Annotated in this window: 55 protein-coding genes and 1 tRNA gene (2 of these 56 only partly in view); 34 read left to right on the top strand and 22 right to left on the bottom strand. The window is 65.4% G+C overall.

Translation table 11 applies throughout. The features are described from left to right. On the bottom strand, positions 1–98 hold the 5' portion of the coding sequence (locus DOM67_RS16685) for an LrgB family protein (RefSeq protein ID WP_110677960.1). It extends 631 nt beyond the left edge of the window; 98 of the gene's 729 nt are visible here — the first part of the coding sequence; it begins with the start codon at positions 96–98; the stop codon falls past the left edge of the window. After that, positions 95–463 carry a CidA/LrgA family protein gene (locus DOM67_RS16680; protein ID WP_110677958.1) on the bottom strand — a complete coding sequence of 123 codons (369 nt, stop codon included), beginning with the start codon at positions 461–463 and terminating at the stop codon, positions 95–97. Before DOM67_RS16680 ends, DOM67_RS16685 begins: the two co-directional genes overlap by 4 nt. A 210-nt stretch (positions 464–673) precedes the next feature. Here DOM67_RS16680 and DOM67_RS16675 point away from each other — a divergent pair. From DOM67_RS16675 to DOM67_RS16615, 13 genes are all read left to right on the top strand, one after another. Beyond that, positions 674–750, top strand: a tRNA-Pro gene (locus tag DOM67_RS16675). 299 nt (positions 751–1,049) lie between these two features. Continuing rightward, the gene (cysQ, locus tag DOM67_RS16670; protein ID WP_110677956.1) at positions 1,050–1,853 is read left to right on the top strand and encodes a 3'(2'),5'-bisphosphate nucleotidase CysQ; all 804 of its coding nucleotides are present in this window, start codon (positions 1,050–1,052) and stop codon (positions 1,851–1,853) included. A gap of 55 nt (positions 1,854–1,908) precedes the next feature. Beyond that, the gene (locus DOM67_RS16665; RefSeq protein WP_110677955.1) at positions 1,909–2,394 is read left to right on the top strand and encodes a DUF2489 domain-containing protein; all 486 of its coding nucleotides are present in this window, start codon (positions 1,909–1,911) and stop codon (positions 2,392–2,394) included. 290 nt (positions 2,395–2,684) lie between these two features. Beyond that, positions 2,685–3,578: an OmpA family protein gene (locus DOM67_RS16660; RefSeq protein ID WP_110677953.1), complete on the top strand. Its 894-nt coding sequence runs from the start codon at positions 2,685–2,687 to the stop codon at positions 3,576–3,578. A 316-nt stretch (positions 3,579–3,894) separates the two neighbouring features. Further along, positions 3,895–5,805: a threonine--tRNA ligase gene (thrS, locus tag DOM67_RS16655; protein WP_110677951.1), complete on the top strand. Its 1,911-nt coding sequence runs from the start codon at positions 3,895–3,897 to the stop codon at positions 5,803–5,805. Between the two features lie 34 nt (positions 5,806–5,839). Continuing rightward, positions 5,840–6,379, top strand: coding sequence for a translation initiation factor IF-3 (gene infC / locus DOM67_RS16650; protein ID WP_110677949.1), 540 nt, complete (start codon positions 5,840–5,842; stop codon positions 6,377–6,379). Positions 6,380–6,464: 85 nt separating this feature from the next. After that, the gene (gene rpmI / locus DOM67_RS16645) at positions 6,465–6,659 is read left to right on the top strand and encodes a 50S ribosomal protein L35 (RefSeq protein WP_035470931.1); all 195 of its coding nucleotides are present in this window, start codon (positions 6,465–6,467) and stop codon (positions 6,657–6,659) included. 39 nt (positions 6,660–6,698) lie between these two features. Continuing rightward, a complete protein-coding gene (gene rplT / locus DOM67_RS16640; RefSeq protein ID WP_110677947.1) occupies positions 6,699–7,049 on the top strand; it encodes a 50S ribosomal protein L20 in 351 nt (116 codons plus the stop codon). A gap of 157 nt (positions 7,050–7,206) precedes the next feature. Beyond that, a complete protein-coding gene (gene pheS / locus DOM67_RS16635) occupies positions 7,207–8,226 on the top strand; it encodes a phenylalanine--tRNA ligase subunit alpha (RefSeq protein ID WP_110677945.1) in 1,020 nt (339 codons plus the stop codon). A 27-nt stretch (positions 8,227–8,253) separates the two neighbouring features. Next, positions 8,254–10,635 carry a phenylalanine--tRNA ligase subunit beta gene (gene pheT, locus DOM67_RS16630; RefSeq protein ID WP_110677943.1) on the top strand — a complete coding sequence of 794 codons (2,382 nt, stop codon included), beginning with the start codon at positions 8,254–8,256 and terminating at the stop codon, positions 10,633–10,635. A gap of 27 nt (positions 10,636–10,662) precedes the next feature. After that, the gene (gene ihfA / locus DOM67_RS16625; RefSeq protein ID WP_035470927.1) at positions 10,663–10,971 is read left to right on the top strand and encodes an integration host factor subunit alpha; all 309 of its coding nucleotides are present in this window, start codon (positions 10,663–10,665) and stop codon (positions 10,969–10,971) included. Positions 10,972–11,133: 162 nt separating this feature from the next. After that, positions 11,134–11,595 (top strand): flavodoxin domain-containing protein, encoded by a 462-nt coding sequence (locus tag DOM67_RS16620; protein ID WP_110677941.1) that lies wholly within the window; start codon positions 11,134–11,136, stop codon positions 11,593–11,595. After that, positions 11,592–11,972 (top strand): hypothetical protein, encoded by a 381-nt coding sequence (locus tag DOM67_RS16615; RefSeq protein WP_110677939.1) that lies wholly within the window; start codon positions 11,592–11,594, stop codon positions 11,970–11,972. Before DOM67_RS16620 ends, DOM67_RS16615 begins: the two co-directional genes overlap by 4 nt. A 118-nt stretch (positions 11,973–12,090) precedes the next feature. Here the strand turns inward: DOM67_RS16615 and ppnN are convergent, their stop codons facing one another. Both ppnN and DOM67_RS16605 read right to left on the bottom strand, forming a co-directional pair. Then, complete coding sequence (gene ppnN / locus DOM67_RS16610) at positions 12,091–13,464, bottom strand: nucleotide 5'-monophosphate nucleosidase PpnN (protein ID WP_110677937.1); 1,374 nt, start codon at positions 13,462–13,464, stop codon at positions 12,091–12,093. 48 nt (positions 13,465–13,512) lie between these two features. Further along, positions 13,513–13,800 carry a YfcL family protein gene (locus DOM67_RS16605; protein WP_110677935.1) on the bottom strand — a complete coding sequence of 96 codons (288 nt, stop codon included), beginning with the start codon at positions 13,798–13,800 and terminating at the stop codon, positions 13,513–13,515. Positions 13,801–14,012: 212 nt separating this feature from the next. Between DOM67_RS16605 and DOM67_RS16600 the strand changes: the two genes are divergently transcribed. Continuing rightward, positions 14,013–14,933 (top strand): LysR family transcriptional regulator, encoded by a 921-nt coding sequence (locus tag DOM67_RS16600; protein ID WP_110677933.1) that lies wholly within the window; start codon positions 14,013–14,015, stop codon positions 14,931–14,933. Positions 14,934–15,093: 160 nt separating this feature from the next. Here DOM67_RS16600 and gcvP read toward each other — a convergent pair whose 3' ends face one another. Beyond that, entirely contained in the window at positions 15,094–17,997 is a 2,904-nt protein-coding gene (gene gcvP / locus DOM67_RS16595; protein ID WP_110677931.1) for an aminomethyl-transferring glycine dehydrogenase, read from the bottom strand. Between the two features lie 76 nt (positions 17,998–18,073). Next, the gene (gcvH, locus tag DOM67_RS16590; protein ID WP_110677929.1) at positions 18,074–18,478 is read right to left on the bottom strand and encodes a glycine cleavage system protein GcvH; all 405 of its coding nucleotides are present in this window, start codon (positions 18,476–18,478) and stop codon (positions 18,074–18,076) included. A 588-nt stretch (positions 18,479–19,066) separates the two neighbouring features. Between gcvH and DOM67_RS16585 the strand changes: the two genes are divergently transcribed. After that, a complete protein-coding gene (locus DOM67_RS16585; RefSeq protein WP_110677927.1) occupies positions 19,067–20,455 on the top strand; it encodes a sodium:alanine symporter family protein in 1,389 nt (462 codons plus the stop codon). 77 nt (positions 20,456–20,532) lie between these two features. After that, positions 20,533–21,642 (top strand): glycine cleavage system aminomethyltransferase GcvT, encoded by a 1,110-nt coding sequence (gene gcvT / locus DOM67_RS16580; RefSeq protein ID WP_110677925.1) that lies wholly within the window; start codon positions 20,533–20,535, stop codon positions 21,640–21,642. A 196-nt stretch (positions 21,643–21,838) separates the two neighbouring features. Here the strand turns inward: gcvT and DOM67_RS16575 are convergent, their stop codons facing one another. From DOM67_RS16575 to DOM67_RS16555, 5 genes are all read right to left on the bottom strand, one after another. Further along, entirely contained in the window at positions 21,839–22,414 is a 576-nt protein-coding gene (locus tag DOM67_RS16575) for an alpha-ketoglutarate-dependent dioxygenase AlkB (protein ID WP_110677923.1), read from the bottom strand. A gap of 50 nt (positions 22,415–22,464) precedes the next feature. After that, positions 22,465–23,025, bottom strand: coding sequence for a phosphatase PAP2 family protein (locus tag DOM67_RS16570; RefSeq protein WP_110677921.1), 561 nt, complete (start codon positions 23,023–23,025; stop codon positions 22,465–22,467). After that, the gene (locus DOM67_RS16565) at positions 22,994–24,151 is read right to left on the bottom strand and encodes a glycosyltransferase family 1 protein (protein WP_110677919.1); all 1,158 of its coding nucleotides are present in this window, start codon (positions 24,149–24,151) and stop codon (positions 22,994–22,996) included. The genes DOM67_RS16570 and DOM67_RS16565 overlap by 32 nt, the downstream gene beginning before the upstream one ends. A 137-nt stretch (positions 24,152–24,288) precedes the next feature. Continuing rightward, positions 24,289–25,179, bottom strand: a complete 891-nt coding sequence (locus DOM67_RS16560) for a M23 family metallopeptidase (RefSeq protein ID WP_110677917.1) — start codon at positions 25,177–25,179, stop codon at positions 24,289–24,291. Further along, positions 25,119–25,994, bottom strand: coding sequence for an acyltransferase (locus DOM67_RS16555; RefSeq protein ID WP_110677915.1), 876 nt, complete (start codon positions 25,992–25,994; stop codon positions 25,119–25,121). Before DOM67_RS16555 ends, DOM67_RS16560 begins: the two co-directional genes overlap by 61 nt. A 390-nt stretch (positions 25,995–26,384) precedes the next feature. On the opposite strand from DOM67_RS16555, the gene DOM67_RS16550 reads away from it, so the two are divergent. Beyond that, a complete protein-coding gene (locus DOM67_RS16550; protein WP_110677913.1) occupies positions 26,385–27,683 on the top strand; it encodes an MFS transporter in 1,299 nt (432 codons plus the stop codon). Positions 27,684–27,798: 115 nt separating this feature from the next. Here DOM67_RS16550 and DOM67_RS16545 read toward each other — a convergent pair whose 3' ends face one another. From DOM67_RS16545 to DOM67_RS16530, 4 genes are all read right to left on the bottom strand, one after another. After that, the gene (locus DOM67_RS16545; protein ID WP_110677911.1) at positions 27,799–28,068 is read right to left on the bottom strand and encodes a GrxA family glutaredoxin; all 270 of its coding nucleotides are present in this window, start codon (positions 28,066–28,068) and stop codon (positions 27,799–27,801) included. 173 nt (positions 28,069–28,241) lie between these two features. Continuing rightward, positions 28,242–29,063: an inositol monophosphatase family protein gene (locus DOM67_RS16540; protein ID WP_232825287.1), complete on the bottom strand. Its 822-nt coding sequence runs from the start codon at positions 29,061–29,063 to the stop codon at positions 28,242–28,244. 53 nt (positions 29,064–29,116) lie between these two features. Beyond that, positions 29,117–29,653 (bottom strand): response regulator transcription factor, encoded by a 537-nt coding sequence (locus DOM67_RS16535; RefSeq protein WP_110677909.1) that lies wholly within the window; start codon positions 29,651–29,653, stop codon positions 29,117–29,119. 71 nt (positions 29,654–29,724) lie between these two features. Continuing rightward, complete coding sequence (locus DOM67_RS16530; protein ID WP_110677906.1) at positions 29,725–30,996, bottom strand: ATP-binding protein; 1,272 nt, start codon at positions 30,994–30,996, stop codon at positions 29,725–29,727. A 258-nt stretch (positions 30,997–31,254) separates the two neighbouring features. Between DOM67_RS16530 and DOM67_RS16525 the strand changes: the two genes are divergently transcribed. From DOM67_RS16525 to DOM67_RS16515, 3 genes are all read left to right on the top strand, one after another. Next, a complete protein-coding gene (locus tag DOM67_RS16525; RefSeq protein WP_110677904.1) occupies positions 31,255–32,844 on the top strand; it encodes a peptide chain release factor 3 in 1,590 nt (529 codons plus the stop codon). Positions 32,845–33,031: 187 nt separating this feature from the next. Then, complete coding sequence (gene mscL / locus DOM67_RS16520; RefSeq protein WP_110677902.1) at positions 33,032–33,514, top strand: large-conductance mechanosensitive channel protein MscL; 483 nt, start codon at positions 33,032–33,034, stop codon at positions 33,512–33,514. A 2-nt stretch (positions 33,515–33,516) separates the two neighbouring features. Further along, positions 33,517–34,290, top strand: a complete 774-nt coding sequence (locus DOM67_RS16515; RefSeq protein ID WP_110677901.1) for a TatD family hydrolase — start codon at positions 33,517–33,519, stop codon at positions 34,288–34,290. A 22-nt stretch (positions 34,291–34,312) separates the two neighbouring features. Here DOM67_RS16515 and DOM67_RS16510 read toward each other — a convergent pair whose 3' ends face one another. After that, positions 34,313–35,359: a folate-binding protein YgfZ gene (locus DOM67_RS16510; RefSeq protein ID WP_110677899.1), complete on the bottom strand. Its 1,047-nt coding sequence runs from the start codon at positions 35,357–35,359 to the stop codon at positions 34,313–34,315. A gap of 367 nt (positions 35,360–35,726) precedes the next feature. Between DOM67_RS16510 and DOM67_RS16505 the strand changes: the two genes are divergently transcribed. The 8 genes from DOM67_RS16505 to DOM67_RS16470 all read left to right on the top strand — a co-directional run bounded on the left by DOM67_RS16505 (position 35,727) and on the right by DOM67_RS16470 (position 44,559). Then, a complete protein-coding gene (locus DOM67_RS16505) occupies positions 35,727–35,924 on the top strand; it encodes a hypothetical protein (protein ID WP_110677897.1) in 198 nt (65 codons plus the stop codon). Positions 35,925–36,000: 76 nt separating this feature from the next. Further along, positions 36,001–38,031: an excinuclease ABC subunit UvrB gene (gene uvrB, locus DOM67_RS16500; RefSeq protein WP_110677895.1), complete on the top strand. Its 2,031-nt coding sequence runs from the start codon at positions 36,001–36,003 to the stop codon at positions 38,029–38,031. Between the two features lie 16 nt (positions 38,032–38,047). After that, positions 38,048–38,881, top strand: a complete 834-nt coding sequence (gene nei / locus DOM67_RS16495; protein ID WP_110677893.1) for an endonuclease VIII — start codon at positions 38,048–38,050, stop codon at positions 38,879–38,881. A 184-nt stretch (positions 38,882–39,065) separates the two neighbouring features. After that, complete coding sequence (locus DOM67_RS16490) at positions 39,066–40,571, top strand: fumarate hydratase (protein ID WP_110677891.1); 1,506 nt, start codon at positions 39,066–39,068, stop codon at positions 40,569–40,571. Positions 40,572–40,715: 144 nt separating this feature from the next. Continuing rightward, positions 40,716–42,137, top strand: coding sequence for a cardiolipin synthase (gene cls / locus DOM67_RS16485; protein ID WP_110677889.1), 1,422 nt, complete (start codon positions 40,716–40,718; stop codon positions 42,135–42,137). Between the two features lie 109 nt (positions 42,138–42,246). Then, positions 42,247–43,164, top strand: a complete 918-nt coding sequence (locus DOM67_RS16480; protein ID WP_110677887.1) for a LysR family transcriptional regulator — start codon at positions 42,247–42,249, stop codon at positions 43,162–43,164. A 158-nt stretch (positions 43,165–43,322) separates the two neighbouring features. Then, entirely contained in the window at positions 43,323–44,348 is a 1,026-nt protein-coding gene (locus DOM67_RS16475) for a YihY/virulence factor BrkB family protein (protein ID WP_110677884.1), read from the top strand. Beyond that, positions 44,287–44,559 carry an acylphosphatase gene (locus tag DOM67_RS16470; protein ID WP_110677882.1) on the top strand — a complete coding sequence of 91 codons (273 nt, stop codon included), beginning with the start codon at positions 44,287–44,289 and terminating at the stop codon, positions 44,557–44,559. Before DOM67_RS16475 ends, DOM67_RS16470 begins: the two co-directional genes overlap by 62 nt. A 64-nt stretch (positions 44,560–44,623) precedes the next feature. Here DOM67_RS16470 and DOM67_RS16465 read toward each other — a convergent pair whose 3' ends face one another. The 3 genes from DOM67_RS16465 to DOM67_RS16455 form a co-directional block, all read right to left on the bottom strand. Then, a complete protein-coding gene (locus DOM67_RS16465) occupies positions 44,624–45,574 on the bottom strand; it encodes a nucleoside hydrolase (protein WP_110677880.1) in 951 nt (316 codons plus the stop codon). A gap of 106 nt (positions 45,575–45,680) precedes the next feature. Continuing rightward, positions 45,681–46,601 carry a ribokinase gene (locus tag DOM67_RS16460; RefSeq protein ID WP_110677877.1) on the bottom strand — a complete coding sequence of 307 codons (921 nt, stop codon included), beginning with the start codon at positions 46,599–46,601 and terminating at the stop codon, positions 45,681–45,683. A gap of 26 nt (positions 46,602–46,627) precedes the next feature. Continuing rightward, complete coding sequence (locus DOM67_RS16455; protein ID WP_110677876.1) at positions 46,628–47,560, bottom strand: D-2-hydroxyacid dehydrogenase; 933 nt, start codon at positions 47,558–47,560, stop codon at positions 46,628–46,630. A 382-nt stretch (positions 47,561–47,942) separates the two neighbouring features. Here DOM67_RS16455 and DOM67_RS16450 point away from each other — a divergent pair, with 382 nt between their 5' ends. The 3 genes from DOM67_RS16450 to ruvC all read left to right on the top strand — a co-directional run bounded on the left by DOM67_RS16450 (position 47,943) and on the right by ruvC (position 50,783). Continuing rightward, a complete protein-coding gene (locus DOM67_RS16450; protein WP_110677874.1) occupies positions 47,943–48,221 on the top strand; it encodes a zinc ribbon domain-containing protein in 279 nt (92 codons plus the stop codon). Positions 48,222–48,250: 29 nt separating this feature from the next. Further along, positions 48,251–50,032 carry an aspartate--tRNA ligase gene (aspS, locus tag DOM67_RS16445; protein ID WP_110677872.1) on the top strand — a complete coding sequence of 594 codons (1,782 nt, stop codon included), beginning with the start codon at positions 48,251–48,253 and terminating at the stop codon, positions 50,030–50,032. A 208-nt stretch (positions 50,033–50,240) separates the two neighbouring features. Further along, positions 50,241–50,783: a crossover junction endodeoxyribonuclease RuvC gene (gene ruvC, locus DOM67_RS16440; protein ID WP_110677870.1), complete on the top strand. Its 543-nt coding sequence runs from the start codon at positions 50,241–50,243 to the stop codon at positions 50,781–50,783. Between the two features lie 54 nt (positions 50,784–50,837). Here the strand turns inward: ruvC and zapE are convergent, their stop codons facing one another. The 3 genes from zapE to DOM67_RS16425 are packed head-to-tail and all read right to left on the bottom strand — an operon-like array spanning position 50,838 to position 53,424. Then, positions 50,838–51,956, bottom strand: a complete 1,119-nt coding sequence (gene zapE / locus DOM67_RS16435) for a cell division protein ZapE (protein ID WP_110677868.1) — start codon at positions 51,954–51,956, stop codon at positions 50,838–50,840. Beyond that, complete coding sequence (locus tag DOM67_RS16430) at positions 51,953–52,837, bottom strand: carbon-nitrogen hydrolase family protein (RefSeq protein ID WP_110677866.1); 885 nt, start codon at positions 52,835–52,837, stop codon at positions 51,953–51,955. The genes zapE and DOM67_RS16430 overlap by 4 nt, the downstream gene beginning before the upstream one ends. Beyond that, positions 52,834–53,424, bottom strand: a complete 591-nt coding sequence (locus DOM67_RS16425; RefSeq protein ID WP_110677864.1) for a GNAT family N-acetyltransferase — start codon at positions 53,422–53,424, stop codon at positions 52,834–52,836. The genes DOM67_RS16430 and DOM67_RS16425 overlap by 4 nt, the downstream gene beginning before the upstream one ends. Positions 53,425–53,536: 112 nt before the next feature. Here DOM67_RS16425 and DOM67_RS16420 point away from each other — a divergent pair, with 112 nt between their 5' ends. From DOM67_RS16420 to ruvB, 3 genes are all read left to right on the top strand, one after another. After that, positions 53,537–53,935 carry a nuclear transport factor 2 family protein gene (locus DOM67_RS16420; protein WP_110677861.1) on the top strand — a complete coding sequence of 133 codons (399 nt, stop codon included), beginning with the start codon at positions 53,537–53,539 and terminating at the stop codon, positions 53,933–53,935. Positions 53,936–54,318: 383 nt separating this feature from the next. Further along, positions 54,319–54,924, top strand: coding sequence for a Holliday junction branch migration protein RuvA (gene ruvA / locus DOM67_RS16415; protein WP_110677860.1), 606 nt, complete (start codon positions 54,319–54,321; stop codon positions 54,922–54,924). Between the two features lie 6 nt (positions 54,925–54,930). Beyond that, on the top strand, positions 54,931–55,201 hold the start of the coding sequence (ruvB, locus tag DOM67_RS16410; protein WP_110677858.1) for a Holliday junction branch migration DNA helicase RuvB. Its footprint extends 761 nt past the window's final position; only the first 271 of its 1,032 coding nucleotides appear in the window; it begins with the start codon at positions 54,931–54,933; the stop codon falls past the right edge of the window.

Raw genomic sequence — 55,201 nt, 5'->3', positions numbered from 1 at the left:
CGGCTGGCGATGACGAAGGCGATCAGGGTGGCGAACAGATGCAACAGCGGGCTGGCGGCGAGATAGACCCACACCTGGCCGAAAGGCAGCGAGCTCATGCGTCCTCCTCCTGCGCTTTGCCGCCGCGGTGGGCGAGACGCTGCATCACCTGGCTGGTCACCCACAGGGTCACCGCCGCCGACAGCACCAGCGTCACCAGCAGGACCCAGAATTCGCGCTGGATCAGCCCGACGTGTTCGATCAGTCCGACGCCGGCGGGCACGAACAGCAGGGTGAGATACTTGAGCAGACCTTCGCCCATGCTGCGCAGGCTGGGTGGGACGCTGCCGCGAATGACGAGACCGACGAGCAGGATGAGCATGCCGATGACTGGGCCGGGAATCGGCAGCGACAGTGCCAGGCTCAGCACCTCGCCGAGAAATTGACAGCCGAGCAGAATGCTCATGCCGATGATCAGGGACATGGTGACCTCTTGCGCGCGTGGAGGGGTGACAGGCGGGGCGCCCAGCAAGGGGGTCATTGTACGTCGATTGTGGCGGTGACCAAGCGTGTCCCGCCGCTGCCCCGCAAGCGATTGATAAAAAAGATGAAAGAAGCGCTTTTCATTTCCACAAACGCAAGGTAGTATACGCAGCGTTTCGCAGGGTAGCCCAAGGGCAAGCCCGGGCGGAGCCGGAGCGTGGCGCAGCTTGGTAGCGCGCTGCAATGGGGTTGCAGAGGTCGCAGGTTCGAATCCTGTCGCTCCGACCAAATCGAGAAAATGGCCAATCGGATTCGCTTCGATTGGCCATTTTTTTATGTCCTGATTTTCTACTCCGACTGTTCATCGACGTTTCGGCATGGGTCGGCCACGTGCCACATCCCGCACCCCCGTACGCCTCGGTCTATCAACAGATTTCCACGCTCCACCTGCCGTGCCGGCCGCCGCTGAGGGTGCGGCGCGTGCGGTGGTCTAATATCATGCTTGCATGTCGCGGCCGTCCTTGGATCGGCTGCCCACCCGCTGCGCGGCGACGGCGGTAGCGCCGCCGGTGACCTAGGATGACCCCATGAGCGCTTCTTTCTATCCCTCGCTCGACGCCTTGGCGTCGCTCTGCAGGCGCGCCGGCGAGGCGATCCTGAGCGTCGCCGGCGACAGCCTGGAGACGCGCTTGAAGACCGACGCCAGCCCGGTGACCGCGGCCGATCTCGCCGCCCACCGGGTATTGGTGACGGGGCTGCCGACGCTGGGCGATGCACGCTTGCCGGTGCTCTCCGAGGAGGCGGCTGCTACCCCTTGGGAGACGCGGCGGCACTGGTCGCGCTACTGGTTGATCGATCCGCTGGATGGCACCAAGGAGTTCATTCGTGGCTCCGACGAGTACAGTGTCAATATCGCGCTGATTCACGAGCAGCGGGCGGTGCTGGGCGTGATCGCCAAACCCGGTAGTGGCGAGGTGTGGGCCGGCAGCGGCGAGTCGGGTGCCTGGTATCAGGCGGCCGGCGGGGCGGCCTGGACCCGACTCGGCTGCACGTCGCGTACGCCTCCGCGGGTGATGGTGAGCCGCCATCACTGCGACGCGCGCACCCAGGCGTTCCTCGAGCGGCTGCCCGGCGCACGGGTGGAAGCTCTCGGCAGCTCGCTCAAGTGCTGTCGCATCGCCGCCGGCGAGGCGGATCTCTATCCGCGCTTCGGCCCGACCAGCGAGTGGGATACCGCGGCGGCGCAGGCGATCTTGGAGGGCGCGGGTGGGGCGCTGGTCGACCCGCGTGACTGGCAGCCGCTGCGCTACAACACCAAGGCGTCGTTGCTCAACCCGGATTTCGTCGCCTGTGCCGACCTCCAGGGAGCCTGGCGGATGGCGTGGCAGTAGGCGCCGTGAGCGTGGCGACGCCAGCGAAGACAACCGATCGGTTCAGGAGAGTGTCATGTCTGCATGGGAAGTGAGCGCGCTGCTGCTGGTGGCGCTGGCAGTGGTGGTGGGGCTGGCCCTCTACGCCCGCCGGCTGTGGCGCGAGGTGCGGCGACGCGAGGCGTTTCGCCGCGATGAGATCGCGCGTGCCAATCGCAACTGTATCGATAGCCTGGCGGCAATTTCGCAGGCGATGCTCGAGCGTCAGGTGGATCTGGTCGAGGGCGCCCTGCGCTGCAAGGTACTGCTGGACATCGTCGATCACCAGCTGGTGACCCATGAGCGCTTCAAGGTGATCGCCGAGGTCCAGGCGCAGGCGGCGCATCTGCGCACACACGCAGCGCGGAGCGAGTTGACCCCGCGCCAGCGCCATCGCGAGGACCTTGCCCGGGTGGCGATCGCCGAGCAGTACGAAGGGCGACTGGATGACGCTGCCCGGGCTTTGCAGACGCTGTGTGCCGAGTGGCCCGACAAGGGGGCGACAATCACGCAAACGGCGTGAACTTTTCGTCGCCACGCTTTGCCAATCTCGCAAATGATGCTAAAAAAGAACAGTGTTTCCGACGCGGGTTTGCATACCGGCAAGGAATCGACAATGCTGTTACGGAGCTGCAAAGAAAAAAGGGACAATGGGAACATTGACCGCTACTCGACTCGATGGGTTTCCATCGCGAGAGATTTCTTTGTCGTTGAGGGAGGGGAATGACTTTCTCCCAACGAATTCGGCTTCTATACTCGAAGCCGCTGGGTAACGCCCGTTACGACTAGCGCTGTGTTAAGAAGGAGTCTTACATGAAAAAATCAACGACTGGCCTGCTGCTGGGCTCTGCTCTGGTAGTCGGTCTTTCTGGTTGTGCCAGTTCTGGCATGGAGTCCACCGGTAGCTCTTCCGATCAGGCGTGGTACAACTCGCCGTTCGTATGCGGCATCGCTGGCGGTCTGATCGGCGGTGGTCTGGGCTATGCAACCAGCGGTAGTTCCGACGAAGACACTGGCGCAGCCGTGGGCGGCGTTGCCGGCGCGACTGCTGGTGCTCTGCTGTGTGCCGACTACTCCTCCAACGTCGTCGACAGCGACGGTGATGGCGTGCCGGACGATCGCGACCAGTGCCCGAACACCCCGGCTGGTGTCGCGGTTGATGCGGTAGGTTGCCCGCTCGACACCGACGGTGACGGCGTACCGGACTACATGGACCAGTGCCCGGGTACCCCGGCTGGCGTCGAAGTCAACGCCCAGGGCTGCCCGCTGGATTCCGACGGTGACGGCGTGCCGGACTACCAGGACCAGTGCCCGAACACCCCGGCCGGCGCCAAGGTCAACTCTCTGGGTTGTGAAGAGAGCGTGATCCTGCGTGACGTCAACTTCAAGTTCGATTCCGCTGAGCTCACGCCGAAGGCCGAGTCGATCCTGAACGGCATCTCCGACAAGCTGATGGCCAGCTCCAACACCAACGCCCAGCTGCGTATCCGTCTCGACGGCTACACTGACTCCGTGGGTCCGGCTGACTACAACCAGAAGCTGTCCCAGCGTCGCGCTGACTCCGTCAAGGCGTACCTGGTCAACAAGGGCTTCAATGCTGACAACATCATGACCTACGGTCACGGTGAGAGCGATCCGATCGCCAGCAACGACACCGCTGAAGGTCGTGCCCAGAACCGTCGCGTCGAACTGGACGAGTGGAAGTAAGCTCGCACTAGAACGATGTGATCAAGAGGGCGCCTTCGGGCGCCCTCTGTCGTTGTGGGGCGGTTGTGACGCTCCCTGCGGCTATCGCTCCCACCGTACCTGCCTCGGACGATAGCGTAATCGATGGCATCGCTCCCCCGGCGCTGCTACGCTAGTGCCCCCAAACTCGCCACACGGCGATATCGTCAAGTCGACGCCTGTTTCCGCCGAGCATCGGCCTGCCCGTATGCGGGCTGATCGTGGATAACGGCGTCACCGTATCGAACCGTTCACGTGGTCCTTGGTGTGGACCACCACTGAACATAAGGATGTCTTCATGCCTATTGTCACGCTGCCCGACGGCAGCCAGAGAACCTTCGAGAACCCCTTGAGCATCATGGCGCTGGCCGAGTCCATCGGGCCGGGTCTGGCCAAGGCGTGTATCGCCGGCAAGATCGATGGTGTCGAGGTCGATGCTGCGGATCTGATCGAACACGATGCCGAGGTCGCCATCATCACCGCGCGCGATCCGGAGGGGGTGGCTATCATACGCCACTCCTGCGCCCACCTGATGGGGCATGCGATCAAGCAGCTCTATCCGGCAGCCAAGATGGCGATCGGGCCGGTCATCGAAGACGGCTTCTATTACGACATCGATTTTGGCGAGTCGATCTCGTCGGAGGATCTGGAGCAGATCGAGTCGCGCATGAAGGCGCTGATCGACCAGGATTACGACGTCGTGCGCGAGTACGTCGACAAGGCTCAGGCGCTGGCGACCTTCGTCTCCCGCGATGAGCCCTACAAGCAGGAGATCGTCGAGGGTATTCCCGATGGCGAGACGATTCGTCTCTACCATCACCAGGAGTACATCGACATGTGCCGGGGGCCTCACGTGCCCAATACGCGGCACCTCAAGGCGTTCAAGCTGACCAAGCTGGCCGGCGCCTACTGGCGGGGAGACTCCGCCAATCCCATGCTGACCCGTATCTACGGCACCGCCTGGGCCGACAAGAAAGCGCTCAAGGCCTATCTGCAGCGGCTGGAGGAGGCCGAGAAGCGCGATCACCGCAAGCTGGCGCGGCGCTTCGACTTCTTTCACATGCAGGAAGAGGCGCCCGGCATGGTGTTCTGGCACCCCCGCGGCTGGACCCTGTGGCAGGTTGTCGAGCAGTACATGCGCCAGGTCTATAAAAGCGGCGGCTATCAGGAGATCAAGTGTCCCCAGGTGATGGACGTGTCGCTATGGAAGAAGTCCGGGCACTGGGACAACTACGCCGAGAACATGTTCTTCACCGAGTCGGAGAAGCGCGAATATGCGCTCAAGCCGATGAACTGCCCAGGCCATGTCCAGGTCTTCAACTCGGGGCTGCGCAGCTATCGCGAGCTGCCGATCCGTTACGGCGAGTTCGGTGGCTGCCATCGTAACGAGCCTTCCGGCGCGCTGCACGGTATCATGCGTGTGCGGGCCTTCACCCAGGACGACGGTCACGTCTTTTGTACCCCCGAGCAGATCGAGCCCGAGGTGACCGCCTTCCATCGTCAGGCGCTCCAGGTCTATGCAGACTTCGGCTTCGACGACATTGCAGTGAAGATCGCGTTGCGTCCGGACAAGCGCCTGGGCAGTGACGAGACTTGGGATCGGGCGGAAGGTGCGCTGCGTGCCGCGCTCGCCAACTGTGACGTCGAATGGCAGGAGTTGCCCGGCGAAGGTGCTTTCTATGGTCCCAAGATCGAGTACCATATGAAGGACTGCCTGGGTCGCGAGTGGCAGGTTGGCACCATGCAGGTCGATTTCATGATGCCCGGCCGCCTCGGCGCCCAGTATGTGGCCGAGGATGGCTCGCGCCAGACCCCGGTCATGCTGCACCGTGCCATCGTCGGCTCGATGGAGCGCTTCGTGGGCATCCTGATCGAGCACTATGCCGGTGCCTTGCCGCTGTGGCTGGCGCCGGTCCAGGCGGTGGTGTTGAACATCACCGATGCACAGCGCGAATATGCCGAAAATCTCCTGAAGCGCTTGCGTGAAGCGGGCTTCCGCGTCGAAGCGGACTTGAGGAATGAGAAGATCGGCTTTAAAATTCGCGAACATACGCTGCAGAAGATCCCTTATCTGCTGGTTGTCGGAGATAAGGAAGTCGAATCGGGTGCCGTTGCCGTGCGTACTCGGTCCGGCGAGGATCTGGGCTCCCTGTCGGTAGAGGCGCTGCTGGCGCAGCTCGAGCAGGCAGGCAAGCCGGATCAGCACTGAGCAGCAACGTGAATCGCCAAACGGAGATCTAACGATCAAGCGTAATAATCAGCGCGGGCGTCCTCAGGAAAAGCGCGCGCCCATCAATGACCGTATTCGTGCAGACGAAGTTCGCCTTATCGATGCCGAGGGTGAGCAGGTGGGAGTCGTTCCCATGCAAGAGGCGTTGGAACGTGCCGAGGAAGCCGGTATGGACCTCGTGCAGATTTCCAATGCCGACCCCATCGTCTGCAAGATCATGGACTACGGTAAATTCCTCTTCGAGCAGAAGAAGCAGAAATCCGCTCAGAAGAAGAAGACCAAGCAGATTCAGGTCAAGGAAGTCAAATTCCGGCCTGGCACGGACGAGGGTGACTATCAGGTGAAGCTCAAGAACCTGATACGTTTCCTCGAAGGTGGCGACAAGGGCAAGGTCACGCTCCGCTTCCGCGGTCGCGAGATGGCGCACCAGGACATCGGTCGTCGACTGATGGAACGGATCGCCGGCGATCTCGAGGAGATGGCCACTGTCGAATCCTTCCCCAAGATGGAAGGCCGGCAGATGATCATGATCCTTGCGCCCAAGAAGAAGTGATCCGCGGGCAAGTCGAACGGGGTGTGGCGCCAGTGCCACGCCCGGCCTCGGGTTTTCTAAAGAAATCGGATCGGAGTTTCTACTCATGCCGAAAATCAAGAGCAACAGCGGCGCTGCCAAGCGCTTCAAGAAGACCGCCAATGGCTTCAAGCACAAGCAGTCTTTCCGTAGTCACATCCTGACCAAGAAGTCCACCAAGCGTAAGCGTCAGCTGCGCGGTATGAAGCAGGTTCACGCTGCCGACAAGCAGCTCGTGGCCCGCATGCTGCCGAACCTCTGAGCCCCTTTGGTCGACCTTTTTTAACGTCAGGAGAGTACTATGTCTCGCGTCAAGCGTGGTGTCGTCGCACGTCGTCGTCACAAGAAAATCATGAAGCAGGCCAAGGGCTACTATGGTGCGCGTTCGCGCGTCTTCCGCGTAGCCAAGCAGGCGGTCATCAAAGCCGGTCAGTACGCCTATCGTGACCGTCGTCAGCGCAAGCGTCAGTTCCGCGCGCTGTGGATCACCCGTATCAATGCGGCGGCACGCAACAACGGCATGTCCTACAGCCGTTTCGTCGCCGGCCTCAAGCAGGCGGGTATCGAGATCGACCGCAAGGTGCTGGCCGATCTGGCCGTTCACGAGAAAGCCGCTTTTACGGCGCTCGTCGAGAAAGCCAAGGCTGCATAAGCCGGTCATCCTCGGCCCCTAGCGGGTCGTGGTAGTCACGTGACCGATCCAGGGGAAGGGCAGCCGCTCTTCCCCTGTTTTTTTCCCATACCCTGTTTTTGAGTGCACCGCGGCAGCGACACGCGGTGCGTCACGAGAGACAAGCGGAGCTCGACGGATGGATCATCTTCCTGCCCTGGTCAACGAGGCGAGCGCGGCCATCGCCGCCGCCGAGGACGCCCAGGCTCTGGATCAGGTGCGCGTGCGCTACCTGGGCAAGAAAGGCGAGATCACGGCGCTGTTGAAGGGGCTCGGTCAACTGCCCCCGGAGGAGAGACCGGCTGCCGGCGAGCGCATCAACGAGGCCAAGCAGGCGCTGCAGCAGGAGCTGGAGCAGCGTCGTCAGGCGCTGGAGCAGGCGGCGCTGACGGCGCAGCTGGACGCCGAGCGCATCGACGTCACCCTGCCCGGGCGCGGCGAGACCAATGGTGGCCTGCACCCGGTGACTCAGACGCTGGAGCGTATCGAGGCGCTGTTCCAGCACATCGGATTCGATGTCGCCGTGGGCCCCGAGATCGAGGATGACTTCCATAACTTCGAGGCGCTCAACATCCCGGCCCACCATCCGGCGCGAGGCATGGCGGATACCTTCTACTTCGACGCCACGCGGCTGTTGCGCACCCATACTTCTCCGGTCCAGGTGCGTACCATGCAGGCGCAGGAGCCGCCGATCCGTATCGTCTGTCCGGGTCGGGTCTACCGCAGCGACTCCGATCTGACCCATACGCCGATGTTCCATCAGGTCGAGGGGTTGCTGGTCGACGAAGGGGTCAGCTTCGCCGATCTCAAGGGTACCATCGCCGATTTCCTGCAGGCTTTCTTCGAGCGTGACGATCTGCAGGTCCGCTTCCGGCCCTCCTACTTCCCGTTCACCGAACCCTCCGCCGAGGTCGATATCCAGTGCGTGATGTGCCGCGGCGAGGGTTGCCGGGTCTGCTCCCACAGCGGTTGGCTGGAGGTGATGGGCTGCGGGATGGTGCACCCTGAGGTGTTCCGCCACGCTGGCATCGATGCCAGCCGTTTCACCGGCTTCGCCTTCGGCATGGGGGCGGAGCGTCTGGCGATGCTGCGCTATGGCGTCAACGATCTGCGCCTGTTCTTCGACAACGATCTGCGATTCCTGCGCCAGTTCAACTGAGTTCTTCGCCAGTCAAGGAGTATCAAGATGAAGTTTTCCGAAGCGTGGCTGCGCGAGTGGGTTTCTCCTCAGCTCGATACCCAGGCCCTGGCGGATGCCATCACCATGGCCGGCCTGGAGGTCGATGCGATCGAGCCGGTCGGCGCAGTGTTCGCAGGGGTGGTGGTCGCGGAAGTGGTGGCCAAGGCGCCGCATCCGGACGCCGACAAGCTCAATGTCTGCCAGGTTCAGGATGGCAGCGGCGAGCCGGTTCAGGTGGTGTGCGGTGCGCCCAACGTCGCCGTCGGCCAGAAAGTGCCGTTCGCCCGGGTCGGTGCGGTGCTGCCCGAGGATTTCAAGATCAAGCGCGCCAAGCTGCGCGGCGTCGAGTCCCATGGCATGATCTGCTCCGCCTCCGAACTGGGGCTGGAGGAGGGGCACTCCGAGGGGATCTACGTGCTGCCCTCGAATGCGCCGGTCGGGGCGGACTTTCGTGCCTGGATGACCCTCGACGACAGCACCATCGACGTCGATCTGACCCCCAACCGCGGCGACTGTCTCAGCCTGCGCGGTATTGCCCGTGAAGTCGGCTGCGTCACCGCGACCCGGGTGGTGGAGCCGAACATCGCGCCGGTGGTGGCGCGCAGCAATGCCCAGTTCCCGATCGCGGTGAGCGACGAGGCGGGCTGCCCGCGTTATCTCGGCCGGGTGATCCGCGACGTCGACCTGAGTGCACCGACGCCGCTGTGGATGCGTGAGCGGCTGCGCCGCAGTGGCATCCGCAGCATCGACCCGGCGGTCGATGTCACCAACTACGTGATGCTCGAACTGGGTCAGCCGATGCACGCCTTCGATCTCGACGTGCTCGAAGGGGGCATCGAGGTGCGCCGAGCACACGACGGTGAGCGGCTGACGCTGCTCGACGGCCAGGAGGTCGTGCTGGATGGCTCCACCCTGGTCATCGCCGATCGGGCCAAGGCGCTGGCGATCGCCGGCGTCATGGGGGGCGAGGATAGCGGCGTCGGTGCCAACACCCGCCACCTGTTTCTCGAAGCCGCCTTCTTCGCGCCGCTCGGCGTAGCGGGCAAGGCGCGTCAGTTCGGCCTGCACACCGACGCTTCCCACCGCTTCGAGCGCGGCGTCGATCCGGACATCACACGTCCGGCAATGGAGCGCGCCACTGAGCTGCTGCTGGCGATCGTCGGCGGTACGCCGGGGCCGATCTCCGAGGTGCGCAAGCCGACCCATCTGCCCCAGCGCGGCGATGTCGCGCTGAGTCGCGAGCGCCTCGCCGCCTGCCTCGACGTGCGCCTGCCCGATGAGGAGATCCAGCGTATCTTCCGCGGCCTGGGCATGACCGCATCGGCGCCCGGCGACCGCTGGCGGGTGCAGATTCCGAGCTGGCGCTTCGACATCGCCATCGAGGAGGATCTGATCGAGGAGCTGGCACGCGTCCACGGCTACAACCGGCTGCCCGTGCGGCGGCCTCAGGCGCGGCTGAGTCTGAAATCGGCCGACGAGGCGCTGCAGCCGCTGCGCCGGGTGCGCCGCCACCTGGTCTCGCGTGGCTATCAGGAGGCGGTGACCTACAGCTTCGTCTCCCCCGAGCTGCAGTCGCTGCTGCTGCCGGAAGCGGTGTCGCCGACCCTGGCCAACCCCATCTCCAGCGACATGTCGGTGATGCGTCACAGCCTCTTCCCGGGGCTGCTCAAGGCGCTGATGCACAACCTCAATCGCCAGCAGCAGCGGGTGCGCCTGTTCGAGACCGGCCTGGTGTTCCAAGGCGAACTCGACGCGCTGGTGCAGACGCCGATGATCGGTGGGCTGGTGTGTGGTAGTCGCGACGTGGAGGGCTGGGCCGCGGGGCGTGAGAGCGTCGACTTCTTCGACCTCAAGGGTGATCTCGAGAGCCTGCTGGCGCTGGGCGGCTGCGCCGACGAGTGGCAGTTCGTCGCCGCCAGCCACCCCGCGCTGCACCCGGGGCGCACCGCCCAGCTCTATCGTGGAGGCGAGGCCCAGGGGTGGATCGGGGCGCTGCATCCGTCGATCCGGGCGCAGCTGGGCATCAAGCCGGAGGTCTATCTCTTCGAAGTCGCTCAACAGGCGGTGCTCGAGGGGCGGATCGCGGCCTTCCAGCCGCTGTCGCGCTACCCCGAGGTGCGCCGGGATCTGGCTTTCGTGGTCGATGCCGAAGTGGGCGTGGCACCGCTGCTGGAAGCGATCCGCGCGCGTGCCGGCGAGTGGCTCACCCAGTGGCAGCTGTTCGATGTCTATCAGGGGCAGGGGGTGGCCGAAGGTCACAAGAGCATCGCCCTGGGCTTGACCTGGCAGCATCCTTCGCGCACTCTCAATGACGATGAAATCAATCAGTTAATTGCAGCCGTGGTGGACGAAGCCGAGTCCCGCTTCGGCGCCAGGCTGCGCAGTTGATCTGTCGTCCTGTGCGAAGGAGCGATCATGGGAGCGCTGACCAAGGCTGAACTCGCCGAGCACCTGCACACGGAGCTCGGCTTCTCCAAGCGGGAAGCCAAGTACATGGTGGAGACGTTCTTCGAGGAGATTCGCGGCTGCCTACGCGAGAACGAGCAGGTGAAGCTGTCGGGGTTCGGCAATTTCGACCTGCGGGACAAGCGCGAGCGGCCGGGACGCAATCCGAAGACGGGTGAGGAGATACCGATCTCCGCCCGGCGCGTGGTCACCTTTCGACCCGGGCAGAAGCTGAAGGCCAAGGTCGAGAGCTTCGACGGCGAGCTGCAGGACCCCTGAGCGCGACCCGCACATCCAAGACCGCCTGCCGGCGACCCCGGCAGGCGGTCTTGCGTTGGGCCGGCGCCGGATGAGCCGCCCCGGGCGGGTGTGCTAAGCTCGCGCCCACGGCGGGCGGCGGCCGTTCGCCCGTGCTTTTCACCCACTCTAGACCGAACCCATATGCCCAGACTGAAGATCTACGTAGGAACCGTCTACGGCGGCGCGCTCGATGTCGCCGAGCAAATCTCGCCGCTGTTCGAGCAGGCCGGCTACGAGGTCGCCGTGATCGAGCAGCCGACGCTGGCCGACCTGGTCGACGACCGCCCCGATCTGGCGCTGTTCTGCCTCTCGACCACCGGCAGCGGGGATTTTCCCGGCGATTTCGTGGCTTTCGTGCGTGCCCTCAAGGAGACGCCGCCGACGCTGAACGGGCTGCGCTACGGCCTGATCGCGCTGGGTGACAGCTCCTATGGCGACACCTTTTGCGGCTCGGGCCGGGCACTCGATGAGATCCTGGCCGATCTCGGCGCGCAGCGGCTGGGCGAGCGGCTGGAGATCGATGCCATGGAGACCTTCATGGCGGATGACGCCGCGCTGCCATGGGCCGAGGCGTGGATCGCCGAGCAGGGGCTGGGCGCATGAGTGACAGCCCGACCTCGGCGCGGGCGCTGACCGCGACCCGCTTCAGCACGCTGCTGGGCCTGTGGCTGGTGATGCTGCTCTCGTTGCCGCGCTATTGGCTGCTGGGTGACCAGACCCGTCTGGTCCTGCTGGGCGCCTTCGTGGTGGCGGTGAGCGTGGCGCTGGCGGCGGTCTGGCGGCTGATGTCAGCGGCAGAGCGCGGCCGCTGCCCGCGGGCCATACGCCACCTGCTGACCTGTCTGGTGGTGGCGCTGGTGGTGGTGGCCGCCTGGCATCTGCTGAGCGGAACCGGCGTGGTCTGGGCAATGACGCTCTCCCAGGGCATGGCGCTGGGGCTGGTGCTGCACGTGGTGCTGCGTCTATGGCGGCGCCGCTGAAGGCCGAGTGAGACAGCGCAGGCTCAGCGCTGATACCCAAAAGCCAACGGGCGACGGNNCCGTCGCCCGTTGGCGTTATGGCTCGCTGCCCGCGCGGTGTGCGTCGCGCAGGGCGGACTCAGTGTGGCGCGGCCAGCGTATAGCAGGGCACGTACTCGCTGCCCGGTAGCTTCATGCGCCCTTGGGCCACGAAGGAGGTGAGCAGGGTGTCGAGGCGCTCCATCAGCTCGGGTTCGGCATGCAGACGGAAGGGGCCGTGCTCGGCGATCGCGCGCACCCCCGGCTCCTTGACGTTGCCGGCGACGATGCCGGAAAACGCCCGGCGCAGGTTGGCGGCCAGCTCGTGGCGCGGCTGGTCACGATGCAGCGCCAGGTTCGCCATGGCCTGGTGGGTCGGCTCGAACGTCTGCTGGAAGCTGCGCTCGATGTTGAGACGCCAGTTGAAATAGAAGGCGTCGTTCTGAGTGCGGCGGAACTCGGCGACGTCGTCGATGCCGTGGCGCATCTCGCGGGCTACGCTGACCGGATCGTCGACGATGATGCGGTAGTGGCGACGCACCGACTCGCCCAGGGTATAGCAGAGGAACTCGTCGATGCGCTGGAAGTAGTCACTGGCGCTGGCCGGCCCGGTCAGGATCACCGGGAAGGGAATGTCGCGATTGTCCGGGTGCATCAGGATGCCGAGCAGGTAGAGGATCTCCTCGGCGGTGCCGACCCCGCCGGGGAATACCACGATGCCGTGACCCACGCGCACGAAGGCTTCGAGGCGCTTCTCGATGTCCGGCATGATCACCAGCTCGTTGACGATTGGATTGGGTGACTCCGCGGCGATGATGCCGGGTTCGGAGATGCCCAGGTAGCGACCGCCACGCCGGCGCTGCTTGGCGTGGGCGAGATTGGCGCCTTTCATCGGGCCTTTCATCGCGCCGGGGCCGCAGCCGGTGCAGATGTCGAGTTCGCGCAGCCCTAGGTGGTAACCCACCGCCTTGGTGTAGTCGTACTCCTCGCGGCTGATCGAGTGGCCGCCCCAGCACACCACGAGACTCGGCTCGTGGGCGGTGCGCAGGGCGCTGGCGTTGCGCAGGATGTGGAACACCGCGTTGGTGGCGCCCTCGTTGGTATCGAGGTCGAAGCGAGGGTTGTTCTGGATCTCGTTGTAGACGTAGACGATGTCGCGCAGGACCGAGGAGAGCTGCTCGCGGATACCGCGGATCATGCGGCCGTCGACGAAGGCGCAGGCCGGGGCGTTGGAGAGCTTCAGGCGGATACCACGATCCTGCTGCAGCACCTCGATGTCGAAGTCGTGATACGCCTGCATCACCGCCAGGCCGTCGTCGGTCGGAGTATCGCAATTGAGGATCGCCAGCGCACAGCGCCGCAGCAGGTCGTGGAGACCGCTACTGGAGGTGTCGCGCAGACGGTTGACTTCGGACTGGGAGAGAACCTCGAGGCTTCCTTCGGGGGAGACGATGGTGGAGAGCGTCTCGGGCATGGCCGTTTCCTTGCGCAGAAGTGCCCGCCGGGGCGGGCGACGTGGGGATTATTGGGGGGTACGGTCGATGGCGCTCTGCCACAGCGCGGCGATCTGTGCGCGATCGGCGTCGCTCATCCCGTCCTGGGCGAACGTGCTCTCGAGCCACTGCCAGTAGGTGGCATCGAAATCTTCCGCCACCACATCGGCAGGATCGTAGTCGGCCATCTCCTGGACCAGACCGATCTGCGGAATCATGTAGCCGAGGGCGAACAGGTCGTTCTCCGCGGCGTTCTCTTCCATCTCGAGCAGGGTGCGCTGGACGGCTTGGGCGCGTTGCGCGAAGGGATCTGACATAGGACTCTGAGCTATCCGGAAAAAGGGTCCAGGCATGCTAACACGGGTGCTGATGCGGCGCAGTGACGGCGGCGGCGGTGCGTCTCCGGGTATAAATTGCTATAATCGATGCAAGCCTGAGATAACAATGAAACGTTATCCAGCACCAGTAGAGCGACGTCTTGGCGTCCTTTGACTCCCTTCTGCCCTGCGTGAGTGAACCGCGTTTTTCCATGTTCAACGCCCAGTATTTTCGTACTTTCATGATGCTCGTCGAGACCGGCAGCTTCACCCAGACCGCAGGCAAGCTCGATATGACCCAGCCCGGGGTCAGCCAGCACGTGCGTAAGCTCGAGGAGTACCTCGGGCGCTCGCTGCTCAATCGCCAGGGGCGCAAATTCTCCCTCACCGATGCGGGCCGCCGCGCCTACGACTACGCGGTCAAGCTGTTCGCCGAGCACGAGTACTTCCGCCACTCGCTGGACGACGACTCCCCCGATAGCGGCGAGTGCCGTATCGCCTCTCCGGGCAGTGTGGGGCTGATGTTCTACCCGTTCCTGCTCGGCTATCAGCAGATGCACCCGGGGCTCACGGTCAACTACAGCTTCGCCTTCAATCAAGAGATCGCCGCCGACGTGCTGGCGGGGCGCTATGACGTGGGCATCGTCACCGAGGCGGGCAAGCAGCCGGATCTGCATTTCGAGGCGTGGCATCAGGAGCCGTTATGCCTGGTGGTGCCGGCCGACTTCGCCGGTACTACCTTTGCGGAGCTGCAGGCACTGGGCTTCGTCAACTATACCGATGGCAACACCAACGCCAGCCTGGTGCTGCGCAACAATTTCGGCGGCGAATTTCGCAGCATGACGCACTTTCCGCGCCAGGGATTCACCAATGAGGTGGGGCAAGTGCTGGATGCGGTCGCCCGCGGGCTGGGATTCACCGTGGTCTCGCGACCGGTGCTGGAAACCTCGCCATGGCAGCGCCAGGTCCGCGAGCTGCCGCTGGCGCAGCCGGTCTACGACACGCTCTATCTGGTCACCCGGGGTGACGTCGAGCTGCCCAAGCGTTATCGCCAACTGCTCGAGACCTTCCGCCAGCAGCGACTCAACTCGCTCTACGGCTACAGCGAGCTGCCGTCTCTGGAGGACGCCTGATAGGGAGGGGGTTAGCGAGAAGCGGGTGTCTCGCTAGAAGAGAGGGGGCATAGCCCTACACCGGGTCGATGCGCTCCCCGGACAAGGCAACGGCCGCTCGATGAGCGGCCATTGCTTTTTCACGCGTGGCTCTTATGCATTTGTCACTTTTGCGCGTATCTCAGACGGCGTCGCGGTAGGCATCCATCGGCGGGCAGCTGCAGATCAGGTTGCGGTCGCCGAAGACGTTGTCGACCCGATTGACCGCCGGCCAGTACTTGGCCTCCCGGGATGCCTGGGAGGGGAAGGCGCCGAGTTCGCGGGAGTAGGCGCGTTCCCAGTGGGCTTCAGCCAGGTCGGCCATGGTATGGGGCGCCATCACCAGTGGGTTGTCATCCTTGGGCCAGGTGCCGTTCTCGACCTGGGCGATCTCTTCGCGAATTGCGATCATGGCGTCGCAGAAACGGTCGATCTCATAGCGCGACTCGGACTCGGTCGGCTCGACCATCAGCGTGCCCGCGACCGGGAAGGACATGGTCGGGGCGTGGAAGCCGTAATCCATCAGACGCTTGGCGATATCCTCCTCGCCGATCCCCGACGCCGCCTTGAGCGGACGGATGTCGAGAATGCACTCGTGGGCCACGGTGCCGTTGGCGCCCCGATAGAGCACCGGATAGTGACGCTCGAGCCGCTTGGCGATGTAGTTGGCGTTGAGGATCGCCAGCTCGGTTGCCTCGCGCAGCCCGCGGGCGCCCATCATCTTGATGTAGGCCCAGGAGATCGGCAGGATCGAGGCGCTGCCGAAGGCCGCTGCGGAGACCGCACCGGCAGCCGGGTCGATCGCTTCCTGCGGGGTCACCACGTGGTTGGGCAGATGGCGCGCCAGGTGCGCCTTGACCCCGATCGGGCCCATGCCTGGGCCACCGCCGCCATGGGGGATGCAGAACGTCTTGTGCAGATTGAGGTGCGAGACGTCGCCGCCGTAGTCGCCGGGGCGGCAGAGGCCGACCTGGGCGTTCATGTTGGCGCCATCGATATAGACCTGGCCGCCGTGCTCATGGACGATGCGGCAAGCGTCACGGACGCTCTCCTCGAACACGCCGTGGGTGGAGGGGTAGGTGAGCATGATCGCCGAGAGGCGCTCGCTGTGCTTCTCCGCCTTGGCCTGCAGATCGCTCAGATCGATGTTGCCATCACGGTCACACTCCACCACCACTACCTGCATCTGCGCCATCGCTGCCGAGGCCGGGTTGGTACCATGGGCCGAGCTGGGGATCAGGCAGATATTGCGATGGCCCTCGCCGCTGGCCTGCTGATAGCGGCGAATCGCCACCAGGCCCGCGTATTCGCCCTGGGCCCCCGAGTTCGGCTGCATCGAAATGGCGTCATAGCCGGTGATCTCGACCAGGAAGTCGCTCAGTTCGGTGATCATCTGACGGTAGCCCGCGACCTGCTCGGCGGGCGCGAAGGGGTGGATATTGGCGAATTCGGGCCAGGTGATCGGGATCATCTCGCTGGTGGCGTTGAGCTTCATGGTGCACGAGCCCAGCGGGATCATCGCATGGGTCAGCGACAGGTCACGATTCTCCAGGCGCTTGAGGTAGCGCAGCATCTCTGTCTCGCTGCGGAAGCGCTGGAAGTTGGGATGGGTCAGGAAGTCGCTGTGGCGTGTCAGTGCAGCTGGAATGCCGGTGATCGCGTTGCGCTGGGCCTGGCGGTCGAGTTCGCTCACCGACAGGCCGTGCTCGTCGCCCAGCAGCACGTCGAACAGCGCCGCCAGATCGGCCGCGGTGGTGGTCTCGTTGAGACTCACGCCGACTTCGCCGTCGCTGGGGTAGCGCAGATTGATCTCGCGGGTCAGGGCGCGCCCCTGGATGCGATGGCTGTCGACTCCGCACAGGGTCAGGGTGTCGAACCAGCTGTCGTGCTTGAGCGCGATACCGTGCTGAGCCAGGCCCGTCGCCAGCAGCGAGGTGAGGCGGTGGATGCGCGTGGCGATGGTACGCAGCCCCTCGGCACCGTGATAGGTGGCGTAGAAGCCGGCGATGTTGGCCAGCAGCGCCTGGGCGGTACAGATGTTGGAGGTCGCCTTCTCGCGCCGGATGTGCTGTTCACGGGTCTGCATCGCCATGCGCAGCGCGGGACGGCCACGGCTGTCCTTGGAGACACCGATCACACGACCCGGCAGCGAGCGCTTGAGCGCTTCGCTGGCGGCGAAATAGGCCGCGTGCGGGCCGCCGTAGCCCATCGGGACGCCGAAGCGCTGGGAGTTGCCGAGCACGATGTCGGCGCCCATCTCGCCCGGCGGCTTGAGCAGCACCAGGCTCATGAGGTCGGCGGCGACGCAGGTCATGATCTGGCGTTCGCCGGCGGCCGCGATCAGCGCTTCGAGATCCGCAGGCACTTCACCATCGACCCCGGGGTACTGCAGCAGGGCCCCGAACACCTCCTCGTCGGCCAGACGCGCACGCGGGGCGACGACCAGTTCGAAGCCGAGATAGGCGGCGCGCGTGCGCAGCACGTCGAGGGTCTGCGGCAGCACGTCATCGGCGACGAAGAAGCGCTCGCTCTTGTTTTTCTTGTTGGCACGTCGGCACAGCGCCATCGCCTCGGCGGCGGCGGTCGCCTCGTCGAGCAGCGAGGCGTTGGCGATCGCCATGCCGGTCAGATCCATCACCATCTGCTGGAAGTTGAGCAGACCCTCGAGCCGCCCCTGGGCGATCTCCGGCTGGTACGGCGTGTAGGCGGTGTACCAGCCCGGGTTCTCGAGCACGTTGCGCTGGATCACCGGCGGCAGATGGGTGGGGTAGTAGCCTTGGCCGATATAGCTCTTGAACACCCGATTCTGGCGCGCCAGACCCTTGAGATAGTCGAGCGCCTCCGCTTCCCCTTTGGGGCCATCCAGCGCCAGCTCCCGGTTCAGGCGAATGCCCTGGGGCACTGTCTGCTCGATCAGCGTCGGCAGCGAGGTCATGCCGAGCGTCTTGAGCATCGCGGTGACATCTTCACCGTTCGGGCCGTTGTGGCGCTTGAGGAAATCGTCGTGGTTGGCCAGCTCGGCCAGGGTGCGGGTATCGGTAGGCATGGGGCGTCCAGCGGATCGGCGGTGGGAGAGAGGCCACCCGGCGGGGCGGGTGGCCGCGACTGGGCCTGGGGGCGGATCAGCCGTCCTGATCTTCCTCGGCGGCGACGAGATCGGCGTAGGCCTCGGCGGAGAGCAAGGACTCGAGTTCGGCCTGGTCGGCCAGCTTGAGCTTGAGGATCCAACCATCGCTGTAGGGCGAGTCGTTGACGGTCTCGGGGGCATCCTCGAGCGCTTCGTTGACTTCGAGAATCTCGCCGGCCAGGGGCGCATAGAGATCGGAGGCGGCCTTGACCGACTCGATGACACCGAATTCGTCGCCGGCATCGAGGCTCTTGCCCGGCTCGGGCAGTTCGACGAAGACGACGTCACCCAGCGCTTCCTGGGCGTGGTCGGTGATGCCGACAGTGACGCTGCCGTCGCCGTTATCCAGCACCCATTCGTGGCTATCGGTATAGAGCAGGTTGTTGGGGATATCGCTCATGAGGGTTTCCTATAAGAAACGTGTTTCGGCACAAGAGACTCTGGCGAGCATTATGCATCAATGTTTCGTCAATTGGCATAGGCTCGCGACCGCCACGGCCACGATCGCCGCCGCCACGCCCCTAGGTTGGGGTGAGAACGCGCCGACGTCCAGTGGCAACCGCCCGCTTGATGCGGGAGGCGCGCCACTGGCGGCTCGCGCAGGCCGCGCAGGTGGTGAAGGGGCGGGTGGGAAAGGCCGGAGTCGCGCGGTACGAGCCAGGTTTGGCGCGCCTGGCGGGGGCAAGCCGTGTCCCTGATCGGAGTGCATGTTTCTTATCGGAAACACGAGTGCTTTTCGCGCCAGGCCTTTTCGCATAAGGTTAGCGACATCCTCCGTGTCGTTGCTGCCGCGTCGCCCGATCCGCCATGGGTCTGATTGTGTAAGCGCAGCATAATCCTCTATCGTTGCGAGGTTTTTTCGACACAAGTGCCTAGGCTCTGTCCGAAAACTGCCTGCGTTCGCCGATTTTTCGTACAGACCTTGGGACGTTGCCTCACGGCTCGCCGTCGAGGCACTGGGCAATAACAATCTCAACAGGGGGTTGCCGTGGAACTTCTGACCAATATCTTCGGATCCATCAACGGGGTCGTCTGGGGCCCGTTGATGCTGATACTACTGTTCGGGGTAGGTATCTACCTCCAGCTTGGCCTCAAGCTGCTGCCGATTCGCAAGCTCGGGCTCGGCTTCAGCTTGCTGTGGCAGGGCCGTCGGAGTGCCGACGATGACCGCAACGACGGCGAGATCTCACCGTTCAACGCGCTGATGACCGCCCTCTCGGCGACCATCGGTACCGGCAATATCGCCGGCGTGGCGACGGCGATCGCGCTTGGCGGCCCCGGGGCGGTGTTCTGGATGTGGCTTACTGCACTGGTCGGCATGGCGACCAAGTTCTCTGAGGCGGTGCTGGCGGTGCGCTATCGCGAGACCGACTCCCAGGGCAACCATGTCGGCGGGCCGATGTACTACATCCGTAACGGCCTCGGCCGGCGCTGGGCCTGGCTCGGCGGGCTGTTCGCCTTCTTCGGTGCGGTGGCGGCGTTCGGGATCGGCAATACGGTGCAGGCCAACTCGGTGGCGGATGCGCTGACCACCTCCTTCGGCGTGCCAGCGTGGCTGACCGGGGTGATCATCATGCTGCTAGCCGGGGCCGTGATCCTCGGGGGGATCAAACGTATCTCCCAGGTCGCGGGCAAGCTGGTGCCGCTGATGGCAGTGGCCTATGTGGTCTCGGGGCTGATCATACTCGTGATCAACGTCGACCAGATCGGCAGCGCCTTCGGCCTGATCTTCGACCACGCCTTCAATCCGATCGCCGCCACCGGCGGTTTCGCCGGCGCGGCCGTGGCGGCGGCGATCCGTTTCGGTGTCGCCCGCGGTATCTTCTCCAACGAGGCGGGCCTGGGCAGTGCGCCGATCGCCCACGCCGCGGCCCAGACCCGTAACCCGGTGCGCCAGGGGCTGATCGCGATGCTCGGCACCTTCATCGACACCCTGGTGGTGTGCACCATGACCGCGCTGGTGATTCTCACCTCGACCCACTGGCTGGATGGCGAGAGCGGCGCCGGCTTGACCTCGCTCTCCTTCGACAGCGCGCTGCCGGGAGTTGGCCAGCACGTGGTCGCCATCGCCCTGGCGGTCTTCGCCTTCACCACCATCCTCGGCTGGTCGTTCTACGGGGAGAAGTGCTTCCAGTACCTGTTCGGCGACAAGCCGATCATGCTCTATCGCATTGTCTTCGTGCTGGCGGTACCGGTGGGTGCCATGGCCAAGCTCGATTTCATCTGGCTGGTGGCGGATACCTTCAATGCCATGATGGCGATCCCCAACCTGATCGCGCTGGCACTGCTGTCACCGGTGGTGTTCAAGCTGACCCGCGATCACTTCGCCGGCAAGACGGTGCTGCCGGGCGAGGATCTCGAACGCCACCGCGACTGACGCCAAGGGTGGGCCGCTGTCTCGGGCAGCGGCCTCTCGGCGCAGTTTCCCTCTCGATTCGATCTGGAGAATCCCCCATGTCCGACCTCAAACAGACGCCGCTTCACGCCCTGCATCAGGAGCTGGGCGGCAAGATGGTGCCCTTCGCCGGCTACAGCATGCCGGTCCAGTTCCCCCTCGGGGTCAAGAAGGAGCACGAGCACACCCGCCACGCCTGCGGCCTGTTCGATGTGTCTCACATGGGCCAGGTGCGGGTGACGGGTCCGTCGCCGGCTCAGGCGATGGAGACGTTGGTGTGTGCGGATGTGGTGGGTATCCCCAAGGGCGGCCAGCGCTATGCGCTGTTCACCAGCAGCGAGGGAGGCATTCTCGACGACCTGATGATCGTCAACCACGGTGATTCGCTCTACGTGGTGGTCAACGCCGCGTGCAAGGATGAGGATGTGGCGCTGATGCGGGTCGGGCTGGACGCCGAGCACGAGGTCGAGGTGCTCGACCGCGCGCTGCTGGCGTTGCAGGGTCCGCAGGCGAGTCAGGTGATGGCGCGACTGTGCCCTGCGGCATGCGAACTCACCTTCATGCAGCACGGGCGCTTCGAGGTCGACGGCGACACCCTGTGGATCAGCCGCAGCGGCTATACCGGCGAAGATGGCTTCGAGATCTCGGTCGCCGCCGAGGCTGCCGAGAAGCTGGCGCGCTGGTGCCTGGCCCAGACGGAGGTGGAGCCGATCGGTCTGGGGGCGCGCGATTCGTTGCGCCTGGAAGCGGGGCTGTGTCTCTACGGCCACGACATCGATGCCACCACCACACCGGTGGAGGCGAGTCTCTCCTGGGCGGTGGGCAAGGCGCGCCGGATGGGCGGCGAGCGCGAGGCGGGCTTCCCCGGGGCGGATGTCATCCTGCACCAGATGCAGGCCAAGGATCACCAGCGCAAGCGGATCGGGCTGGTCGGCGAAGGGCGGGCGCCGGTACGTGAGGGTAGTGCGCTCTACGACGCCGATGACAACGCCGTCGGCGAAGTGACCTCCGGCAGCTTCGGACCGAGTGTCGGCGCGCCGGTGGCCATGGCCTACGTCAAGGTCGAAGCGGCACAGTCCGATGCCATGCTGTACGCCGACGTGCGCGGCAAACGCCTGCCGATGCGCGTCAGCCGGATGCCGTTCGTCAAGGCCAACTATCAGCGCTGAGCGCTGCTGGTGAGACCGATTTCACGATCGCGATCGACAGGTTTATACCGTTATCTTTTCTGGCCTGGATAACGTCTCTGAGCCTCCCGCACGGGAGGCTTTTTTTGGGTTACTCAGACCAGTGAACAGGACCGGGGCGCTCTGGCTGTCAGCGCGCCTTCGCCCTCCCTACCAGGGCCATGTGTCCTGGTGCGGCTCAGCCGCAGACGCGACGGAAGGTGAGGCTGACGCGGGGGCCGGGAATCGCCCGCGGGGCGAGGGCGTGCTGCCAGCGGGATTGCGCGCCGGGGCCCATCAGCAGCAGGCTGCCGTGGGGCAGCCAGACGTTGAACGCCCGCTGCCCGGAACCCCGGTGACGCTCGCGGAAGCGTAGCGGTCGCTCGGCGCCGAGCGAGACCGCGGCGACCACCGGGTCTGGGCCCAGCTCGGGCTCGTCGTCGCTGTGCCAGCCCATGCGTTGCTGGCCATCCTGATAGCGGTTGAGCAGAACGCTGTTGAACTCGGTGGTCGGCAACTCGGCGTGGGCCAGGGCTTGCTGCACCCGAGTGGCCAGTTCGACCACGGTCGGGTGCCAGGGGGTCGGTACCAGCTGGCTGCCGGAGTAGCGGTAGCTGGCCTCGGGGTCACCCATCCAGCACTGGGCGCGGGGGATGACGTGGTCGCGTCCGTAGACGCGGATAGCCGGGCTCTCCCATGCCACCTCGCGCAGCAGGGTGTCGAGCAGCGCACTGGCCGCCGCGGGGGAGAGAAAGGTATCGAGCCGGGCCAGCACTGGTCGGGTCTCGAGCCACTGCCATTCCCCGCGCGATGCGGCGCCAGCGCTCAAAGCGGGGGAAAGATCAGCGCTGCCAGCGCCTGGCTGGACCAGGCGAGGCCGGCGCCGATCAGGCCACCGATCAGGACGTCGCTCAGGTAGTGCAGCCCTAGCACCACCCGTGAGGCGGCAATCAGGCAGGCCAGGGGGAACACCACCGGCAGCAGGCTGGGCGTGGTGGTGGCGGTGAGCAGGGTGAACATCACCGCATGCAGGGTGTGTCCGCTGGGAAAGCTGTAGCGGTCCACCGGCGGCATGCTGCAGCGAATGGTCGAGAAGGTGATGTAAGGTCGCTCGCGGCACAGTCGGGTCTTGAGCAGCCGATAGAGCAGGGCGGCCACCGCGGTGGTCAGCCCCCAGTAGACGGCGATCAGCCAGCCGCGGGTGCCGTGCCACAGTGGCTGGCACAGGCACAGCAGTACCCACGCCGGCCAGTCGCCCACACGGCTGACCAGCCGGAACAGCCACAGCGTCGGCGAGTGGCGCGAGAGTTCGGCGAAGCGGTGGCTGAGGCGGCTCTCGAAGCGGTCGAGACGTTCAAACGTGAGACGTGTAGTGCGCGGCAGCATGCTGTGGCCTCTGGACCTGGATCATGTGGGCGAGGAAGCGGTCACCGATGTTGGACCAGCTCAGGGCGGCGGCGCGTTGCCGCGCCTGACGGCCGAGCTGGGCGTAGAGTGCGGGTTGGCCACTCAGTTCGCTGGCGGCTTGAATGAAGCCGTGGCGATCATCGGGGGCGATCAGGCGCCCGTCGACGCCATCGGTGATCAGTTCCTGGGCGGCGGCGTGCTCGAAGGCGACCACGGCCAAGCCACTGGCCATGGCCTCGGGCACCACGTTGCCGAAAGTCTCGGAGAGCGAGGGAAACACGAACAGGTCAGCGCTGGCGTAGTGTGCCGCCAATGCCTCGCCGGTCTGGAAGCCGGTAAAGATCGCCTCCGGCAGACGTCGGGCGAGGGTCTTGCGTGCCGGGCCGTCGCCCACCAGGACCTGGGCCAGGGCGGGATTGCTGCGCTGCATCGCCGCCATGCTGTCGGCGAGCAGTTCGATGTTCTTTTCCGAAGCCAGGCGGCCGACATACAGCGCCACCGGTTGATGCGGGCCGACGCCCCACTGGCGACGCAGCTCGGCGCTGCGCTTGCCGGGGGCGTAGCGCTGGGCATCGACACCGCGGGCGAGCACCGAAACGCGCTGGTAGCCCTGGCACTCGAGATGCTGGCGCTGGGCCTGGGTGGGCACCAGGGTCGCCTCGCAGCGATTGTGGAAGTAGCGCAGGCCACGCCGTGCAATGGGGATGCTCCAGCCCAGATGGTAGTTGCCGGCGTACTGATCGAAATTGGTGTGAAAACCGCTGACCACGGGAATCTGCAGATCGCGGGCGGCGTTGAGCGCCGACCAGCCGAGCGGACCCTCGGTGGCAATATAGAGCGCGTCGGGGCGCTCCTGGCGCCACAGCTTCAACAGCCGCCGCCGGCATGGCAAACCGATGTGCACGTCGGCGTAGATCGGCAGCGACATGCCCCTGACGTGAACGTCGCGCTCGGCCAGCTGGTCACGCTCGCCGCCGACCGGTTGTGGGCGTATCACCTGCAGGGTAACGCCCTTGGCGACGAGGTGGTTGGCCAGGTGGCGCAAAGTGTGCGCCACGCCATTGACTTCCGGAGACCAGGTTTCGCTGACCAGGGCTATCCGCATCACGATCACTCCCTTGCACGGCGAACGACCGCGTTGGCGGCGCGTGCGACCGTGTTGACCCTTCCTAGATCCTGCGTATCGCCAGTGACGTCAATGCGTCAAAGCGATGACGGTTCCATGACAAACCCCGTTATCGATCAGCGTAGCACGCGCGCGGGATCGATGGGCTTGCCGCCATGTCGTAGATCGAACAGCAGATGATAGTTGTTGGCGTTGGCGTCGTGGGCGATGTCGCACACGGGGTCTCCGCGGCTGACGCTCTGGCCCTCGCTCACCAGCAGCTTGCTGCAGAACGCGTAGACGCTTTGCATGTTGTCGGCGTGGTGCAGGATCACCACCTGGCCGAGCTGACGCATGCCACTGGCGAAGCGCACCTTGCCGGCGTTGGTCGCCTTGGCCTGGGCGGGCCCGCTGGTGGAGAGCAGCATCGGTTGCAGCGTGCCGTTGGCGTCGCGGCCGAAGGGGCGCGCGATGCGGTAATTGGACAGCGGCCAGGCCCACCCGTGCGCTGTGCGCGGCAGCGGGCCCGGGTCGGGCAGGCTGCGGCGGGCGGCGGGCGCACTGGCGTGAGCGCTGCTGCGGCGGCTGCCGGCGCTGCCAAGTGGTACCTGAATCAGCTGGCCCACGGCGAGGTTGCTCGGATCGAGCCCCGGATTGGCCGCCTGGACTCGCTGCGGGTCGGCACCGAAGTAGCGTGCGACGCCGTAGAGGGTGTCACCGCGGCGCACCTGATAGCGATAGGGGCCGCCGCCGGGGGCGCGCTCCTGGCGCGAGGGCAGCATCAGGCGCTGGCCCACCGCCAGGCGCCGTGCATCGACACCGGGGTTAAAGCGCTGCAGGCGCAGCAGCGGGATATCCGCCTGACTGGCGATCTTGCCCAGGGTGTCGCCGCGCTGCACCGTGATCCAGCCGTGGCTGGCCCGACCGCTGCCGCCCCCGCCGCTGGCGCAGCCGCCGAGCAGCAGGGTCAGGACCAGGAGTAAGAGGAGAGTGCCGCGTCTTTTTCCTGCCACAGGGTGTTGAGCCATGAATAGAAACGTTCCTTGTATTGGGCATCGTCGTAACGACCCGCGAGCATCCAGTCCGGCCGGTCGAGGCGTCTGACCACCAGTGAGATCTCTCCCTCGCGACCGCACAGAAAGTCCCAGAAGTTGGGCTGCTGACGCCGATAGTGCAGGGTCACGTCGAGGATGCCGTCGAGGCGCTCGCCGAGCAGACCGATCACCTGGGCCACGCCGCCGGCCTTGGGCCGCAGCAGATGCTCGAACGGGCTCGACTGGACGTGACGCTTGACCGCGGTGAAGCGGGTACCCTCGACGAAGTTGTAGATCGCCATCGGCATTTCGCGGGCGTGGTCACACATGCGCTGGGTCGCCTGACGATCGCGCTCGGCGAGCTTGGGGTTGCGCGCCAGACGTTCGCGGCTGTAACGGCGCATGAACGGGAACTCCAGCGCCCACCAGGCGAGGCCGACGATGGGCACCAGTATCAGCTCGCGCTTGAGGAAGAACTTGGGCATCGGCAGGCGGCCGGTGAGCACGTAGAGCATGACGATGATGTCGGTCCAGCTGCGGTGGTTGGCGATCACCAGCCACCACTGCGTCGTAGAGAGGCCCTCCGGCAGCTCGCGATGGAGGCGCGGGCGCACCCAGTGGCGAATCCAGACGTTGTTGGTGCGAATCCAGGCCAACGCGATACGGTGCAGGCCGCCGAGCACGCGCAGTCGCGCCCGACGGGTGGGTGTGACCAGCTTGAGTGCGGTGAGCGCGATCAGCGGCACGCCCCAGAACAGGGTGTTGGCGATCAACAGCAGTACGCTGACGAGCCCCTTGAGGGTCGACATGCCATGCTCCATCAAAGACTTGGGGCAATGTTACTGGAATGTCGTCGAACTGCACAGATGGCCATGGCGGTGCGCGGGTCAAGGGTCAAAATCGTCATGCTGCCGGGTTTGGCGAGTGCCGAAAATCTGATCAATCCGAGTGCAATGCCGAGATGCTCGGCGAGCGTCGCGCCCGGACACCGGAAATGCACAGTGTTATCCACAGAAGATGTGAATAATTCGTGGCGCGCCACATCGGGGGCCATTCGTGAGTCGGAATAGGGTGGGCAAGTTGTTAGAATGCCGCTCCTTTTGCTTCTGCCTCACCCCGCGCGCGGCGGGATGCGGCCCGCCGGCCAGCGGTGGCTGTGTGCCGCCGTCTTGCCGTGTCGTCATCTATCGGAGGACTGTTTGCGCTCACTGCCTGCGACGCTGCCCATTCTGTTTCTGTGCGAGATCAGTTTCCTGCTCGGTCATGGCCTGATCATGACGCTGCTCGGTGTGCGCATGTCGCTCGAGTCGTTCCCGTCGCAGATGGCCGGGCTGTTGATGTCCTGCTTCTCGCTGGGCTTCGTCGCCGGTAGCTACTGGCTCGAGAAGCGCATTCGCAGCGTTGGGCACATTCGCGTCTTCGCCGCCTGTGCGGCGCTGCTGGCGGCGACCGCGATCCTCCATGGGCTGTGGGTCAATCCCTGGGCCTGGCTGGTGTGGCGGCTGTTCGGCGGGGCGGCCACTGCCGGTCTGCTGATGGTGATGGAGTCGTGGGTCTCGGGGGAGTCGACCAACGAGAATCGTGGCCGGGTGCTCGGCTGGTATCTGGTGATCTCGACGCTGTCGCTGGCCGGCGGCCAGTGGATGCTCAATGCCGCCGATCCCGGCACCTTCGTGCTGTTCTCGGTCGCCGGCATCCTGTTCGCGCTGTCGCTGGTACCGCTCTCGATCCACCGTATCCACGGCCCGCTGCGCGGCCAGCACAGCGCGGCGGCGAAGATCTCGCTGGCCCAACTGTTCAAGCGCGCCCCGGTGGGGCTGACAGGAGCGTTCGTTGCCGGGATGATGGTCCAGGCGTTTTTCGCCATGACCCCCTACTACGGCCAGGAGATCGGCCTGAGCACCGGCCAGACCGCCCAGTTCATGTCGATCACCACGCTGGTGGCGCTGGTGGCCCAGTGGACCCTCGGCCGGATCTCGGACCGCTTCGATCGGCGCAAGGTGATCCTGTGCATGGCGATCGTGATGACGATTTCCGGGGTGCTGATCACCTTCGCCGCGCGCTCCAGCTTCTGGCTGCTGGTGTTTGTGGCCAGTTTTCACACCGCCATGCTGCACACGCTCTATTCGTTGAGTCTGGCTCATACCCACGATTGGCTGGAGCCGGAGGAGACGATCCAGGCCAATGGCAAGATCCTGATGTGCTATGGTGTGGGCTCGGTGATCGGCCCGTTCAGCGCCTCGCTGCTGATGGATATCGCAGGGCCTGACGGGCTGTGGTACTTCCTCGGCAGCGCGGCCCTGTTGCTGGCGCTGTTCATTCTCTATCGCCTGTGGCGGCGCGAGCCGATCAAGACTCCGCAAGAGCAGGAGCCGTATACGCCGCTGGTGCCGCTGGTGGAGTCGACCCACTACATCAACGAACTCGATCCGCGCCACGGGCCGATCCAGTACGAGCTCGATCTCGACGGCCACGACTGGGACGCCGAGGCGGCCTGAGCCGCGTAACCGGCCGGATGCAAAACGCCCGCCACCGATAAGGTCGCGGGCGTTGTCGTGCTGGGGTGTCGCTTACGGACGCTGTGGACGCCGACCTGTCGAAGGCGCCTGTGGCTCAGGCGCTTTCCGGCATCAGGGCGTGATCACGAACGTACTGATCGAACTCGGTGAAGCCGCCGATGTGAGTCTGATCGACGAAGATCTGCGGTACGGTCTCCACCGGCTTGCCGATGGTCTTTTCCATGTCTGCCTTGGTGATGCCTTCGGCGTGGATGTCGATATAGCGGAAGTCGAAATCGTCACGCGCCTGTTTGAGCTGTTCGGAGAGCTCCTTGGCACGCACGCAGAAGGGGCAGCCGGGACGGCCAAAAATGACGGTCAACATCGAGCGGTCTCCTGTGAAAAGGGAATGACGTGAAACTGAATAGTCAGTGGGGCCTTATTCTTTCGTATTAAACCCCGGGTCGCCAATAGCGTCAGTCTACTCGGCCCATTGCGCGGGACTATGTCTCATCCGGCGCTATCCCCGTGCGCTGCTATCGCGTCCCGGGGCGCTGCTCAGTGCCGGAGCCGGCCACCTTCGTCGGCGTGGCGCAGCAGCTCGCCCAGTTCGCGGTGGATGTCCGGAGCGCTCACCAGCAGGTTCTCGCCATAGAGATCGACAGGCAGGTTGTCCGGGCAGGTGTAGAGGTGGCCGGTGCGCGCACCCGCCTCGCGGGCGATCAGCAGCCCGGCGGCGAAGTCCCAGGGCGAGACGCTCTCGTAGTAGGCGTCCAGGCGTGCGCAGGCGACATGGCAGAGGTCGAGTGCGGCGGAGCCATTGCGGCGGATGTCGCGACAGGCGCCGAGAACGTGGCTGAGACGGCGCACCAGCGGCTCGCGCTTGTCGCGACCGTAGGGGAAGCCGGTGGCGACCAGGCTACGCGCCAGGCTGTCGGCCTGGCTGCAGCGGATCGCCTGGCCGTTGCACCAGGCGCCCTGGCCGCGCACTGCGCTGAAGGTCTCGTCCATGAAGGGGGCGTGGACCACACCCAGCTCGAGCTCGCCATCCACCGCCCAGGCGATGGAGACCGCCACGTGGACGTGGTCGTAGGCGAAGTTGACCGTGCCGTCGATCGGGTCGACGACCCACAGTGGCCCTTCGCGCTCGAGCTGACTGCGGTCGGGGGAGAGCTCTTCGGTCAGACGTGCCTCGCCGGGAAAGTTCGCCTCCAGTTCGTCGGCGATCAGCTGGTCGACCGCGACGTCGACGTCGGTGACCAGCTCGTCACCGCCCTTGTAGCTTTGCGAGTAGTCCTGCGCGCGGCGGGCATCTTTGATGCGCTCGCCGGCCTGATGGGCGATACGAATCATCTGTTCGAGGCGCTGGGTGTGATCCAAGTGAGACTCCTGCGGGGGTCGAAAGCGGGTTAAGGCGAAGATCTGAGCGGAGCTTAGTGACGCACCGGGCGTTTCTGCAGCTTGCGCTGCAGGGTGCGCCGGTGCATGCCGAGCGCACGCGCGGTGGCCGAGATATTGCCGTCGTGCTCCTGCAGCACCTTCTGGATATGTTCCCAGGTCACGCGGTTGACCGAGGGTGGGTTGTCGGCGATCTCGACGTCGACGTCGCCACTGTTGCGATCCAGCGCGTGCAGGATCTCGTCGGCGTCGGCTGGCTTGCACAGGTAATTGACCGCGCCGAGCTTGATCGCTTCGACCGCGGTGGCGATGCTCGAGTAGCCGGTGAGCACGATGACCCGGCACTCGGGCGCCACCGTCAGCAGCTCGGGCAGCAGCTTGAGCCCGGAGTCCGACTCCAGCTTGAGATCCAGGGTTGCCAGATCCGGTGGCGCCTGGCGCGCCGCCTCGAGCGCCTCGGCCTGGGTGTGGGCGATGCTCACCTCGTAGCCGCGTCGGCGCATGGCGCGCTCCATCACGAAGCAGAACTGATCGTCGTCGTCGACGATCAGCAGACGTTCCTGATCACTCATGGCTATCCGTCCTCGATACTTTCCTTGCCAGTTGATGCAGAGAGCGACGGCATGGCCGTCGGGGCGGGCGCTCAGGGCTGCTCGCCGGCGCTGACCCGCGGCAGCTTGACCTCGGTCAGGGTGCCGCCCTCCTCGTGATTGTAGAGACTCACGCCACCACCGAAGCGGTTGATGGTGGCGTGGCTCAGAAACAGGCCGATGCCCATACCCTTGCTCTTGGTCGAGATGAAGGTGTCGCCGAGCTGATCGGCGATCGACATCGGCACGCCGGGGCCGTGGTCACGGATATCGATGATCAGCTCCTCGACGTTCCAGTCGAGGCTGGTCACGACCGCTTCCGGGCTGGCATCGGCAGCATTGTTGAGCAGGTTGATCAGCGCCTGCTCCAGCGTGGTGTCGACTGCGATCCAGGGCTGTCCACGGCGCCCTACGATCTCCAGTTGATGATGCACGTCCGGGCGCAGCACCAGCCAGCGCTGGATCAGCGACTCCATCCAGGGAATCGCGCGCAGCGTCTCCGGCTTCTCCAGGCGCCGACGGTCGGCATTGGCGACCAGGGTTTGCAGGCGCTGCTTGCAGGTGTCGACCTGGCGACGCAGCAGCTCGACGTCCTCGAGCAGTTGCGGCTGGTCGGCGGCGTCGTGGCGCATCTCGTTGAGCAGCACCGCCATGGTCGACAGCGGGGTGCCCAGCTCGTGGGCGGTGCCGGCGGCCTGGGTCGCCACGGCGAGAATCTGCTCGTTGCGCAGTGCCGCCTCGCGGGTGCGCGAGAGCGTCAGATCGCGGCGGCGCAGGGCGTGCGCCATCTTGAAGATGAAGAAGCTGAGCAGGCCGCCGGAGAGGATGAAATTGAGCCACATGCCCACGGTGTGCAGCTGGATGCCCGAGACCAGTTCGGCGCTGGCGAGCTGCGGCACCGGTTCGTAGAAGAGCATCATGAAGGTGTAGCTGGCGGTGGCGGCGAAGGCGATGATCCAGGCGTAGGACCAGGGCAGGGTGGAAGCGGCGATCGCCAGTGGTACCAGCAGGTAGGTGATGAAGGGGTTGGTCGAGCCGCCGGTGTAGTAGAACAGCAGGCTCAGGCCGGCGATATCGACCAGCCAGTGCAGCAGGTATTCGGTGTCGGTCACCGCCAGTGGCCGGCCCAGACGCCACCAGGTGGCCACGTTGCACAGCCCCATGGCGACGATCACGCTGATGATCGGCAGCACGTGGAGCTGGAACTTGAGCACTTCGATGCCGAAGATGATCGCCGCCAGGAAGCCGGTCCAGGTGATGCCGCGCACGATCGTCAGGCGCACCAGGTTGCGGTTCGGGGTCGAAAGGGGAAGCGCCTGCAACATTATCTCTCCGCAACGGCGATCGGCGATGTCGTCGCGCCCGCGCCAGTGGTCGAATACCCGCCTATGGTAACGCAGCCGGGCGGCTGGTGTGAGCGTGCACTGCCCCGGCGTCGTCAGGGCGTGCCGGGGGTGCTAGACCTCAGCCGCTACACCTCGCCGCCGCCAGCGCGTACAATCGCGCCCATTCTGAGCCTCTCTACACCCTCGCACGCGCGGTCCACTCGGCCGACGTGCCCTGTTTCGGTCAGCGAATTCTCCATGTCAGACATTCAGATAGCCCAGGAAGCGGCACTGCGGCGTACCTTCGCCATCATCAGCCACCCCGACGCGGGCAAGACCACCATCACCGAGAAGATGCTGCTGTTCGGCAATGCGATCCAGCTGGCGGGCTCGGTCAAGAGCAAGCGCGCCGAGCGTCATGCCACCTCCGACTGGATGAAGATGGAGCAGGAGCGCGGCATCTCGGTGACCACCTCGGTGATGCAGTTTCCCTACAACGGGCGGGTGGTCAACCTGCTCGATACCCCGGGGCACGAGGATTTCTCCGAGGACACCTACCGCACGCTGACGGCGGTCGACTCGGCGCTGATGGTGATCGATGGCGCCAAGGGCGTCGAGGATCGCACCATCAAGCTGATGGAGGTCTGCCGCCTGCGTACCACGCCGATTTTGACCTTCGTCAACAAGATGGACCGCGAGATTCGCGATCCGGTCGAAGTGATGGACGAGATCGAGACAGTGCTCAATATCCAGTGTGCGCCGATGACCTGGCCGATCGGCATGGGACGGGCCTTCAAGGGGGTCTACCACCTCTATGACGATGTCGTTCACCTCTACACCCAGGGTCAGGGCAACCGGATCCCCGAGGACAAGCGCATCGAGGGCCTCGACAGTGAAGAGGTGGATCGCGTGCTGGGTGCCAGCGTGGCCGAGGAGCTGCGCATGGAGGTGGAACTGGTGCGCGGTGCCTCCCACGCGTTCGATCTCGATGCCTATCGCCGCGGCGAGCTGACGCCGGTCTACTTCGGTACCGCCATGGGCAACTTCGGCGTGCGCGAGATGCTCAACGGCTTCGTCGAGTTCGCCCCGGCGCCCCAGGCGCGCGAGACCGACGCCCGTGAAGTGGTCTCCGACGACGGCCGCTTCTCCGGCTTCGTGTTCAAGATCCAGGCCAACATGGACCCCAAGCACCGCGACCGGGTCGCCTTCCTGCGCATCTGCTCGGGCAAGTACGAACGCAACATGAAGATGCGCCACGTGCGTATCGGCAAGGACGTCAAGATCGCCGATGCCCTGACCTTCATGGCCTCCGATCGCGCCCACGTCGAGGAGGCCTGGCCTGGCGACATCATCGGTCTGCACAACCACGGCACAATCCAGATCGGCGATACTTTCACCGCCGGCGAGGACATGCGCTTTCTCGGTATCCCGCACTTCGCCCCCGAGCTGTTCCGCCGCGTGCGGCTGCGTGATCCACTCAAGATGAAGGCGCTGCAGAAGGGGTTGCAGCAGCTCTCCGAGGAGGGCGCGACCCAGGTCTTCCTGCCGCTGGACAACAACGATCTTATCGTCGGAGCGGTGGGAACGCTGCAGTTCGACGTAGTCGCCCACCGGCTCAAGGAGGAGTACAAGGTCGACTGTCTGTATGAGCCGGTCAACGTCCATACCGCGCGTTGGATCTACTGCGACGACGCCAAGAAGCTCGACGAGTTCAAGCGCAAGGCGAGCCTCAACCTGGCCTATGACGGCGGCCACTATCTCACTTATCTGGCGCCGACCCGGGTCAATCTGCAGATGACCCAGGAGCGCTGGCCGGATATCACCTTCCGCGCGACGCGTGAGCATTGATAGCGTGAGCCCCGACGTCGGGAGACGCCGAACGCGCGCGCCAGCGGGCACCGATCGGGCGGCGGCAACGTGCTTGTCGCCCACTGGCGCCTGGGCCATGCTGTTGGCGTAGGGTATCTATCTAGGGGAGGACGCGCCGGCCGGCGCGTCTCGCAGCGGGTGATCGACTCAGTCAAAGGGAACGTCGATGGCTTCCAAATTTCTCAAGGAGTTCCGCGAATTCGCGGTCAAGGGCAATGTCGTCGACATGGCCGTGGGCATCATCATCGGTGGGGCCTTCACCCTGATCGTGCAGAGCCTGGTCAAGAACATCATGAACCCGCTGCTGGGGTTGCTGATCGGCGGCGTGGATTTCTCCAATTTCTTCGCCGTGCTCAAGGAGGGCGCCACGCCCGGCCCCTATGCGTCGCTGGCGGCGGCACAGCAGGCGGGGGCGGTGACCCTGGACTACGGGCTCTTCCTCAATGCGGTGATCAGTTTCGTCATCGTCGCCTTTGCCGTTTTCCTGCTGGTGCGCACCATCAACCGGCTCAAGCGTGAAGAAGCGGTGGCGCCCAAGGCGCCCAGCGACAAGGCCTGCCCCTACTGCTTCATGACCATCCCGATCAAGGCGACCCGCTGCGGCCACTGCACCGCCGACCTGCCCAACGACGCGCCATCCACGCCCTGACGATGCTGTTCGACGCCCACTGCCATCTCGATTTCGCCGCCTTCGACGCCGACCTCGAGGCGGTGTTGGCGCGGGCACAGGCCGTCGGCGTCAGACGTTTCATGGTGCCCGCTACCACGCGGGCACGCTGGCCGGCGGTGAGTGCGCTGGCGGCGCGCGACGACGTGGTGATCGGGCTGGGGCTGCACCCCTATTTCGTCGCCACCCATCGTGACGAGGATCTCGACGCACTGGGAGAGGCGCTGGCGCAGCGCCGTGAGGTTGTCGCGGTGGGCGAGTGCGGCATCGATGCCCGGTTTGCGGAGACTTTGCCGCGGCAGTGGCAGCTGTTCGAAGCCCAGCTGCAGCTGGCCAAGCACTATCGGCTGCCGCTGGTGATCCACTGCGTGCACGCCAACGACCAGGTCGCAAAGCGGCTGCGGCAGCTGGCGCTACCCGCGGGGGGGCTGATCCATGCCTTTTCCGGTAGCCCGCAGCAGGCCCATCGCTTCGTCGATCTCGGCTACCATCTGGGCCTGGGCGGTGCTGCCACCCATACGCGTGCCCAGCGGCTGCAGCGGGCCATCGCTGGCTTGCCCGACGATGCCTTCGTGCTCGAGACCGATAGCCCCGACATGCCGCCGGCCGGGCGCCAGGGGCAGCGTAACGAGCCGGCCAACCTGACTGAGGTGTTGACGCGGGTCGCCGCGCTGCGCCGCTGCCCCGAGGCCGAGGTCGCTGCCCAGGCCTATGCCAATACTTGCCGTCTGTTCGCCTGCGCCGAGCCCACGAGGTAATGATCCGCGGCGCTGACCGGCGTCACGCCTGAGCGGGCTCGCTGGCAGCGGCCAGGGTTTCCGGATCGAGGCGTTCGAGCGGGTAGGGCAGTGGCTGGCGCGTCAGCTCGCGGCCCTCTACCTGGAGTGGCGCATCATCCGCGGCCGCGGTGCTGATCACGATCAGCAGCTGGCAGCCGGTGCCGCTCGGGTCGGCCTCTGCCTGGCACACCTCGCCGACACGCTTCTCCTGTCCATCGCGAATCTCGCTGCCGAGCGCCGGTGGCGTGTCGCCCGCGAGCCATGCCACCCCTAGACGGCGCTTCACCTGACCGCGGAAGTGGGCGCGTGCCACCACCTCCTGACCGGTGTAGCAGCCCTTGCGGAAGCTGATGCCTCCCAGCGCCTCCCAGTTGATCATCTGCGGCAGATAGCTGTCGCTGTGGGCCTGGGTCAGCCAGGCCAGGCCGGCGGCGATATCGGCGCGCTGCCAGCGGGCGGTGCCGCTCACCGGCAGCTCGGCGGTCAGTGCCGCCCATTGCGTCTCGGCCTGGGCCTCAGGCAGTGCCAGCAGCCAGCGTGGCTGGGGCCCGGGGTGGCGCACCACAACCGTATCTCCGTGCTGGTGCATGCGCCAGTCGGTCGAAGGCCACGCGGTCGTGGCCGGGGTGTCACCGATCACGCCGAGCAGCACCAGATCGTCGCGGGCGGCCAGGGTCATCTTGTAGAAGGGGGCGTACTTGTCGAGCTGCTGCTTGAGCGGCGCCACCAGCGAGGCGTGCAGCAGTAGCCAGTAGTGCTCGGGTGCCACCTGCAGCAGCTCGGCGTTGGCCAGTACCCGCCCCTTGGGGGTGCAGAACACCGTCAGCGGTGCCAGGTTGCCGTTGGCGTGCTCGACGTTGGCGCTGGTCTGGCCCTGCAGGAAGCGCGCGGCATCGGCGCCGCGGCACTCGAGCACGGCCAGATGGGTCAGCGGAACCAGCGCCGTGGCGCTGCTCTCCGGCTGACGGGCGTCGTCAGGGAACTGCCAGTGCAGCGCGTCGCGTGGCTCGCCGCCCTGGGCTTCGAGATGCGCCGTCCAGTCGTGCATCGGGTCACTCCGGTGGTCAATGGTGAGTGGGGGTCGTCGGCGATGACCATCCATCGCGAGCGAGGGGGCATGGGGCCCGACAATGGCCTCAACATGGTGACGATGGTGCCATATTGCAACGCTGTCCAGGTCAAGTCCGCAACGGACTCAGGTCAAGTCCAAAACGCACTATGCTTGCCCATGCGGCGTTGAAAATCGGCGCCGGAGACGCATTTACACCGCGTGAACGGGTAAGTCAGCCCGGTCCGTCTTCGCCAGGTTTCGCCCTTCATGGCCTTCGCGCGTCGACTTTTCAAACAAAGCCCAGGCGCTGAGATGCTATTCTCATCAATGGTTTCGAATTCATCCCGCGGTTAGCGAGTCATCCATGTCCCGAATCAATCTGGCCCTCGACGGTGTCACCACCCCCGAGGATCTCAATCGTGTCACCACGGCGCTGATGATGGTCGATGGCGTCGAGAGCGTCGATATCGGCCGCGACTGGGCCGAGGTCGAAGGCAGTGCCCCGCGCAGCGCGCTGATCAAGGCCGTCAGCGAGCTGGGAAAGGGCTACGTCGCCCGTTGAGATTTCATCATCGCGATCATCGCGATCATCGCGCGCCGCCCTTGAAGCGACCGGCTCTGGACCCTACCTAACGATCATGAACAAACCCTTCAAGATTCACTCCAAGTACCGCCCCGCGGGTGACCAGCCCGCCGCCATCGAGGGCTTGGTGCGTGGGCTCGGGGCGGGGCTGTCGCATCAGACGCTGCTCGGGGTCACCGGGTCGGGCAAGACCTTCACCATGGCCAACGTGGTCGAGACGCTGCAGCGTCCGACCATCGTGCTGGCGCCCAACAAGACGCTGGCGGCCCAGCTCTACGGTGAGTTCAAGAGCTTCTTCCCCGACAACGCCATCGAATACTTCGTCTCCTACTACGACTACTACCAGCCGGAAGCCTATGTGCCGTCATCGGACACCTTCATCGAGAAGGATGCTTCCATCAACGACCATATCGAGCAGATGCGACTGTCGGCGACCAAGGCGCTGCTCGAACGCCGCGATGCGCTGATCGTGGTCTCGGTCTCGGCGATCTACGGCCTGGGCGACCCCGAGCAGTACATGAAGATGCGGCTGCACTTCAACCGCGGCGAGCAGATCGACCAGCGCCAGTTCCTGCGCCGTCTCGCCGAGCTGCAGTACACCCGCAACGACGCCGACTTTCGCCGCGGTACCTATCGTGTGCGCGGTGACGTGATCGATATCTTCCCGGCGGACGCCGAGGACGAGGGCGTACGGGTGGAGCTGTTCGACGACGAGATCGACTCGATCCGGCTGTTCGATCCGCTCACCGGTGAAGTGCGCGGCCAAGTGCCGCGCATGACCATCTACCCCAAGACCCACTACGTCACCCCGCGGGACACCATTCTCTCGGCAATCGATGCGATCAAGCAGGAGCTCGCCGAACGGCTCGACTATCTGCGCAAGCACGAGCGGCTGGTCGAAGCGCAGCGCCTCGAGCAGCGTACCCTCTACGACATCGAGATGATGCTGGAGCTGGGCTACTGCAACGGTATCGAGAACTACTCGCGCTATCTCTCCGGCCGCGAGCCGGGGCAGGCGCCGCCGACCTTCTTCGACTATCTGCCCGACGATGCGCTGCTGTTCATCGACGAATCCCACGTCAGCGTGCCCCAGGTGGGCGGCATGTACAAAGGTGACCGTTCGCGCAAGGAGACGCTGGTGGAGTACGGCTTCCGCCTGCCCTCGGCGCTCGACAACCGCCCGATGCAGTTCGAGGAGTGGGAGAACATCCTGCCGCAGACGGTGTTCGTCTCGGCCACGCCCGGCCCCTACGAGCAGGCGCACGCCGGGCAGGTGGTGGAGCAGGTGGTACGCCCCACCGGGCTGGTCGACCCGGAGATCGAGGTGCGTCCGGCGTCTACCCAGGTCGACGACCTGCTCTCCGAGATTCGCCTGCGCATCGAGGTCGAGGAGCGGGTGCTGGTGACCACCCTGACCAAGCGCATGGCCGAGGATCTCACCGAGTATCTCGACGAGCACGACGTGCGCGTGCGCTATCTGCACTCGGACATCGATACCGTGGAGCGGGTCGAGATCATCCGCGATCTGCGGCTGGGCAAGTTCGATGTGCTGGTGGGGATCAACCTGCTGCGCGAGGGGCTGGATATTCCCGAGGTGTCGCTGGTGGCGATCCTGGATGCCGACAAGGAGGGCTTCCTGCGCGCCGAGCGCTCGCTGATTCAGACCATCGGCCGCGCCGCACGCAACGCCCATGGCAAGGCGATCCTCTATGGCGACCGGGTTACCGACTCGATGCGCCGGGCGATCGACGAGACCGAGCGTCGCCGAGCCAAGCAGGTGGCGCACAACGAGGAGCACGGCATCGTCCCGCGTACGGTGACCAAGTCGGTCGCCGACATCATGGAAGGGGCCCAGGCCCCGGGTCGCAAGGGCGGGCGCAAGCGCGCCGAGCAGCGCGTGGCGGAAGCGCCCGGCAGCTACACTCGCGACGAACTCAGTGCGATGAGTGCGCCTCAGCTGACCAAGGAGATCGGCAAGCTCGAGGATCGCATGTTCGAGGCGGCACAGAACCTGGAGTTCGAGCAGGCCGCCAAGCTGCGCGATCAGCTGCAGACGCTCAAGGCGCGTCTGCTCGAGCTGGGTTGAGAGGCGAGGGGAGGTCATGCCGGAGGGCCCCGAGATTCGGCGCGTCGCCGACCGCCTGGGCAAGCTGCTGATCGACGCGCCGCTATGTGAGGTGTGGTTCGCTTACGCCGACCTCGCGCAGCAGGCACCCAGGCTGGCCGAGAGCCGTGTGGTGGCGGTGGACAGTTGGGGCAAGTCGCTGCTGATCACCTTCGCCGATGATCGGGTGCTCTATGCCCACAACCAGCTCTACGGGGTGTGGAAGGTGCACCGGCGCGAACGCGAGCCGGACACCGCCCGCGTGCTGCGGGCGAGGCTGGTCACGCCGACCCACGCCGCCAGTCTCTACAGCGCTTCCGATATCTCGCTGTGGACCCGCGATACTCTCGCGCAGCAGCCGTTTCTGGCACGCCTGGGGCCAGATCTGCTCAGCCACGACGTCAGCCCGGGGGAGGTCGCCGAGCGCTTGATGCTGCCGGCGTTTCGCCGCCGCGGGCTGGGCGGGTTGCTGCTGGATCAGGGCTTCTATGCCGGTATCGGCAACTACCTGCGCTCGGAGATCCTGTTCTATGCCGGGCTGCCGCCCAAGATCACTGCCGAGCGGCTGTCGCCGCGCAAGCGCCGGCGTCTTGCCGAGGTGATGCTGCGCACCGTCGCCCAGGCCTACCACGAGGCCGGGGTGACCAACCGGCCGACCTGGCGCCGACGCCTGCAGCGTCAGGGGCTCAAAAGGGCGCGCTGGCGGCATGCGGTGTTCAACCGTGCTGGCCAGCCATGCCACGCCTGTGGCAGTGAGATCGTCAAGCTCATGGTCGCCTCTCGGCGGCTCTATCGCTGCCCGCATTGCCAGCCCGATACGCCGGCTGGCTGATCTCCACCGGGCCCATCTGGGCAAGTCAGCGTAGGAAGAACCCAATTTATACCGTTATCTTATTTAGCGAGATCATGATCACGCCTGCCGAATGTCAGCAATTGCGGTAAGATGCCGGCCACCAGAATACCCGCCACCCGCGCCGAACAGTGGGGGCAGTCACCGTGATAGCAGGAGTGCCGTGATGACCGTGATCCGTCAGGAGGATCTCATCCAGAGCGTGGCCGATGCGCTGCAGTACATCTCTTACTACCATCCCAAGGATTTCATCGATGCCATGAACGCGGCCTACGAGCGGGAAGAGAACCCTGCGGCGCGCGATGCCATCGCCCAGATCCTGATCAACTCGCGCATGTGTGCCACCGGTCATCGTCCGATCTGCCAGGACACTGGCATCGTCACGGTCTTCGTCCATGTCGGCATGGACGTGAGCTGGGCGTGCGAGCTGAGCCTCGATGACATGATCAACGAAGGCGTGCGGCGCGCTTACACGCTGCCGGACAACGTCCTGCGCGCCTCGGTGCTGGCGGACCCTGACGGCAAGCGCAAGAACACCGGCGACAACACGCCGGCGGTGATCCATCACAAGCTGGTGCCGGGCGACACCGTCGAGGTGCACGTGGCAGCCAAGGGGGGCGGCAGCGAGGCCAAGTCCAAGTTCGCCATGCTCAACCCGTCGGACAACGTGGTCGACTGGGTGCTCGAGCAGCTGCCCAAGATGGGCGCCGGCTGGTGCCCGCCGGGTATGCTGGGCATCGGCATCGGTGGCACCGCGGAGAAGGCGATGGAGCTGGCCAAGGAGGCACTGCTCGACCCCATCGACATTCAGGCGCTGCAGGCCCGCGGTGCCAGCAACCGCGCCGAGGAGCTGCGGCTCGAGCTGTTCGACAAGGTCAACCAGAGCGGCATCGGCGCCCAGGGCCTGGGCGGTCTGACCACGGTGCTCGACATCAAGGTCAAGGATTACCCGACCCACGCCGCCAACAAGCCGGTGGCGATCATTCCCAACTGCGCCGCGACCCGCCACGTGCACTTCACGCTGGATGGCAGTGGGGCGGCTGAGCTGCCGGCACCCAAGCTCGACGACTGGCCCGAGATCACCTGGGAAGTGGGTGAGGGCGTGCGGCGGGTCGATCTGGATACACTGACGCCGGAGATGGTGCGTGAGTGGCAGCCGGGCGATACCGTACTGCTGTCGGGCAAGCTGCTGACCGGACGCGACGCTGCCCACAAGCGCATGATCGACATGCTGTCCAAGGGCGAGTCACTGCCGGTGGACCTGAAGAATCGCTTCATCTACTACGTCGGCCCGGTCGATCCGGTGGGTGACGAGGTGGTCGGTCCAGCGGGGCCCACCACGGCGACGCGCATGGACAAGTTCACCCGCACCCTGCTCGAGGAGACCGGCCTGCTCGGCATGATCGGCAAGGCCGAACGCGGCCCGCTGGCGATCGAGGCGATTCGCGACAATCAGGCGGTCTACCTGATGGCCGTGGGCGGTGCCGCCTATCTGGTCGCCCAGGCGATCAAGAAGGCCGAGGTGATCGCGTTCGACGACCTCGGGATGGAAGCGATCTACGAGTTCGAGGTCGAGGACATGCCGGTCACGGTGGCGGTCGATCATCTCGGCACCTCAGTGCATCAGACCGGCCCGGCCAAGTGGAAGGCGATCATCGCCGAACGCGGCTGAGCGAGCGTGAACGGGCGATGACATATCGCCCGTCGCAGTCACGAGGGAGCCTTGGGGCTCTCTCGTTTTTTTTGGGTATGATGGCTGGATCGAGACATTCGACAGGAGTCGGTGCATGGTGCAGGGCGGCGTGGAGTTTCGGCAATGACATGGATCATCGGTACGCTGCTGTTTCTGTGCCATCTGGCGGGTGCCACCACCGCTGTCTTCGCACTGATGTCGAGCCGCACCTCCCAGGGCGCGGTGGCCTGGATCATCACCCTGGTGCTGTTTCCCTACTTCAGTGTGCCCATCTTCTGGATCTTCGGGCGGCCGCGCTTCTATGGTTACGTCTCGGCGCGCGGTGAGCGTGACACCGTACTGCGCCAGGTGCTCAAGCGCTATCGCCCGCACATGGAGGATTACGTCTCGCGACCGGAGGCGGTGAGCGGGCGTATCCGTGCGGTGGAGCAGCTGGCGATGATGCCGATGACCCGCGGCAACCGGGTCGAGCTGCTCATTGACGGCGAGCGCACCTTCGAGAGCCTCTTCGCCGGCATCGACCAGGCCGAAGAGTACATTCTGGTGCAGTTCTTCATCGTGCGCGCCGATGAGATCGGTCTCGCCTTCAAGCGCAAGCTGATCCATCAGGCCGAGCACGGGCTCAACGTCTATTTCCTGTATGACGAGATCGGCAGCCATAGCCTGCCCGGGGGCTACCTGCGTGATCTGGAGGAGGCCGGGGTGCGGGTCTCGGCGTTCAACTCCTCAAGGGGTTGGCGCCATCGTTTCCAGGTCAACTTCCGCAATCATCGCAAGATCGTGGTGGTCGACGGTCGTGCCGGCTGGACCGGCGGGCTCAACGTCGCCGACGAGTATCTCGGCCGGGTCGAACGCTACGGCGCCTGGCGCGACACCCATCTCAAGCTGGAAGGGCCCAGCGTACTGGCCCTGCAGGAGGCGTTCTGGGAGGACTGGTACTGGGCGACCGGGGATATCCTCGCCCTTGGCTGGCGCATCCATCATGTCGCGGATGCCACTCAGCACGTGGCGATCGTGCCTTCCGGCCCTGCCGACGGCCGCGAGACCGCGAGCCTGCTGGTCCAGCACGCCATCCACGGCGCGCGCCACCGGCTTTGGGTCACCAGCCCCTATTTCGTACCCGATCACGGCGTCCAGGATGCACTGATCCTGGCTGCCCTGCGCGGTGTCGACGTGCGTGTGCTGATCCCCGAGCGGCCGGATCATCTGCTGGTGTTCCTGTCGGCGTTCGCCTTCTTGCCCGAGATGATCCGCAACGGGGTCAAGATCTACCGCTATCAGCCAGGCTTCCTGCATCAGAAGACGCTGCTGGTCGACGATCACACCGCCATGGTCGGCACCGTGAACCTGGACAACCGCTCGTTCCGGCTCAACTTCGAGGTGACCGCCTATGTCCCCGACAAGACCTTTGCCGGCGAAGTGACGGCCATGCTGGAGCACGATTTCGCGCATAGCCGCGAGGTGACCGAACAGGAACTGGCGACGCGTCCACTGTGGCGCAAGGTGGTGTCGCGGGCCACCTACCTGCTGTCGCCGATCCAGTGAAGGCGCTCTCAGCCAGGACCCAGTCGTCCAGGGCTGGGTCGGCCAAGACATTCAAGCGCACCCGCGCCCGTGGCATCCGGCGCGGAACCCCGATCGCCAAGGAGTCCCCTTGAACCTAGAGACCAAATGGCTGGAAGATTTCGTGGCGCTCGCCAATACGCGCAGCTTCTCCGCCTCGGCGCGCCAGCGCCACGTGACCCAGCCCGCCTTCAGCCGCCGCATCCGCTCGCTGGAGCAGGCGATCGGCGCGACCCTCGTCGACCGTTCGACCACGCCGGTCAGCCTGACCCCGGAAGGGCAGCTGTTCCTGGTGACGGCGCGCAACATGGTCGAGCAGCTCAACGACAGCCTGGCTCATCTGCGCGGCCTGGCGATGGACAACGAGGCGCTCGATATCGTCGCCGCTCACTCCCTGGCGCTGGCCTTCTACCCGCAGTGGATCTCGCGGCTGCAGAAGGGCGTAGGCGAGTTGCCCACGCGGCTGGTGGCGATGAACGTGGGGGATGCCATCCACGTCCTGCGTGAGGGTAATTGCGATCTGATGCTGGCCTATCACGACCCCTACGCCACCATGCAGCTGGATGCCGAGATCTTCCCGTCATTTTCGATCGGACAGGTCAAGATGCTGCCGGTGAGCGTGCCCAAGGCCAACGGCGAGGCCAAGTTCTCGTTCGACAACGAGGGCTCGATCCCGTTTCTCGCCTATACCCAGGGCGCCTTCCTCGGCCGCAGCGTGCGCATGTTGCTGAAGAACGAACCCGCGCGCATGCGTCTCAAGACGGTCTATGAAACCGCCATGGCGGAGGGGCTGAAAGGGATGGCGCTACAGGGGGTGGGGCTGGCCTGGATTCCCGATTTCTGCATTCGCGAAGAGCTGGCCAACGGCAAGCTGGTGCGCGCTGCCGGCGAGAGCTGGGACATTCCGCTGGAGATTCGCCTCTACCGCTGCTCGCTGGTCCACAAGCCCGGCGTCGAGAAACTGTGGAAGCGCATGATGAAGTTGCCGAGCGACTTTCTGCGCGCCTGATCGGGGACCGGACACACGCCCGGAGCGCACTGGGCTGCTAGACTGGCGAAACGAGAGCCGTGCTTGGAGCATGACGATTGTGTGGGCGCGGGCCGGGCAGGGTGGTGACGCGACGCCGAGGGGCCCACGACGACGAGACGGGAAAGGATGCCGTGACGATGGTGAAGATCGCCCAGTACTGGTTCAACGTGATTCGCGACTCGATCAAGCTATGGCTCGATCGCAACGCCTTCAGCTACGCCGGTTCGCTGGCGTTCTACACCCTGTTCTCTCTCGCGCCCACGGTGATCATCGCGGTCACTGTGGTGGGGCTGTGGCTGGGCGAGGACGCCGCCCGCGGCGAGATCGTCGCCCGCCTGCAGGATACTCTCGGCCCTTCTGCGGCCAAGGCGATCGAGGATGCCGTCGCGCAGTCGAGCATTCAGGCGTCGGGGATTCTGCCCACCGTGGCCGGTTTCGTGACCCTGCTGATCGGCGCGACCACTGTCTTCGGCCAGATGCAGTTCTCCCTCAACACCATCTGGGGTGTGGCGCCCAATCCCGATCGCAACAGCCTTTGGCTGTTCGCCAAGAAGCGGCTGCTGTCGCTGGCGGTGGTACTGGCGATCGGCTTCGTGCTGCTGGTGTCGCTGGTGCTCGGGATCATCGTCCAGGCTACCTTCAGCTATGCCGGCGACTGGGTGCCGGGCAGCAAGATGCTGCTCGAGCTGGCGCAGTTCGCGCTCTCGCTCGCCGTGGTCACGCTGTTCTTCGCCGCCATCTTCAAGGTGCTGCCGGACGTGGTGCTCTCCTACCGTGACGTCTTTCTCGGCGCCCTGGTCACCGCGGTGCTGTTCATGCTGGGGCGCAACGCGATCGCCGCCTATCTCGCCCACACCGCCACGGCGTCCACCTACGGCGCCGCGGGGTCGGTGGTCCTGGTGCTGCTGTGGGTCTACTACTCGTCGCTGATCCTGCTCTACGGCGCCGCCTTCACGCGTACCCATGTGGTCTCGAAGGGCCGCCGGGTGATTCCACGCAACACCGCGGTTCTGGTGCGCCACGAGGTGCTGCGCAAGGAGACCGTGGAGCAGGAAGCACCACCAACGCCAATGCGCAAGCAGGAGCAGGAGGAGACTTCACATGACCAAGCGCACGATTCGAGCCCGGGTGAGCGGCCACGTGCAGGGCGTGGGCTATCGTGAGTTCGTGCGCCGCCACGCCGAGCGCTGGGGGCTCACGGGGCACGCGATCAATCAAGACGATGGCGCTGTCGAGGTGGTCGCCCGCGGCGAGGCCACCGCCATCGCCGAGCTGATCGATCTGCTGTGGGAAGGTCCACCGGCGGCGGACGTGATCGAGGTGAGCGTGGAGGAGGCCACGCTGATCGCACCGGCGAGTTTCACCACCGGCTGAAGGCGCGCCAGCCAGCGCCCGTCTGGACGACGGGCGCCGGCTGCGAGCCTTGGAACGTGGGCGTTCAGGCGCCGGCGGTCAGGGTCTCGACGATCCACTCGACTACGGCCGGGCCGTCGGCGCCCATGCAGACTTCGACGGTGGCGTCGCGCGTCCAGCGCGCATCCACGAACGCCCGCGCCTGCGGGGCCAGAATCGTCTGCCCCTCGGCCAGCCCTTCGGTCACCACACTGAGCGTGCCACGGGTGGTGGTGAACAAGTCCGGGCGCAGCAGCCAGGCCAGGGCACAGCTGTCGTGGGGGCAGCAGCCATCGATGCCCAGCGCCTGCTGATAGAAGGTGCGATAGAAAGCGTAGCTCTCTCCTAGTACCCGCCCCAGCTTGCCTTGGGCCTCGACGATACGCGCCATGCTGTCAGGATCGAGGACACAGCGGTGGGTCGCGTCGAGACCGACCAGCGTCAGCGGCCAGCGCGCCTCCAGGACCGCCTTGGCAGCGTGCGGGTCGTTGAAGATATTGGCCTCGGCGACCGGTGTCACGTTGCCGCCCTCGCGGATCGAGCCCCCCATCACCACCACCTGCTTGACCTTGTCCACCAGCGAGGGGTCGAGCTGCAGCGCCGCGGCGAGGTTGCCCAGCGGCCCGACCGCCACCAGCACCACCTCACCCGGACGGGCATTGACCTGCTCGACGATGAACTGCGGGGCGCTCTGGGGCAGCGCTTGGGTGCTGATCTCGGGCAGGGCGATGTTGCCCAGGCCGTTGTCGCCGTGGATATGCCCCGGCGGTGGGTTCTTGGGCTTGACCATGGGCGTGGCGGCGCCCTGGGCCACGGGGATCTGCTGCCCGCCCAGCTCGGCCAGCAGCAGGGCGTTGTGGGTCGCGACCTCGATGGTGACGTTGCCGAACGTGGTCGTCATCCCCAGCAGCTCGATCTCCGGGTGGGCCAGGGCGATGGCGATGGCCTGGGCGTCGTCGACACCCGGGTCGGTGTCGAAAATGATGGGTGTGGTCATGCTCTCTCTCTGTCTCGATGTCTCACGTTGTCGTCTTCTCGCGCTCCGAAGATCGGTGATCAGCGACAAGGGTTCGGCCCCGGCGACCGATGCCGGGGCCACGGAGTCAGGTGCGCTCGACGCTCAGCGGCGGCAGGCTCTCGAGGGCCGCCTCGACCGCGTCGGCCAGCGGGATGCTGGGCGCCGCGCCGGCCTGCTGAACGCATAGGGCCGAGGCGGCGCTGGCCAGGCGCAGCGCCTGTTCGATATCGTCGCCGCGCTGGCGTGCAGCCATGAAGTAGCCGATGAAGGTATCACCGGCCGCGGTGGTATCCACCGCCTCGACCGCATGGGCCGAGGCGCGGATCTGCTCGCCAGCGAGCTGATGGCAGACGCCGTCGCGCCCCAGGGTGAGCACGACCTCTACCTCCGGCAGGCGCTCGGCCAGGGCCGCGAGCAGGGTATCGACGTCGCTGTCCGCCTCTTTCTCGACCAGCGCCGCAGCCTCGCCGCGGTTGAGAAACAGGATACGGCACAGTGACAGCGGCAGGGCGGCCACTTCGGCACTCAGCGGCGCCGGATTGAAGGCGATCGCCAGGCCGCGCTCGCTGGCTAGACGAATGATGCGCTCGGCGGCGTTGCACTCGTTCTGCATCAGCAGCCAGCTGTCGTCGTCAGCGGCGCCAATGAGCGCCTCGAGATGCTTGTCGCTGAAGCCGTGGTTGGCGCCGGGGTAGAGGATGATCGCGTTCTCGGCCTGGTCGTCGACCTGAATCAGGGCGTGGCCGCTGGCATCGGCGGTCAGCTCCACGTGGGCGGTATCGACGCCCGCCTTGCTGAGAGGTTCCAGCGCCCAGCGGTCGGCCTGGCCTAGGCGCCCCCAGTGGGTCACCTTGCCGCCGGCGCGGGCCAGGGCCAGCGACTGGTTGGCGCCCTTGCCGCCGAGCACCTGACGAAAGCCGGTACTGGACAGGGTCTCTCCGGGGCGCACCAGGTGCGGCACGCGATAGACGTAGTCGATATTGATCGAGCCGTAGTTGTAGATCATGGATAACTCACTGCTGGAGATCAGGGTCAACGCCGCCAGGCGCGAAGGTTGTCGGCGGTCAGTGTCACCACGCGCTGGCGCGCCTCGGGGCTGATCCAGGCGTTGTGCGGGGTGACGATGAGATTGAGTGGCTCGTGCAACGCTTCGAGCAGGGCATGGCCTTCACGCGGCGGCTCGCTCGGCAGACTATCGACGGCGAGTCCACCCAGCTGGCCCTGGCGCAGGGCGTCGAGTGCGGCGTGCTCGTCGATGATACCGCCGCGGGCACAGTTGATCAGCAACGCCTCGGGCTTCATTGCCGCCAACGCCTGGGTATCGATGAGGCCGCGGGTGGCCTCGGTCAGCGGGCAGTGCAGGCTGAGCACATCCAGCTCGCCCAGCAGCGTGGCGAGCGCAGGGCGCGTGTCGTTGGCTTCGTTGCCGGGGCGGGCGGCGAAGGTCACACGCATGTCGAAAGCTTCACCCAGCCGGGCCACCGCGGAGCCCAGCTCGCCGCTGCCGACGATCACCAGGTGTTTGTCGGCGAGCTGCAGCGTGGGCTGATCGAGCAGGCAGAAAATCTCGCTGCGCTGCCAGGCACCGTCGCGCAGCGCGGACTGATAGTGCGGCAGGCGGGCGGCCAGCGCCAGCATCAGCATCAGGGTGTGCTGAGCGACGCTGGCGGTACCGTAGGCGGTGACGTTGCGCACGGCGATGCCACGCCGCTCGGCGGCTTTCATGTCGATGTTGTTGGTGCCCGTGGCGAGCACGCAGATCAGCGCCAGATCGGGCAGGGCGTCGATCAGCTCGGCGTCGATCACCACCTTGTTGACCAGCGCCACCTGGGCGCCGGCAAGGCGCTCGCGGCGCTCCTCGGGGGCGGTCAGCGCGTGCACCTCGAGATCGTCGACCAGTGCTCGAAGGGGGCTCAGATCGATATCGTCACCGAGTGATGCGGCGTCCAGAAGAACGGCTTTCATGCAGGCTTCCTCTCTCCAGCGTGCTGGCCCCGTGCCACCCGCTCGGGCCGGGGCCGCGGTCGCCACGTCGCGGCGGGCGACAGCGATTTCCTGAGCCGGTAATATTGCCCGCGACCGGCTGCTGCGCGCTATACTATGCGGCTTTCGAACACGGCTTGGAAAGGGCGCGCGGCAGTGCGTATCGATCCCGGCTTGGAAAGCCCGCGCGGCGTCCCTATTTGTCTGTTGTCCGGTTTGTTGCCTGGACGAGTGTCTGGCCTCCCGGATGACTGTCTGGACGGACGTACGGGGTGCAGCGATGGCGCAGCGTGAGCATCGAGGCAGCGACGCCGTTGCGACGTGGCGCGAATCGATCGCGCATCTTTGAGAGAGTGACACGACCATGCCCATCTACGAGTACGAGTGCAAAGCCTGCGGCCATCGTCTGGAGAAGCTCCAGAAGATCAGCGCCGCGCCCTTGACCGACTGCCCTGCCTGCGCCGAGCCGACGCTGTCGCGCCTGGTGTCGGCTGCCGGGTTCCGGCTCGCGGGTGGCGGCTGGTACGAGACCGATTTCAAGTCGGGCAGCAAGAAGAACCTCGCCGGTGACAGCGGCAGCAAGCCGGCATCGGGTGAGGGCGGCAGCGCCAAGCCTGCCGGTGAGAGCAAGGCCTCGGCCTGAGCCATAGCATTCATAACACAGGATCCCACATGCGCAGTCATTATTGCGGCCAGTTGAACGAGTCATTGATCGATCAAGAAGTCACGCTTTGCGGGTGGGTGCATCGCCGCCGCGATCACGGTGGGGTCATCTTCCTCGATATGCGCGATCGAGACGGTGTCGCTCAGGTGGTGGTGGATCCCGATACGGCGGAGGCCTTTGCCACCGCCGATCGCGCGCGCAGCGAATACGTGCTGCGGATTCGCGGGCGTATTCGCCTGCGTCCGGAAGGCACCCAGAATCCCAACATGCCCACGGGCATGATCGAAGTGCTGGCCAAGGACGTGGAGGTGCTCAACACTGCCGCCACGCCGCCGTTCCAGCTCGACGAGCATGGCAAGGTCGGCGAAGAGGTCCGCCTCAAGTATCGCTATGTCGATCTGCGCCGTCCGGAGATGATCGAGAAGCTGCGTCTGCGCTCGCGGATCACCCACAGCGTGCGTGCCTATCTGGAGGGTGAGGGCTTTCTCGACATCGAGACCCCGATCCTGACCCGCGCCACCCCTGAAGGTGCCCGCGACTACCTGGTGCCGAGCCGTACCCACGAAGGCCACTTCTTCGCGTTGCCGCAGTCGCCCCAGCTGTTCAAGCAGTTGCTGATGGTCTCGGGCTTCGATCGCTACTATCAGATCGCCAAGTGCTTCCGCGACGAGGATCTGCGCGCCGATCGCCAGCCCGAGTTCACTCAGATCGATATCGAGGCGTCGTTCATCGAAGAGCGCGACATCATGGGTATCACCGAAACCATGGTGCGTCAGCTGTTCCAGGACGTGCTCGACGTGGCGCTCCCCGAGTTCCCGCGCATGCCCTACAGCGAGGCGATGCAGCGCTACGGCTCGGACAAGCCGGATCTGCGTATCCCGCTGGAGCTGGTCGATGTCGATGACCTGATGCAGTCGGTCGACTTCAAGGTCTTCTCCGGCCCGGCCAAGGCCGAAGACGGCCGCGTCGCCGCGCTCAAGGTCAGCGGCGGGGCCAAGCTCTCGCGCAAGGAGATCGACGACTACACCAAGTTCGTGGGTATCTACGGTGCCAAGGGCCTGGCGTGGATCAAGGTCAACGAGCGCGCCAAGGGCCTCGACGGGCTGCAGTCGCCGATCGTCAAGTTCATGGAGAACGTGATCGAGGAGCTGCTCGGCCGCGTGGGTGCCGAGGACGGCGATATCGTCTTCTTCGGTGCCGACAAGACGCGTGTGGTCAACGAGGCGCTGGGCGCGCTGCGCGTCAAGCTGGGCGAAGACCTCGACCTCTACACCGCCGACTGGGCACCGCTGTGGGTGGTCGACTTCCCCATGTTCGAAGCCGACGACAACGGCCGCCTGGCCGCGCTGCACCATCCGTTCACCGCGCCTTCCTGCTCGCCGGACGCGCTCAAGGCCTCGCCGGCCACGGCGCTGTCGCGGGCCTATGACATGGTGCTCAACGGTACCGAGCTGGGTGGCGGCTCGATCCGTATCCACGACCAGGAGATGCAGCGTGTGGTCTTCGACGTGCTCGGCATCGGCAAGGAAGAGGCGGAAGAGAAGTTCGGCTTCCTGCTCGACGCGCTCAAGTTCGGCGCGCCGCCCCACGGTGGCCTGGCCTTCGGCCTCGACCGTCTGGTGATGCTGATGACCGGTTCGCGCACCATTCGCGACGTCATCGCCTTCCCCAAGACTCAGAGCGCCGCGGACCTGATGACCGACGCCCCGGGCGAGGTGAGCAAGGAGCAACTGCGCGACCTGCACATCCGCCTGCGTCCCAAGGCCAAGCCGGAGAGCGACGGCGAATAACGTCGCTCTGCGTTCAGCGTGATCGGAACCGGCGCCCCGCGAGGCGCCGGTTCTTTTATGTAGGGGGGCGAGGGGATAGTCTGCCGAAGACACCCCTAAGGCGCGCTCCTGGCGTATCGTACAGCCCCGTCGAGCAGAAAGGTCGAGCAAGCATGAAGCGCATGGCTGAGCCAACGATGATCATCCGCACGACACCGGAGCCGAGACGATGATGCTGCTGGGGATCGACCCGGGCTCGCGGATTACCGGCTACGGCGTGATCGATATCAGCGACACGCGGCCGCGCTACGTCGCCAGCGGCTGCATTCGCATCTCCGGTGATGACCTGGCGCAGAAACTGGCCCAGGTCTATGCCGGGGTTGCCGAGCTGATCGGGCTCTATCGGCCCCAGGAGTTCGCCATCGAACGCGTGTTCATGGCCAAGAATCCGGACTCCGCACTCAAGCTGGGCCAAGCCCGCGGCACCGCAATCGTGTGTGCCGCCAATCACGGTATCCCGGTGCACGAATACGCCGCACGCCAGATCAAGCAGGCGGTCACGGGCACCGGCGGTGCCGAAAAGGCCCAGGTCCAGCATATGGTAACGGCGCTACTCACGCTGGACGCGTCTCCCCCCGAGGACGCCGCAGACGCGCTGGCCATCGCGCTCACCCACGCCTACGCGCGTCAGGGACTGGTGGCGACCAGCAGCCGCCGGCGTAGCAGCGGTAGCGCCGGCCGCAACCGCTGGCGCGACTTTAGGCCGGAGTGAGAGAAGGGGAAGAATCCAATGCGCCAGTCCAATCTACGATTGGCAGGCGCGCTGCTATGAGCCGCCGAAGCGCTCCAGCTGCATCTCGCGCAAACGGCTGAGCGTGCGGCGAAAGGCAAACTCGAGGTAGCCCTGGGTATACAGCTCATCCAGTGCGACCTCGGCCTCGATATACAGCGGCACGCGGCGGTCGTAGCACTCGTCGACCAGGGCGATGAAGCGGCGCACCGCATCGTCGTTGAGTGACAGTGCCGGCAGCTGTCGATCCCCGGCGTCGATCCGCTCGGCGCCATCCTCGGTGCCTCGGGCGATGCGACCCTCGCGTGGCTCGCCGCCCAGGCGCGGTACCTCGCCGAGCAGGATGGCCGGGAAACGCTGGCACAGCTCGATGAAATCCACCGCGGCCAAGGGCCTTTGGCACAGGTCGTCGAAGCGGCACCACAGCGCTGCTGGGCTGTGAGCGAGGTTGGCGATGTGCCGATGGTTCAGATCGACCGGCTCATGACTCACCTGCTGATTGTCGCTCAAGCGGGCGAACAGCTCGCTCAAGACCTGCGGCTGCCGCACCCAGTAGCGCTGTACCTCGGCGCCGGGGTGCAGCCGATGATCCTGGTCGCCATCCACGGCCACCACCTGCATGTGCGCTTCGAGCGCGGCGATGGCCGGCAGGAAACGCTCGCGGTTGAAACCATCGGCATAAAGCTGATCCGGCGGCTGGTTTGAGGTGGCCACCAGCACCACGTTCTGCGCAACCACCAGGCTGAGCAGTCGCCCCAGCAGCATGGCATCGCCGATATCGCTGACGAACAGTTCGTCGAAGCACAGCACGCGTACCTCGCGCCCCAACTCCTCGGCCAGCAGGCGCAGCGGGTCGGCATTGCCGGTCAGCTCGAACTGACGCCGATGCACCCACTGCATGAAGTGATGGAAGTGCTGGCGCCGCGCTGGCACGCGCAGGGCGTTGTAGAAGCTGTCCATCAACCAGGTCTTGCCGCGCCCCACCGGCCCCCAGAGGTAAACGCCGGATGGGCATTCACCGCGATGCACGGCATCAAAGCAGCGCTGCAATGCCTCGACCGTGCGCCGCTGGGCGGCATCGACGACGAAGCCGGCAGCGAGGGAGCGTTCGTAGGCGGCCAAGGGTGAATCGGGAACTCCTTGCTGGGCGTTCATCGCAGCACCAGCCGGCCGTCGTCGAACTGCTTCGGCCAGTCGCGGCGGATGAATACCTGGCCCGCCTCACGCACGCGGCGCACCTCGGCCAGATCCAGCTCGGCGATCAGCCAGCGGCTGTGCGTGGGGCACGTCGCTTCGCTCTCGGCGATTACGCCATTGGGCGGCATGCCGTAGTCCGGGGGCACGTAGAGCGCGGCGCGACCGATGTTCTCGTCCAGTGCGGGCGACCAGGGCGCCAGGCCCACCGTGGGCGACTGCAGCACGGCGATCTGGTTCTCCAGGGCACGCGCCTGGGCGCCGATGCGCACACGATAGAAGCCGGCCTCGGTGTCTGTACAACTGGGCGCCAGGATCAGATCCACACCGGCCTCGGCCAGGGTGCGCGCCAGCAGTGGGAACTCGTTGTCATAGCAGATCAGGATGCCCAGCTTGCCCAGCGCCGTATCGAACACCTTGAGCCCGCTGCCAGCGGCTATCTGCCACTGCTCTTGCTCGAAGCGGGTCATCATCAGCTTGTCCTGGCTGCCCAGGCAGCCGTCCGGGCCGAACAGCCAGGCGCGATTGCGATAGAGGCCGTCATCATCCCGCACGGCCACCGAGCCGGGTTGCAGGTAGATCTTCAGCCGTCGTGCCAGGCTTTCACACAGCGCCAGCCAGCGCGGCAGCAGCGGCTGGATGCCGGCGATGGAGCCATGTAGATCGTTGCGCTCGGCTTCGGGCAACTGGCCGCTCAGCACCAGCCCGGCGTATTCCGGCAACAACAGCAACTCGGCGCCCTGCGCGGCGGCCTCCTCGCACAACCCGGTCAGCTGTGCTGCGTAAGCGTCCCAGCTCGTCAGCAGATCGATGTGATATTGGCAGGCGGCAACCTTGATCATGCGGTGAGTTCCTTGAGCCAGAACGACATGGGCTTGGCCGACGCCTCGGCTTCGTCCAGGTCCCGCCAATGATACTGGGTATGCAGTTCGGGATGATGGCGATAGCCCCGGCGCGCCCAGAAGTCGTCCAGCGGCTGATAATCTGTGGGGCGGCGCGGATGGTCGGCAGTGCGCTGCACGGCGCAGAAGGCGCACCAGTCGAAGCGGCGCAGCTGGCGCGCATGGGCCTCGCGCTCGGCAAAGAAACGCACGCCCAGACCTCGCCCGCGCCAGGCAGGCAAGACCACCGACTCGGCGCAGTAGAAGATACGCGCTGGGTCCCAGCCCGCAGTAAGGAAGGGGTGCTGGAATTCCACGGTTTCATCGGCCAGCGGTAGCGCCGTGGAGGCGCCGACTACCCGGCCTTCGTCCCGCACCAGCACGCACAGACTGCTTTCACTGCGTACATAGGTGTCGAGGTATTCGGCCTCATAGTCGAGGCTGCCGTCGTAGAGGTAGGGGAATTCGCGGAAGACCGTGATCCGCAAATGCGCCAGAGCTTCGACATGGGGCGCGATCTGCGGCCCCTGGAGCAGTTCAATGTCCATCTGGAGTCGTTCGTCAGCAGCAGGGTGACGCCGGCGGCTATGCCGGCTGGAAGGCGCGAACTTATCATGCGATCCAAGCAACCACGAACCACGCTACGCAAGGAACTTAGCCATGACCGCCACCGAACTGGTTCAGGCCTACTACGCTGCCTTCAACGCTGGCGACATGCCCGCCTTCCTCGACCTGCTGGACGAGGATGTGGTGCACGACATCAACCAGGGGGAGCGCCAGGTCGGCAAAGCCACCTTCGCCGCCTTCATGGACAAGATGAACCGCTGCTACCGCGAGCGCCTGGCCGACATCGTGGTGATGCAGAACGCCGCCGGTGATCGCGCCGCCGCCGAATTCGTGGTGCACGGTGAGTACCTGGCCGACGACGAAGGCCTGCCACCGGCCAACGGCCAGACCTACGTGCTGCCTGCCGGCGCCTTCTTCGAGATCAGCAATGGCAAGGTGGCGCGCATCAGCAACTACTACAACCTCAATGACTGGGTGGCGCAGGTGGGCTGAATAGCGTTTGCCAAGGGGGCGAGCCTGTCAGCAGCTCGGCTCCCCGCAAGAGGTCCTACCCGTTCAGCGAACCCAGTGCAGCTCACGCTGCTCGGCAGCACCGACCAGCGCATGCCGTGGGCATCCTTTCTGCGCACAGAGGAGGGTGACCACGGCGTGCCACGCCTGAGGTCATCGAACATGCGCACGTAGATCTCCATCTGGCCGATGTGCTGATGGGGCAGCTGGCTGTGTTCTCGATCGCAGCTCACTAAGCCCTTGCCGAACGCGACCTTCAGCCCATTGGCCAGCAGGGGTGAATGGGTTGGGCCCCGTGCAGCAGCTAGTCAGCCGATTCGGCGATGCGTATAGTGGACGCCGTCACGGAAAGGACGTTGAATGGAATGATTGGACGCCTGCACGGCACCCTGCTGGAAAAGCTCCCTCCCTGGATCGTGGTCGATGTCCACGGCGTCGGTTACGAACTCGAAACCTCGATGACGACACTGGTCGCGCTACCCGCCGTGGGCGAGGAGGTCCGCCTCTATACCCACCTGAGCGTGCGCGAGGACGCGCATCTGCTCTACGGTTTCGGGCGTGACGAGGAGCGCCAGCTGTTTCGCGCGCTGATCAAGGTCAACGGCGTGGGGCCGAAACTTGCCCTGGCGATTCTCTCCGGCATGGAGCGTGACGCCTTCGTCGGCTGCGTCATGGAGGGCGACAGCAAGGCGTTGACCAAACTGCCGGGTGTGGGCAAGAAGACCGCCGATCGGTTGATCGTCGAGATGCGCGATCGCTTCCCCCACTGGCAGGAAGAGCAGGGGTCGCTGCTGGACGCGGCAAGCCACGCCGTGGTCAAGCCGCAGGACCCGTTCGCCGATGCCGAGGCGGCGCTGGTATCACTGGGCTACAAGCCGACCGAGGCGTCGCGCATGCTCTCGGGGCTCGACGAGGGCCTGCCCACCGAAGCCCTGATCAAGTCGGCGCTGGCGCGCCAGATGGCCGGGTAAGGCGACATGATCGAACCAGATCGTCTCATCGAAGCCTCGCCGCGACAGGGCGAGCAACAGGCCGATCATGCCATTCGGCCGCGCCGGCTGGGCGACTATATCGGCCAGCCGCGGGTGCGCGAGCAGATGGATATCTTCATCTCGGCGGCGCGCAATCGCGGTGACTCCCTCGATCATACTCTGGTCTTCGGCCCGCCCGGGCTGGGCAAGACCACGCTCGCCAATATCATCGCCGCGGAGATGGAGGTCGATATCAAGTCGACCTCGGGGCCGGTGC

The sequence above is a fragment of the Salinicola sp. RZ23 genome, assembly GCF_003206675.1.
GTDB classification, from domain to species: Bacteria; Pseudomonadota; Gammaproteobacteria; order Pseudomonadales; family Halomonadaceae; genus Salinicola; species Salinicola endophyticus.
Note: the sequence above shows the minus strand (reverse complement) of the source record. Positions and strands in the feature narration are given on the sequence as shown.

What these genes read in the sequence shown, in the direction of transcription:
- DOM67_RS16680 (WP_110677958.1), bottom strand. Translation starts at nt 463, where the DNA reads ATGTCCCTGATCATCGGCATGAGCATTCTGCTCGGCTGTCAATTTCTC.
- cysQ (WP_110677956.1), top strand. Translation starts at nt 1,050, where the DNA reads ATGAGCGCTTCTTTCTATCCCTCGCTCGACGCCTTGGCGTCGCTCTGC.
- DOM67_RS16665 (WP_110677955.1), top strand. Translation starts at nt 1,909, where the DNA reads ATGTCTGCATGGGAAGTGAGCGCGCTGCTGCTGGTGGCGCTGGCAGTG.
- DOM67_RS16660 (WP_110677953.1), top strand. Translation starts at nt 2,685, where the DNA reads ATGAAAAAATCAACGACTGGCCTGCTGCTGGGCTCTGCTCTGGTAGTC.
- thrS (WP_110677951.1), top strand. Translation starts at nt 3,895, where the DNA reads ATGCCTATTGTCACGCTGCCCGACGGCAGCCAGAGAACCTTCGAGAAC.
- rpmI (WP_035470931.1), top strand. Translation starts at nt 6,465, where the DNA reads ATGCCGAAAATCAAGAGCAACAGCGGCGCTGCCAAGCGCTTCAAGAAG.
- rplT (WP_110677947.1), top strand. Translation starts at nt 6,699, where the DNA reads ATGTCTCGCGTCAAGCGTGGTGTCGTCGCACGTCGTCGTCACAAGAAA.
- pheS (WP_110677945.1), top strand. Translation starts at nt 7,207, where the DNA reads ATGGATCATCTTCCTGCCCTGGTCAACGAGGCGAGCGCGGCCATCGCC.
- pheT (WP_110677943.1), top strand. Translation starts at nt 8,254, where the DNA reads ATGAAGTTTTCCGAAGCGTGGCTGCGCGAGTGGGTTTCTCCTCAGCTC.
- ihfA (WP_035470927.1), top strand. Translation starts at nt 10,663, where the DNA reads ATGGGAGCGCTGACCAAGGCTGAACTCGCCGAGCACCTGCACACGGAG.
- DOM67_RS16620 (WP_110677941.1), top strand. Translation starts at nt 11,134, where the DNA reads ATGCCCAGACTGAAGATCTACGTAGGAACCGTCTACGGCGGCGCGCTC.
- DOM67_RS16615 (WP_110677939.1), top strand. Translation starts at nt 11,592, where the DNA reads ATGAGTGACAGCCCGACCTCGGCGCGGGCGCTGACCGCGACCCGCTTC.
- ppnN (WP_110677937.1), bottom strand. Translation starts at nt 13,464, where the DNA reads ATGCCCGAGACGCTCTCCACCATCGTCTCCCCCGAAGGAAGCCTCGAG.
- DOM67_RS16605 (WP_110677935.1), bottom strand. Translation starts at nt 13,800, where the DNA reads ATGTCAGATCCCTTCGCGCAACGCGCCCAAGCCGTCCAGCGCACCCTG.
- DOM67_RS16600 (WP_110677933.1), top strand. Translation starts at nt 14,013, where the DNA reads ATGTTCAACGCCCAGTATTTTCGTACTTTCATGATGCTCGTCGAGACC.
- gcvP (WP_110677931.1), bottom strand. Translation starts at nt 17,997, where the DNA reads ATGCCTACCGATACCCGCACCCTGGCCGAGCTGGCCAACCACGACGAT.
- gcvH (WP_110677929.1), bottom strand. Translation starts at nt 18,478, where the DNA reads ATGAGCGATATCCCCAACAACCTGCTCTATACCGATAGCCACGAATGG.
- gcvT (WP_110677925.1), top strand. Translation starts at nt 20,533, where the DNA reads ATGTCCGACCTCAAACAGACGCCGCTTCACGCCCTGCATCAGGAGCTG.
- DOM67_RS16570 (WP_110677921.1), bottom strand. Translation starts at nt 23,025, where the DNA reads ATGCTGCCGCGCACTACACGTCTCACGTTTGAACGTCTCGACCGCTTC.
- DOM67_RS16565 (WP_110677919.1), bottom strand. Translation starts at nt 24,151, where the DNA reads ATGCGGATAGCCCTGGTCAGCGAAACCTGGTCTCCGGAAGTCAATGGC.
- DOM67_RS16560 (WP_110677917.1), bottom strand. Translation starts at nt 25,179, where the DNA reads ATGGCTCAACACCCTGTGGCAGGAAAAAGACGCGGCACTCTCCTCTTA.
- DOM67_RS16555 (WP_110677915.1), bottom strand. Translation starts at nt 25,994, where the DNA reads ATGTCGACCCTCAAGGGGCTCGTCAGCGTACTGCTGTTGATCGCCAAC.
- DOM67_RS16545 (WP_110677911.1), bottom strand. Translation starts at nt 28,068, where the DNA reads ATGTTGACCGTCATTTTTGGCCGTCCCGGCTGCCCCTTCTGCGTGCGT.
- DOM67_RS16535 (WP_110677909.1), bottom strand. Translation starts at nt 29,653, where the DNA reads ATGAGTGATCAGGAACGTCTGCTGATCGTCGACGACGACGATCAGTTC.
- DOM67_RS16530 (WP_110677906.1), bottom strand. Translation starts at nt 30,996, where the DNA reads ATGTTGCAGGCGCTTCCCCTTTCGACCCCGAACCGCAACCTGGTGCGC.
- DOM67_RS16525 (WP_110677904.1), top strand. Translation starts at nt 31,255, where the DNA reads ATGTCAGACATTCAGATAGCCCAGGAAGCGGCACTGCGGCGTACCTTC.
- mscL (WP_110677902.1), top strand. Translation starts at nt 33,032, where the DNA reads ATGGCTTCCAAATTTCTCAAGGAGTTCCGCGAATTCGCGGTCAAGGGC.
- DOM67_RS16515 (WP_110677901.1), top strand. Translation starts at nt 33,517, where the DNA reads ATGCTGTTCGACGCCCACTGCCATCTCGATTTCGCCGCCTTCGACGCC.
- DOM67_RS16510 (WP_110677899.1), bottom strand. Translation starts at nt 35,359, where the DNA reads ATGCACGACTGGACGGCGCATCTCGAAGCCCAGGGCGGCGAGCCACGC.
- DOM67_RS16505 (WP_110677897.1), top strand. Translation starts at nt 35,727, where the DNA reads ATGTCCCGAATCAATCTGGCCCTCGACGGTGTCACCACCCCCGAGGAT.
- uvrB (WP_110677895.1), top strand. Translation starts at nt 36,001, where the DNA reads ATGAACAAACCCTTCAAGATTCACTCCAAGTACCGCCCCGCGGGTGAC.
- nei (WP_110677893.1), top strand. Translation starts at nt 38,048, where the DNA reads ATGCCGGAGGGCCCCGAGATTCGGCGCGTCGCCGACCGCCTGGGCAAG.
- DOM67_RS16490 (WP_110677891.1), top strand. Translation starts at nt 39,066, where the DNA reads ATGACCGTGATCCGTCAGGAGGATCTCATCCAGAGCGTGGCCGATGCG.
- cls (WP_110677889.1), top strand. Translation starts at nt 40,716, where the DNA reads ATGACATGGATCATCGGTACGCTGCTGTTTCTGTGCCATCTGGCGGGT.
- DOM67_RS16475 (WP_110677884.1), top strand. Translation starts at nt 43,323, where the DNA reads ATGGTGAAGATCGCCCAGTACTGGTTCAACGTGATTCGCGACTCGATC.
- DOM67_RS16470 (WP_110677882.1), top strand. Translation starts at nt 44,287, where the DNA reads ATGACCAAGCGCACGATTCGAGCCCGGGTGAGCGGCCACGTGCAGGGC.
- DOM67_RS16465 (WP_110677880.1), bottom strand. Translation starts at nt 45,574, where the DNA reads ATGACCACACCCATCATTTTCGACACCGACCCGGGTGTCGACGACGCC.
- DOM67_RS16460 (WP_110677877.1), bottom strand. Translation starts at nt 46,601, where the DNA reads ATGATCTACAACTACGGCTCGATCAATATCGACTACGTCTATCGCGTG.
- DOM67_RS16455 (WP_110677876.1), bottom strand. Translation starts at nt 47,560, where the DNA reads ATGAAAGCCGTTCTTCTGGACGCCGCATCACTCGGTGACGATATCGAT.
- DOM67_RS16450 (WP_110677874.1), top strand. Translation starts at nt 47,943, where the DNA reads ATGCCCATCTACGAGTACGAGTGCAAAGCCTGCGGCCATCGTCTGGAG.
- aspS (WP_110677872.1), top strand. Translation starts at nt 48,251, where the DNA reads ATGCGCAGTCATTATTGCGGCCAGTTGAACGAGTCATTGATCGATCAA.
- ruvC (WP_110677870.1), top strand. Translation starts at nt 50,241, where the DNA reads ATGATGCTGCTGGGGATCGACCCGGGCTCGCGGATTACCGGCTACGGC.
- zapE (WP_110677868.1), bottom strand. Translation starts at nt 51,956, where the DNA reads ATGAACGCCCAGCAAGGAGTTCCCGATTCACCCTTGGCCGCCTACGAA.
- DOM67_RS16430 (WP_110677866.1), bottom strand. Translation starts at nt 52,837, where the DNA reads ATGATCAAGGTTGCCGCCTGCCAATATCACATCGATCTGCTGACGAGC.
- DOM67_RS16425 (WP_110677864.1), bottom strand. Translation starts at nt 53,424, where the DNA reads ATGGACATTGAACTGCTCCAGGGGCCGCAGATCGCGCCCCATGTCGAA.
- DOM67_RS16420 (WP_110677861.1), top strand. Translation starts at nt 53,537, where the DNA reads ATGACCGCCACCGAACTGGTTCAGGCCTACTACGCTGCCTTCAACGCT.
- ruvA (WP_110677860.1), top strand. Translation starts at nt 54,319, where the DNA reads ATGATTGGACGCCTGCACGGCACCCTGCTGGAAAAGCTCCCTCCCTGG.